At 67.9% G+C, this 56478-nt stretch carries 54 protein-coding genes and 2 tRNA genes (2 of these 56 running past the window's edge); 26 read left to right on the top strand and 30 right to left on the bottom strand.

What is annotated here, in order from left to right; translation table 11 throughout:
• Together FB562_RS00510 and FB562_RS00505 are read left to right on the top strand one after the other, a co-directional pair.
• Nucleotides 1-402, top strand: the end of a protein-coding gene (locus FB562_RS00510; protein ID WP_141879353.1) for a helicase-associated domain-containing protein. Its footprint begins 1503 nt before the window's first position; the window shows 402 of its 1905 coding nt (coding positions 1504-1905); its start codon lies beyond the left edge, outside the window; it ends in the stop codon at nt 400-402.
• A 150-nt stretch (nt 403-552) separates the two neighbouring features.
• Nucleotides 553-2193 carry a DNA repair helicase XPB gene (locus FB562_RS00505; protein WP_141879352.1) on the top strand — a complete coding sequence of 547 codons (1641 nt, stop codon included), beginning with the start codon at nt 553-555 and terminating at the stop codon, nt 2191-2193.
• A 157-nt stretch (nt 2194-2350) separates the two neighbouring features.
• On the opposite strand, the gene FB562_RS00500 is transcribed toward FB562_RS00505, so the two are convergent.
• The 3 genes from FB562_RS00500 to FB562_RS00490 form a co-directional block, all read right to left on the bottom strand.
• A complete protein-coding gene (locus FB562_RS00500; protein ID WP_141879351.1) occupies nt 2351-3097 on the bottom strand; it encodes a pyrimidine reductase family protein in 747 nt (248 codons plus the stop codon).
• Complete coding sequence (gene folP, locus FB562_RS00495) at nt 3090-3992, bottom strand: dihydropteroate synthase (RefSeq protein WP_141879350.1); 903 nt, start codon at nt 3990-3992, stop codon at nt 3090-3092. Before folP ends, FB562_RS00500 begins: the two co-directional genes overlap by 8 nt.
• 191 nt (nt 3993-4183) lie before the next feature.
• Nucleotides 4184-5422 (bottom strand): NAD(P)/FAD-dependent oxidoreductase, encoded by a 1239-nt coding sequence (locus FB562_RS00490; protein ID WP_141879349.1) that lies wholly within the window; start codon nt 5420-5422, stop codon nt 4184-4186.
• 167 nt (nt 5423-5589) lie between these two features.
• Between FB562_RS00490 and FB562_RS00485 the strand changes: the two genes are divergently transcribed.
• The 3 genes from FB562_RS00485 to FB562_RS00475 all read left to right on the top strand — a co-directional run bounded on the left by FB562_RS00485 (nt 5590) and on the right by FB562_RS00475 (nt 8413).
• On the top strand, nt 5590-6282 hold the full coding sequence (locus FB562_RS00485) for a response regulator transcription factor (RefSeq protein WP_141879348.1): 693 nt from the start codon (nt 5590-5592) through the stop codon (nt 6280-6282).
• A gap of 77 nt (nt 6283-6359) precedes the next feature.
• Nucleotides 6360-8039 (top strand): sensor histidine kinase, encoded by a 1680-nt coding sequence (locus FB562_RS00480; protein WP_141879347.1) that lies wholly within the window; start codon nt 6360-6362, stop codon nt 8037-8039.
• 83 nt (nt 8040-8122) lie between these two features.
• Nucleotides 8123-8413 (top strand): WXG100 family type VII secretion target, encoded by a 291-nt coding sequence (locus tag FB562_RS00475; RefSeq protein ID WP_141879346.1) that lies wholly within the window; start codon nt 8123-8125, stop codon nt 8411-8413.
• A 160-nt stretch (nt 8414-8573) separates the two neighbouring features.
• On the opposite strand, the gene groL is transcribed toward FB562_RS00475, so the two are convergent.
• From groL to FB562_RS00455, 4 genes are all read right to left on the bottom strand, one after another.
• Entirely contained in the window at nt 8574-10202 is a 1629-nt protein-coding gene (groL, locus tag FB562_RS00470; protein WP_141879345.1) for a chaperonin GroEL, read from the bottom strand.
• Nucleotides 10203-10331: 129 nt separating this feature from the next.
• Nucleotides 10332-11405, bottom strand: coding sequence for a DUF3048 domain-containing protein (locus FB562_RS00465; protein WP_185740409.1), 1074 nt, complete (start codon nt 11403-11405; stop codon nt 10332-10334).
• The gene (locus tag FB562_RS00460; RefSeq protein ID WP_185740408.1) at nt 11386-11964 is read right to left on the bottom strand and encodes a LytR C-terminal domain-containing protein; all 579 of its coding nucleotides are present in this window, start codon (nt 11962-11964) and stop codon (nt 11386-11388) included. Before FB562_RS00460 ends, FB562_RS00465 begins: the two co-directional genes overlap by 20 nt.
• Before the next feature lie 58 nt (nt 11965-12022).
• Nucleotides 12023-12328 (bottom strand): DUF3263 domain-containing protein, encoded by a 306-nt coding sequence (locus FB562_RS00455; protein ID WP_141879342.1) that lies wholly within the window; start codon nt 12326-12328, stop codon nt 12023-12025.
• 175 nt (nt 12329-12503) lie between these two features.
• On the opposite strand from FB562_RS00455, the gene FB562_RS00450 reads away from it, so the two are divergent.
• The gene (locus FB562_RS00450; RefSeq protein ID WP_246081283.1) at nt 12504-13625 is read left to right on the top strand and encodes a heme/hemin ABC transporter substrate-binding protein; all 1122 of its coding nucleotides are present in this window, start codon (nt 12504-12506) and stop codon (nt 13623-13625) included.
• A 124-nt stretch (nt 13626-13749) separates the two neighbouring features.
• Here the strand turns inward: FB562_RS00450 and FB562_RS00445 are convergent, their stop codons facing one another.
• The gene (locus FB562_RS00445; RefSeq protein ID WP_141879341.1) at nt 13750-14721 is read right to left on the bottom strand and encodes a DUF2332 domain-containing protein; all 972 of its coding nucleotides are present in this window, start codon (nt 14719-14721) and stop codon (nt 13750-13752) included.
• A 59-nt stretch (nt 14722-14780) separates the two neighbouring features.
• Nucleotides 14781-17822 carry an HtaA domain-containing protein gene (locus FB562_RS00440; protein WP_141879340.1) on the bottom strand — a complete coding sequence of 1014 codons (3042 nt, stop codon included), beginning with the start codon at nt 17820-17822 and terminating at the stop codon, nt 14781-14783.
• A gap of 210 nt (nt 17823-18032) precedes the next feature.
• On the opposite strand from FB562_RS00440, the gene msrB reads away from it, so the two are divergent.
• Together msrB and FB562_RS00430 are read left to right on the top strand one after the other, a co-directional pair.
• Nucleotides 18033-18449 (top strand): peptide-methionine (R)-S-oxide reductase MsrB, encoded by a 417-nt coding sequence (gene msrB, locus FB562_RS00435; protein ID WP_141879339.1) that lies wholly within the window; start codon nt 18033-18035, stop codon nt 18447-18449.
• Nucleotides 18450-18502: 53 nt separating this feature from the next.
• Nucleotides 18503-18579, top strand: a tRNA-Thr gene (locus FB562_RS00430).
• A 46-nt stretch (nt 18580-18625) separates the two neighbouring features.
• Here FB562_RS00430 and FB562_RS00425 read toward each other — a convergent pair.
• The gene (locus FB562_RS00425) at nt 18626-19567 is read right to left on the bottom strand and encodes a DsbA family protein (protein WP_141879338.1); all 942 of its coding nucleotides are present in this window, start codon (nt 19565-19567) and stop codon (nt 18626-18628) included.
• Nucleotides 19568-19941: 374 nt separating this feature from the next.
• On the opposite strand from FB562_RS00425, the gene FB562_RS00420 reads away from it, so the two are divergent.
• On the top strand, nt 19942-21036 hold the full coding sequence (locus FB562_RS00420) for an ABC transporter ATP-binding protein (protein ID WP_141879337.1): 1095 nt from the start codon (nt 19942-19944) through the stop codon (nt 21034-21036).
• A 90-nt stretch (nt 21037-21126) separates the two neighbouring features.
• On the top strand, nt 21127-22416 hold the full coding sequence (locus tag FB562_RS00415) for a DUF4032 domain-containing protein (protein ID WP_141879336.1): 1290 nt from the start codon (nt 21127-21129) through the stop codon (nt 22414-22416).
• 38 nt (nt 22417-22454) lie between these two features.
• Here the strand turns inward: FB562_RS00415 and rlmB are convergent, their stop codons facing one another.
• The 4 genes from rlmB to FB562_RS00395 form a co-directional block, all read right to left on the bottom strand.
• On the bottom strand, nt 22455-23477 hold the full coding sequence (gene rlmB, locus FB562_RS00410) for a 23S rRNA (guanosine(2251)-2'-O)-methyltransferase RlmB (protein WP_141879335.1): 1023 nt from the start codon (nt 23475-23477) through the stop codon (nt 22455-22457).
• A gap of 24 nt (nt 23478-23501) precedes the next feature.
• Entirely contained in the window at nt 23502-24920 is a 1419-nt protein-coding gene (cysS, locus tag FB562_RS00405; protein ID WP_141879334.1) for a cysteine--tRNA ligase, read from the bottom strand.
• 115 nt (nt 24921-25035) lie between these two features.
• The gene (gene ispD, locus FB562_RS00400; RefSeq protein ID WP_141879333.1) at nt 25036-26220 is read right to left on the bottom strand and encodes a 2-C-methyl-D-erythritol 4-phosphate cytidylyltransferase; all 1185 of its coding nucleotides are present in this window, start codon (nt 26218-26220) and stop codon (nt 25036-25038) included.
• A gap of 118 nt (nt 26221-26338) precedes the next feature.
• A complete protein-coding gene (locus FB562_RS00395; protein ID WP_141879332.1) occupies nt 26339-26821 on the bottom strand; it encodes a CarD family transcriptional regulator in 483 nt (160 codons plus the stop codon).
• 165 nt (nt 26822-26986) lie between these two features.
• Between FB562_RS00395 and FB562_RS00390 the strand changes: the two genes are divergently transcribed.
• Complete coding sequence (locus FB562_RS00390) at nt 26987-27448, top strand: LPS-assembly lipoprotein LptE (protein WP_141879331.1); 462 nt, start codon at nt 26987-26989, stop codon at nt 27446-27448.
• Between the two features lie 80 nt (nt 27449-27528).
• Here the strand turns inward: FB562_RS00390 and FB562_RS00385 are convergent, their stop codons facing one another.
• Together FB562_RS00385 and FB562_RS00380 are read right to left on the bottom strand one after the other, a co-directional pair.
• Nucleotides 27529-28212, bottom strand: coding sequence for a response regulator transcription factor (locus tag FB562_RS00385; RefSeq protein WP_141879330.1), 684 nt, complete (start codon nt 28210-28212; stop codon nt 27529-27531).
• Nucleotides 28209-29414: a sensor histidine kinase gene (locus FB562_RS00380; protein WP_141879329.1), complete on the bottom strand. Its 1206-nt coding sequence runs from the start codon at nt 29412-29414 to the stop codon at nt 28209-28211. The genes FB562_RS00385 and FB562_RS00380 overlap by 4 nt, the downstream gene beginning before the upstream one ends.
• 178 nt (nt 29415-29592) lie before the next feature.
• On the opposite strand from FB562_RS00380, the gene phoU reads away from it, so the two are divergent.
• Nucleotides 29593-30246 carry a phosphate signaling complex protein PhoU gene (gene phoU / locus FB562_RS00375; protein WP_141879328.1) on the top strand — a complete coding sequence of 218 codons (654 nt, stop codon included), beginning with the start codon at nt 29593-29595 and terminating at the stop codon, nt 30244-30246.
• A 176-nt stretch (nt 30247-30422) separates the two neighbouring features.
• Here the strand turns inward: phoU and FB562_RS00370 are convergent, their stop codons facing one another.
• From FB562_RS00370 to FB562_RS00355, 4 genes are all read right to left on the bottom strand, one after another.
• Nucleotides 30423-31166, bottom strand: coding sequence for a phosphoglyceromutase (locus tag FB562_RS00370; protein WP_141879327.1), 744 nt, complete (start codon nt 31164-31166; stop codon nt 30423-30425).
• A 44-nt stretch (nt 31167-31210) separates the two neighbouring features.
• Nucleotides 31211-32368 (bottom strand): CAF17-like 4Fe-4S cluster assembly/insertion protein YgfZ, encoded by a 1158-nt coding sequence (ygfZ, locus tag FB562_RS00365; RefSeq protein WP_246081282.1) that lies wholly within the window; start codon nt 32366-32368, stop codon nt 31211-31213.
• Entirely contained in the window at nt 32358-32972 is a 615-nt protein-coding gene (locus FB562_RS00360) for a heme-binding beta-barrel domain-containing protein (RefSeq protein ID WP_141879325.1), read from the bottom strand. Before FB562_RS00360 ends, ygfZ begins: the two co-directional genes overlap by 11 nt.
• A gap of 226 nt (nt 32973-33198) precedes the next feature.
• Nucleotides 33199-33516: a hypothetical protein gene (locus tag FB562_RS00355; protein ID WP_246081281.1), complete on the bottom strand. Its 318-nt coding sequence runs from the start codon at nt 33514-33516 to the stop codon at nt 33199-33201.
• 95 nt (nt 33517-33611) lie between these two features.
• Between FB562_RS00355 and FB562_RS00350 the strand changes: the two genes are divergently transcribed.
• The 5 genes from FB562_RS00350 to FB562_RS00330 all read left to right on the top strand — a co-directional run bounded on the left by FB562_RS00350 (nt 33612) and on the right by FB562_RS00330 (nt 39522).
• On the top strand, nt 33612-34283 hold the full coding sequence (locus FB562_RS00350; protein ID WP_185740407.1) for a winged helix-turn-helix transcriptional regulator: 672 nt from the start codon (nt 33612-33614) through the stop codon (nt 34281-34283).
• Complete coding sequence (gene mshD / locus FB562_RS00345) at nt 34273-35088, top strand: mycothiol synthase (protein ID WP_141879324.1); 816 nt, start codon at nt 34273-34275, stop codon at nt 35086-35088. Before FB562_RS00350 ends, mshD begins: the two co-directional genes overlap by 11 nt.
• A 160-nt stretch (nt 35089-35248) precedes the next feature.
• Entirely contained in the window at nt 35249-37429 is a 2181-nt protein-coding gene (locus FB562_RS00340) for an RNA degradosome polyphosphate kinase (protein ID WP_141879323.1), read from the top strand.
• On the top strand, nt 37426-38364 hold the full coding sequence (locus tag FB562_RS00335) for an NUDIX hydrolase (RefSeq protein ID WP_141879322.1): 939 nt from the start codon (nt 37426-37428) through the stop codon (nt 38362-38364). Before FB562_RS00340 ends, FB562_RS00335 begins: the two co-directional genes overlap by 4 nt.
• A 96-nt stretch (nt 38365-38460) precedes the next feature.
• The gene (locus FB562_RS00330) at nt 38461-39522 is read left to right on the top strand and encodes a phosphate ABC transporter substrate-binding protein PstS (protein WP_141879321.1); all 1062 of its coding nucleotides are present in this window, start codon (nt 38461-38463) and stop codon (nt 39520-39522) included.
• Nucleotides 39523-39603: 81 nt separating this feature from the next.
• Here the strand turns inward: FB562_RS00330 and FB562_RS13880 are convergent, their stop codons facing one another.
• Nucleotides 39604-39738 (bottom strand): hypothetical protein, encoded by a 135-nt coding sequence (locus FB562_RS13880; RefSeq protein ID WP_281284301.1) that lies wholly within the window; start codon nt 39736-39738, stop codon nt 39604-39606.
• 403 nt (nt 39739-40141) lie between these two features.
• On the opposite strand from FB562_RS13880, the gene FB562_RS00325 reads away from it, so the two are divergent.
• The 4 genes from FB562_RS00325 (at nt 40142) to pstB (ending at nt 44219) form a co-directional block, all read left to right on the top strand.
• The gene (locus FB562_RS00325) at nt 40142-41239 is read left to right on the top strand and encodes a phosphate ABC transporter substrate-binding protein PstS (protein ID WP_141879320.1); all 1098 of its coding nucleotides are present in this window, start codon (nt 40142-40144) and stop codon (nt 41237-41239) included.
• A 131-nt stretch (nt 41240-41370) separates the two neighbouring features.
• Nucleotides 41371-42327 carry a phosphate ABC transporter permease subunit PstC gene (gene pstC / locus FB562_RS00320; RefSeq protein ID WP_141879319.1) on the top strand — a complete coding sequence of 319 codons (957 nt, stop codon included), beginning with the start codon at nt 41371-41373 and terminating at the stop codon, nt 42325-42327.
• On the top strand, nt 42327-43424 hold the full coding sequence (gene pstA / locus FB562_RS00315) for a phosphate ABC transporter permease PstA (RefSeq protein WP_141879318.1): 1098 nt from the start codon (nt 42327-42329) through the stop codon (nt 43422-43424). The genes pstC and pstA overlap by 1 nt, the downstream gene beginning before the upstream one ends.
• Nucleotides 43425-43439: 15 nt before the next feature.
• Nucleotides 43440-44219 carry a phosphate ABC transporter ATP-binding protein PstB gene (pstB, locus tag FB562_RS00310; protein WP_141879317.1) on the top strand — a complete coding sequence of 260 codons (780 nt, stop codon included), beginning with the start codon at nt 43440-43442 and terminating at the stop codon, nt 44217-44219.
• Nucleotides 44220-44904: 685 nt separating this feature from the next.
• Here the strand turns inward: pstB and FB562_RS00305 are convergent.
• Nucleotides 44905-45534 carry a DNA-directed RNA polymerase subunit beta gene (locus tag FB562_RS00305; protein ID WP_141879316.1) on the bottom strand — a complete coding sequence of 210 codons (630 nt, stop codon included), beginning with the start codon at nt 45532-45534 and terminating at the stop codon, nt 44905-44907.
• A gap of 32 nt (nt 45535-45566) precedes the next feature.
• On the bottom strand, nt 45567-46274 hold the full coding sequence (locus FB562_RS00300) for an MBL fold metallo-hydrolase (protein WP_141879315.1): 708 nt from the start codon (nt 46272-46274) through the stop codon (nt 45567-45569).
• Nucleotides 46275-46375: 101 nt separating this feature from the next.
• Between FB562_RS00300 and FB562_RS00295 the strand changes: the two genes are divergently transcribed.
• Together FB562_RS00295 and FB562_RS00290 are read left to right on the top strand one after the other, a co-directional pair.
• Entirely contained in the window at nt 46376-46939 is a 564-nt protein-coding gene (locus FB562_RS00295; protein WP_141879314.1) for a TetR/AcrR family transcriptional regulator, read from the top strand.
• Between the two features lie 77 nt (nt 46940-47016).
• Nucleotides 47017-47089: transfer RNA gene (locus tag FB562_RS00290), tRNA-Lys, on the top strand.
• Nucleotides 47090-47114: 25 nt separating this feature from the next.
• Here FB562_RS00290 and FB562_RS00285 read toward each other — a convergent pair.
• From FB562_RS00285 to FB562_RS00265, 5 genes are all read right to left on the bottom strand, one after another.
• Complete coding sequence (locus FB562_RS00285) at nt 47115-47558, bottom strand: roadblock/LC7 domain-containing protein (protein ID WP_141879313.1); 444 nt, start codon at nt 47556-47558, stop codon at nt 47115-47117.
• Nucleotides 47555-48112 carry a GTP-binding protein gene (locus FB562_RS00280; RefSeq protein WP_141879312.1) on the bottom strand — a complete coding sequence of 186 codons (558 nt, stop codon included), beginning with the start codon at nt 48110-48112 and terminating at the stop codon, nt 47555-47557. Before FB562_RS00280 ends, FB562_RS00285 begins: the two co-directional genes overlap by 4 nt.
• Before the next feature lies 1 nt (nt 48113).
• Nucleotides 48114-48848: a hypothetical protein gene (locus FB562_RS00275; protein ID WP_141879311.1), complete on the bottom strand. Its 735-nt coding sequence runs from the start codon at nt 48846-48848 to the stop codon at nt 48114-48116.
• Between the two features lie 390 nt (nt 48849-49238).
• Nucleotides 49239-50318: a VIT1/CCC1 transporter family protein gene (locus tag FB562_RS00270; RefSeq protein ID WP_141879310.1), complete on the bottom strand. Its 1080-nt coding sequence runs from the start codon at nt 50316-50318 to the stop codon at nt 49239-49241.
• Complete coding sequence (locus tag FB562_RS00265; protein ID WP_141879309.1) at nt 50318-51253, bottom strand: aldose 1-epimerase family protein; 936 nt, start codon at nt 51251-51253, stop codon at nt 50318-50320. The genes FB562_RS00270 and FB562_RS00265 overlap by 1 nt, the downstream gene beginning before the upstream one ends.
• 36 nt (nt 51254-51289) lie before the next feature.
• Between FB562_RS00265 and galT the strand changes: the two genes are divergently transcribed.
• The 3 genes from galT to FB562_RS00250 all read left to right on the top strand — a co-directional run bounded on the left by galT (nt 51290) and on the right by FB562_RS00250 (nt 54322).
• On the top strand, nt 51290-52384 hold the full coding sequence (galT, locus tag FB562_RS00260; protein WP_141879308.1) for a galactose-1-phosphate uridylyltransferase: 1095 nt from the start codon (nt 51290-51292) through the stop codon (nt 52382-52384).
• Complete coding sequence (galK, locus tag FB562_RS00255) at nt 52381-53541, top strand: galactokinase (protein ID WP_141879307.1); 1161 nt, start codon at nt 52381-52383, stop codon at nt 53539-53541. Before galT ends, galK begins: the two co-directional genes overlap by 4 nt.
• A gap of 187 nt (nt 53542-53728) precedes the next feature.
• Nucleotides 53729-54322: a phosphoribosylanthranilate isomerase gene (locus tag FB562_RS00250; RefSeq protein ID WP_141879306.1), complete on the top strand. Its 594-nt coding sequence runs from the start codon at nt 53729-53731 to the stop codon at nt 54320-54322.
• A gap of 51 nt (nt 54323-54373) precedes the next feature.
• Here FB562_RS00250 and FB562_RS00245 read toward each other — a convergent pair whose 3' ends face one another.
• Nucleotides 54374-55255 (bottom strand): bifunctional methylenetetrahydrofolate dehydrogenase/methenyltetrahydrofolate cyclohydrolase, encoded by an 882-nt coding sequence (locus FB562_RS00245; RefSeq protein ID WP_141879305.1) that lies wholly within the window; start codon nt 55253-55255, stop codon nt 54374-54376.
• Nucleotides 55256-55474: 219 nt separating this feature from the next.
• On the bottom strand, nt 55475-56478 hold the 3' portion of the coding sequence (glyA, locus tag FB562_RS00240) for a serine hydroxymethyltransferase (RefSeq protein ID WP_141879304.1). 295 nt of this gene lie beyond the right edge of the window; only the last 1004 of its 1299 coding nucleotides appear in the window; the start codon falls outside the window, past its right edge — the gene reads right to left on this strand; its stop codon occupies nt 55475-55477.

The raw sequence follows: 56478 nt of genomic DNA, 5'->3' as shown, positions 1-56478 counted from the left end.
ATCGTGTTCTGGTCGCTGAGCGACGCCCGCTACCCGGTCGCGGCGGAGGACGCCCAGGGTGAGATCGTTGCCCTGCGCAGGCACCGTCTCGCGCGGCCGCCCCGCCCCGATGCCCCGGATGCGCTGCACGAGCTGATCGCGCGGCTGCGGGCGGATGCGCAGCAGTCCGACTCCGCGGGCGAGCCGAGCGGCCAGGCGTGGCTGGTGAAGCAGTTGGAGGCGGCCGTGCGGTCGCGTTCGGTGCTGACGGTGAGCATCCGGATGCCCGGGGGCGCGATCGTCGACTACCGTCTGGAGCCGACCGGCATCGCGGGGGGCCGCCTACGCGCCCGCGACACGGCCGGCGACGTGGAGCGCACCCTCCCGGTGTCGAGCATCGCGTCGATCTCCCCCGCCGACTGACGCGCGCAGGGAGGAGCTGCCTGCCTTCACCCGACACTTCGCGACATGACTGCACCTGTGCGAGTGGCGGGCCTGTCGCAAAGTGTCGGGTGAACAACGGATGTCCGCGGTGATGCACCGCGCAACGGCGGCCACGTAGACTGGAACGTTATGACTGACGGCCCCCTCATCGTGCAGAGCGACCGGACCGTGCTGCTGGAGGTCGCGCATCCGGATGCCGCCGACGCGCGCCACGATCTGGCCATCTTCGCCGAACTCGAACGTGCCCCCGAGCACATCCACACCTACCGCATCACCCGTCTGGGCCTGTGGAATGCGCGCGCCGCCGGCCACACGGCCGACGACATGCTGGCGACCCTGGAGCGGTACAGCAAGTTCCCCATCCCGCAGTCGGTGTCGATCGATATCGCCGAGACGGTGGGCCGTTACGGCCGCCTGGTGATCGACCGTGACGAGGATGGCACGCTCACCCTGACGGCGTCGGATGCTGCGGTGCTGGCCGAGATCGGCCGCGCCAAGAAGGTGGCCGGGCTGCTGTTCGAGAAGCGCGAACCCAACACCTATGTGGTGCAGCAGTGGGCGCGCGGCGAGCTGAAGCAGCAGCTGCTGAAGCTGGGCTGGCCTGCCGAGGATCTCGCCGGCTACACCCCGGGCACCCCGCATGACATCGAGCTCGACACGGCCGACTGGCATCTGCGCCCGTACCAGGAGCAGGCGGTGGATAACTTCTTCGAGCACGGCTCGGGCGTTGTGGTGCTGCCGTGTGGTGCGGGCAAGACGCTTGTCGGCGCGGGTGCGATGGCCGCGGTGAAGGCGAACACGCTCATCCTGGTCACGAACACGGTTTCGGCGAGGCAGTGGCGCAGCGAGCTGCTACGGCGCACGAATCTCACGGAGGATGAGATCGGCGAGTATTCGGGGCAGGTGAAGGAGGTCAAGCCGGTCACGATCGCGACCTACCAGATCCTCACCGCCAAGCGGAAGGGCCAGTACGCGCACCTCGCCCTGCTCGATGCGCTCGACTGGGGCCTCGTCGTGTACGACGAGGTGCATCTGCTGCCGGCGCCCGTGTTCAAGTTGACGGCGGAGCTGCAGGCGCGCCGCCGGCTGGGCCTCACCGCCACCCTGGTGCGGGAGGACGGCCGCGAGGGCGACGTGTTCAGCCTCATCGGGCCGAAGCGTTTCGATGCTCCCTGGAAGGAGATCGAGGCGCAGGGTTTCATCTCCCCCGCTTCCTGCTACGAGGTGCGCATCGATCTGCCGCAGGAGCAGCGCCTGCAGTATGCGGCGTCCGCCGATGACGAGCGCTACCGTCTGGCGGCGACGGCCCCCGCGAAGCTTGAGGTCGTGCGCGAACTCGTCAAACGGCATGTGGGTGAGCGCATCCTCGTGATCGGCCAGTACCTCGACCAGATCGACGAGCTGGCGGATGCTCTGGGTGCGCCTTCACTGACCGGCAGCACGCCTGTCGCCGAACGCGAGCGGCTCTACCAGGAGTTCCGCGACGGGCGGCTGACCGTTCTGGTCGTCTCCAAGGTGGCGAATTTCTCGGTGGATCTGCCGGAGGCGACTGTCGCCATCCAGGTTTCCGGTTCGTTCGGGTCACGCCAGGAGGAGGCGCAGCGCCTCGGCCGGCTGCTGCGTCCGAAGGAGTCCGGTCTGCCCGCGAACTTCTATACGCTCGTCGCCCGCGACACGGTCGACCAGGACTTCGCGCAGAACCGGCAGCGCTTCCTGGCGGAGCAGGGCTACTCGTACGAGATCCTCGACGCGCACAGCCTCGCCGCCTGAGGCCCCTCCGCCGCGTGTCCAGGTGTCGGCCTGTCCCCCTCCGCGGGTCGAGGTGTCGCGCTCTGGCGCGACAGTCTCGAGACCCCAACGCGTGCCGCACACGACCGGTCTCGAGACTGTCGCCGTGGACGGCGACACCTCGACCAGCAGTGTGACGTCAGGCGCGCACGTACCGCAGCAGCAGTGTTCCGTCGTCGGCGGCGAGCGCGTGCGCGAGTCGCAGTTCGCGTGACGTCGCGAGGTGCCCGTCGGTGATGCGCCGGGCGGTGCCGCCTTCGAGCCGCGGGCTGACTGTCAGGCACAGCTCGTCGATGGAGCCCTCCTCGATCATCGCCCCGAACAGGTGCGGGCCGCCTTCGCTGTGCTGCTGCGGCAGGCCGCGTTCGGCGAGCCGCTCTTTCAGTTGGAGGGTATCGACGGATGTCTGCCCGCAGTCGATCACGTCGGCCACCTTCGACAGTGCGGCACGCTGCGCATCTGGGGCTGCCTCGCAGCTGAGTACGATCGGCCGGCGTGCCGCCTTGGTGAACACGTCGCTGTCGGGGTCGAGGTCGAGCCGCCGGCTGACGATGGCGAACACGGGCTGCTCGGGCAGGCCGCGGGCGGTGCGCCAGGCGACGGCGTCGTCGTCGAGGCGCACCCCGCCGTAGCCTTCGGCGCGCACCGTTCCGGCGCCGACGACGATGACGTCGGCGAGTCGGCGCAGCACGTCGAACACGCGCCGGTCGGCGGGTGTGCCGAGCCCACCGGAGAGCCCGTCGTGGGTTGCGGCACCGTCGACGCTCGAAATGAAGTTCGCACGCAGCCACGGCTTCGTGCGGTCGCGCACCTCGTAGAGCGCGGTGAGTTCGTCGTCGCTGATGCCGCGTTCGTCGGCCGCGCCGAGCATCCGGATGTCACTCATTTGCTTCTCCCATGTTGTGCCGCAGGTAGGCGGGCTCGCGCAGCCCCAGCACCGCTTCGGCCATGCGCACGGCGGTGACGGTGGGCGCGACCTCGTGCACGCGCACGATGCGGGCCCCCTGCAGCACCGCGGTGACGACCGTCGCGAGGGATCCTTCGAGTCGCTGCTCCTTGGGCAGGTCGAGGGTCTCACCGATGAAGTCCTTGTTTGACAGCGCCGCCAGCAGCGGCAGCCCGATGGCCGCGATCTCGTCGAGCCTGCGCAGCAGCTCCAGGGTGTGAAGCGTGTTCTTGTTGAGGTCGGGCCCGGGGTCGATGATGATGCGTCGCGCGGGCAGCCCGGCCTGCACCGCCCCGTCGGCCTTGCGGCGCAGGAAGCCGGCCACCTCGCCGGCCACGTCCATGTAGCGGGGGCGCGGGTACTGGGTGCGCGGCTTGGCGAGGCTGTGCGTTATGACGAGCGAGGCATCCGAGGCGGCGACGATCCCCACGAGGTCCGGGTCGCTGAGCCCTGTCGTGTCGTTGATCACGTCGGCGCCGGCGGCGATGCTGCGGCGCGCCACCTCCGCATGGAACGTGTCAACCGAGATGACGACATCGGATGCTGCGCGCACAGCCTCGATGACCGGCACGACCCGCTCGGCCTCCTCCTCGACGGGGAGAGGCTCGCCCGGGGCGAACGGCACCCCGCCGATGTCGACCCAGTCGGCACCGTCCTCGACGGCCTGCAGTGCGGCGGCCACGGCGGCGTCGAGCGCGAAGTTCCTACCGCCGTCGTAGAAGGAGTCGGGGGTTCGGTTGATGATCGCCATGACGGCGACCCGTTTCGAGAAGTCGAACTCGTGCGCGCCGATGCGGCGAAGCGGCGACGTCAGCGGCGGCAGCGTGAAGCTCATTGCCCTATCGTCTCACCACCTACCGGTCTCGAGACTGTCGCGCTGGGGCGCGACACCTCGACCAGCGAAGAACCCCGCGGGTTGAGGAGCAATGGCGCGAAGCGGCATTGCATGAGTCAGATCGCGCAGCGATACGACCAGTACGGCGAGCGTCTCGAAACCTCACCAACGAGCAACCCGGTCTCGATACGCTATTCGCCCGCCGCGGAGGCCAGCGGCGCATCCGGGTCGGCGAGCTTCGCCGCGTCGACTGCTCTGCCGCCGGAGATGAGCGCCTTGATGTCGTCGTTCACGTCCCACACGTTCACGTTCATCCCGGCGACGAGTCTGTCGCCGCGCAACCAGAACGCCACGAATTCCCGCTTCTCGCGGTCGCCGCGGTACACGACCCGGGCGTCCTGCAGCAGCGGGCTGTAGCCGGCGAACTCCATGCCCAGGTCGTACTGGTCGGTGTAGAAGTAGGGCACGACGTCGAGCGCGGCAGGCTGGCCCAGGATGCTGCGAGCCGCCACCTTTCCGCTGTCGATGGCGTTCGCCCAGTGTTCGCTCCTGAGCCGCTCGCCCAGGTAGGCGTTGAAGGGGTTGGCGACGTCGCCTGCCGCGAACACGTCCGGGTCGCTGCTGCGCAGTGATTCGTCGACGAGAACACCGTTGTCGACCTCGAGACCGGCCGCCTCGGCGAGCACCGTGTCGGGGGTGGCTCCGGCTCCGACGATGACGAGATCGGCGGGCAGTTCGCCCGCATCCGTCATCACGCCCACGACCGCCCCGTCTCGCACGGTGAAGGAGTTGGCCGCTGCGGGCATCCGGAATTCGACGCCGTTCTGTTCGTGCAGTTGCTTGAACATGGTGCCCAGTTCGGTGCCGAGTGCGGCGGCGAGGGGCGTGTCGCCGTGCCCGACGACGGTGACCTCGTTGTTGTAGCCGCGGGCGGCTGCGGCCAGTTCGAGGCCGATCCAGCCGGCACCGATGACGACGACGCGACGGCCGCCATCCGACAGCGCCTTCTTCAGTTCGAGGCTGTTCTCGAGGGTGCGCAGATAGTGGATGCCACGGGCATCGGCCCCGGGAACGTCGAGCCGTCGCGGCTGCGCCCCCGTCGCGAGCAGCAGCCTGTCGTACGGCAGCGTGCGGTCGTCGGTGAGCGTGACGTGGTGCCCGGCGAGGTCGACGGATGCGACGCGGCTGCCTTCGGCGACATCCACCTCGACATCGTTCTCGGCGTACCACTCCGCCGGTTTCACGAACACGCTGTCGCGGTCTTCCTTACCGAGCAGGTACCCCTTCGAGAGCGGCGGGCGCAGATAGGGGAGGTGGCGTTCCGCGCCGAGCATCTGGATGGTTCCGTCGAATCCGGCGGTGCGGAGCTCTTCTGCGGCGGTGGCGCCTGCAAGCCCTGCTCCGATGATCAGGATGGTGTCCGTGCTCATGCCCACTCCTCGGTTGCTCAGAGATGATTCACTGAGATGATTCACTGCGATGTTTCATTGCGGTGTCTCACACTGGCGGCGCGATCGTGCCGCCCTCTCTCCTGACTCTACGCCCGCGAATCCGAAGCTTTCAGGCTACATTCAGCAAACGCGCAGATACTGGGCGCATGAGCGATGGACCCAAGATTCTGATCGTCGATGACGAGCCGAACATCCGCGACCTTCTCACCACCAGCCTCCGCTTCGCCGGTTTCGCCGTGCGCGCGGTCGGCAACGGAGCCCAGGCCATCTCGGCCGTGCTCGAGGAGGAACCCGACCTCATCATCCTCGACGTCATGCTCCCCGACATGAACGGTTTCGGCGTGACCAAGCGGCTGCGCTCCTCCGGCTACACCTCCCCCATCCTGTTCCTCACCGCGAAGGACGACACCGAGGACAAGATCACCGGCCTCACCGTCGGCGGCGACGACTACGTCACCAAGCCGTTCAGCCTCGACGAGATCGTCGCCCGCATCAAGGCCATCCTGCGGCGCACGATGCAGGACGAAGAGGATGCCATCATCCGCACCGGCGAACTCACCATGGACCAGGACACGCACGAGGTCACCGTCGGCAACGAGCAGGTCGAGCTGAGCCCGACCGAGTTCAAGCTGCTGCGCTACCTCATGCTCAACCCCAACCGGGTGCTCAGCAAGGCGCAGATCCTCGACCACGTCTGGGAGTACGACTTCAACGGCGACGCCGGCATCGTCGAGTCGTACGTCTCCTACCTGCGCCGCAAGCTCGACCAATACTCCGAGGAGCCCATCATCCAGACCAAGCGCGGCTTCGGCTACATGCTCAAGGTCGACAAGGCATAGTGCGCTCCGCACACACCGAGCACCGGATGCTGCGGGCACGAAGCGCGCACCCAGCCGCCACCGCGTAGCCTGACACTGTGAAGCACGAGCAGCCCCTCGACTGGTGGAGTTCCGTCTCGCTGCGCACCAAGATCACCGGGGTCACCGTCTTCATCGTGACGACCGGCCTCTTGGTGGCGGGCGTGGGAACGATGACGGTCCTGCGCACCTACCTGCTCGACATGGCGGATGCGCGCATCCGCGCCGCGGCATCCGAATTCACGACGCTCGAGATCGACGTCGACGACCCCAACGTCTGGGTGGGGCAGTCGATGTCGACCTACCTGGCCCTCGTGGACTCATCCGGTCGCCTCATCGACGACAACCTCGACCCCGCCGAGGAGCACCTGCAGCCGGATGTGAGTGAACTCACGCTGCCGTTCGTGATCAAGCAGGAGGGGCCTGTGACCCTCCAGAATCAGGCCCACACCAGCCAGACGCGCGTCATCGCCGTGCCCGTCGTGAACAAGCAGACGGGCGACGTTGCGAGCTTCATCGTCGGCGAGAGGCTCGACGGCGTCAACAACACGATCGGCCGCTACACGGCCATCTTCCTGGGGTTCTCCCTCGCGGTCGTCGTGCTCAGCGCCATCCTCACCAGACTGCTCGTGACCTCCACCTTCCGACCGCTGCGCGAGGTGGAGGCGACAGCCGCAGCCATCGCGGGCGGCGACTTCAGCCAGCGCCTCCCCGGCGCGACGCCCAACACCGAGGTCGGTCGCCTCAACCGGTCACTCAACGTCATGCTCGGGCGCATCGACCGCGCCTTCGCGGATCGCGCCAGAACCATCGAACAGATGCGCCGCTTCGTCGGCGACGCCAGCCACGAACTGCGCACCCCCCTCGTGTCGGTGCGCGGCTACGCCGAGTTGTACCGCATGGGCGCGCTGCCGACCTCCAACGAGGTGGCGCAGGCGATGGAGCGCATCGAGAAGGAGGCGATCCGGATGGGCGAGCTCGTCGAGGACCTCCTCGAGCTGGCCCGCGCCGACGAGAAGAAGCCCCTGCGTCTCGCCCCCGTCGACCTTCTGCCGCTCGCCTACGACGCATCGCTCGACGCCATGGCGCAGGCCCCCGACCGCACCGTGTCGGTGCGCGTGAGCGAGCCCGAGCTGCCCGCGGCCGACAACATCGAGGCGACCCCCGAGCCGACCGGGCGGCCGCTCACGACCGCGACAGGGCCGATCGCCTTCGCCGGTGCCCAGCTCGCCCGCCTGCGTTCGCTGCGCCAGCGCAACCAGCGCGCGACCGCCGGCGACGGGTCGACACCGCAGCCACCGCGGCCGCTCGCCCAGCTGGAGGCGTCCTCGCTCGTCGTGCCCGCCGTCATCCTCGGCGAGGAGAACAAGCTGCGCCAGGTCATCACCAATCTGCTCGGCAACGCGCTGCGTTTCACCCCCGCCGGCAGCCCCATCGAGCTTGCGGTGCGCGTCGACACGAAGACCAGCACCGCCCAGCTCGACGTCATCGACCACGGAGACGGCATTGCGGCGCCGATCCGCGAGAAGATCTTCCAGCGCTTCTGGCGGGCTGACACCTCCCGAGCGCGCGAGACCGGAGGCAGCGGGCTCGGCCTGTCGATCGTCGCCGCGATCGTGGATGCGCACAAGGGCAGCATCGACGTGCTCGACACGGAGGGCGGCGGCGCCACCTTCCGCCTCACCTTTCCCCTCCTCCCCGAAGACTTCGTAGCACCCTCCTCCACAGTCCAGCGCTGATCCGGGAACGAGCCGCGGATGCCCGCATACTCTTGCGAGCATCCGGCGGCCACCCGAGGCCCCGCGACACGACAGGAGAGACCATGACCCAGTACCGCGTCGACAGCGAAGCCGTCATCGCCGCAGAGGGCGCCGTGCGCGCCTCAGCCGGCCGCATCCAGGCGGAGGTGAACGGGATGCTCGGCCAGCTGCTCAACCTGCAGGGGTCGTGGTCGGGGCCCGCCGCCGCGGCCTTCCAGTCGGTCGTGAACGACTGGCGCGCAACCCAGCAGCGCGTCGACGAGAGCATCACCGGCATCGGGCAGGCCCTCGGCCGCGCCGGCCAGCAGTACGCCGAAGCCGAGCAGGCCAACGCGAGCCTCTTCGCGCGCTGACCTGCCCCGCAGGCCGCGCCTGAGGTCCCGCTCGCGGAAACGCAGAAGGGCGGCTCCCGAAGGAGCCGCCCTGTGCGGTGAACCAGGTTTCGAGACGATCGGCCGGAAGGGCCGATCACTCAACCCTGATCCGGTCAGACGCTGGCGCGTCTGCCGCGGATCAGAAGTCCATGCCACCCGAGGGGTCGCCGGCCGGAGCCGGGTTCTTCTCGGGCTTGTCGGCGACGACGACCTCGGTGGTGAGGAACAGGCCGGCGATCGACGCAGCGTTGAGCAGCGCCGAACGGGTGACCTTCACCGGGTCGTTGATGCCAGCGGCGAGCATGTCGACGTACTCACCCGTCGCCGCGTTCAGGCCGTGGCCGGTGGGCAGGTTGCGCACCTTCTCGGCAACAACACCGGGCTCGAGGCCCGCGTTGGTGGCGATCTGCTTGAGCGGCGCGTCGATCGCGACGCGAACGATGTTCGCACCGGTCGCCTCGTCGCCGAGCAGGTCGGTCATCGATCCGCCCGCGAAGGCGACCTCGCCGGCCTGGATGAGCGCGACGCCACCACCGGCGACGATGCCCTCTTCGACGGCAGCCTTCGCGTTGCGGACGGCGTCCTCGATGCGGTGCTTGCGCTCCTTCAGCTCGACCTCGGTCGCGGCACCCGCCTTGATGACGGCGACGCCACCGGCCAGCTTGGCCAGGCGCTCCTGCAGCTTCTCACGGTCGTAGTCGCTGTCGGTGTTGGTGATCTCCGAACGGATCTGCGCAACGCGACCGGCGATGGCCTCGGCGTCGCCGGCACCCTCGACGATCGTGGTCTCGTCCTTCGTGATGACGACCTTGCGGGCACGGCCGAGCAGGTCGAGGGTCGCGTTCTCGAGCTTGAGACCGACCTCCTCGCTGATGACCTGACCACCGGTGAGGATGGCGATGTCCTGCAACTGCGCCTTGCGGCGGTCACCGAAGCCGGGAGCCTTGACGGCGACCGACTTGAAGATGCCGCGGATCTTGTTGACGACCAGCGTGGCCAGAGCCTCGCCGTCGACATCCTCGGCGATGATCAGCAGCTGCTTGCCGGCCTGGATGACCTTGTCGACGATCGGCAGCAGATCCTTGATGTTCGAGATCTTGCCGTTGACGATGAGCACGTAGGGGTCTTCGAAGACCGTCTCCTGGCGCTCCGGGTCGGTGACGAAGTACGCCGACAGGTAACCCTTGTCGAAGCGCATGCCCTCGGTCAGCTCGAGCTCGGTGCCGAACGTGTTCGACTCCTCGACCGTGACGACACCCTCGTTGCCGACCTTGTCGATCGCCTCGGCGATCAGCGCGCCGATCTCGGGGTCACCGGCAGAGATGGACGCCGTGGCGGCGATCTCTTCCTTGGTCTCGATGGGCTTCGCCTGCGCGATGAGCGCCTCGGTGACGGCCGCGACGGCCTTCTCGATGCCACGCTTCAGACTGATGGGGTCGGCGCCGGCCGCGACGTTGCGCAGGCCTTCGCGAACGAGCGCCTGGGCGAGGACGGTGGCGGTGGTCGTTCCGTCGCCGGCGACGTCATCCGTCTTCTTGGCGACCTCCTTGACGAGCTCGGCACCGATCTTCTCGTACGGGTCGTCGAGCTCGATCTCCTTGGCGATGGAGACACCGTCGTTCGTGATGGTGGGGGCGCCCCACTTCTTCTCGAGGACGACGTTGCGACCGCGCGGGCCAAGCGTCACCTTGACGGCGTCGGCGAGCGTGTTGAGGCCACGCTCGAGGCCGCGACGGGCCTCCTCGTTGAAAGCAATGATCTTTGCCATGTGTTCCTCTCGTCCTTTCGGGACGTTACGAATTTGCAACAGCTTTGGCACTCCCGATGGGAGAGTGCCAGACAAGTCTGGCACTCGGACCCTGTGAGTGCAAGCTCACCGGGTGGGGCATCCGGAAGGCTACGCCGCAGGCGGAATGATCTCGACCGAGCCCTCGAGCGGCACGAGCTCCACCCAGGTGTTTCCGGCGCCCAGGCGCAGGACGATACCGTCGTCGCCCAGCAGCGTTATGGCATCCGTCGCTGCCGCCTTGTGCCAGCTGCCGTGCACTGTTCCGCCGCCCGTCGTCACCCACGCCTCGCCGCTTCCGAGCAACTCGGTCTTCGGAACACCGGTGCCATGCGTGATCGGAACCCGAACGGTCACCACATTCGTCGCCGAGAGCTGCGCACCCGAGGAGTCGAGATCGGGGGCGCCATCCTGAAAGCGCAGATAGCGACCGGATGCCGCGTCATAGCCCCACGCGGGGCGGAACCCGTTCGAGAAGGCCAACTGCAGCGTGCCCGTCGGGGAACCCTCCTTCGCGGCCGTCGACGAGGCCGCATCCAGCGAATAGGCGAACTGCTGCTTCGGCGCCGCGATGTCAGGCTGGGTGGCCAAGAATTCGCGCGCCTTCACGATCACATTGTGCGGGGCGCTGCGGTCGCCCGCCCGATACATGTAGGCGGCCGTGTCACCCTGGCCGTGGATGGCGTTGTACACGGGTGTGCTGCGCATCATGCTGACGAACTGCGGCTGCCCGCCCGCATAGAAGATGATGCCGCCGAAGGGCGACGCGATGTCCGGATCCATGGGCCGGATGGAGCGGATCGGGCCCAACTCCTCCGGGATATCGCTGTGCCAGACCGCCACATAACGGGTGATGCCACCCTCGACGAGCTCCTCGAAGACGATGTCGGTGCGCTCCAGGCCCAACTGCGGGCGCGCATCCCAGTGATTGTCGATCTTGGCGGCGACGGATGCGTGCGCCAGCGACCCGGCCTCGACCGTCGTGCCCCGCAGCGGTGCCAACTCGGTGGGTGCGGGCGGCTCGTAGGTGGAGGTGTAGTCGGGTGAGGCGGACGGCGTCGGCGACGGTGTCGGCAGCGCCTCGCATCCGCTGATCGCCAGCGCTGCGGCTGCCGCGACACCCCAGACCGCGAGGCTGCGGCGCACGCGGGCGCGCCGCCACGTGTCAGCCGGCTGGGGGCACATAGTCCGCACCGAGCAGCACCGTGATGGGCGACGCCGGGTAGTCATTGGAGAGCACGGCCTCGCCGATGCCCAGATTCTGGATGATCATGCGCACCGCCCCCTCATGGGCCGCATCGCTGTAGAACACCTGGGTGGTCGCGACGTCATCGGCGGCGGCGTTCGCCCGGCTGCCGGCGCCGAGAGCGGCACCCTCCCAGCCCTGGCTCACGAGCAGGTCACCCACCTCGGTGGCGAGGCCGCTCGTCGGCGTGCCGTTCAGGACGGAGATCGCGACGGTCGGGTCGAGCACCGGGTCGGCCTCCACCGCCGGAGCGGAGTCGCCGCCATCCGCGGTGCCCGGGTCGTTCACCGCAGTGTCGATGCCCGGGATCTTGATCTCCAGATCGGGCACGAGCAGCGACAGCCCGAACACGCCGCCCACGACGAGCACGACGGTGGCGAGCGCCGCCCAGCCGAAGCCGATCCACCCGCGCCACCGTTGCGCCGGGGCGCGGTGAGCGCCGACGCGCAGCAACTCGGCAGGGATGTCGTCGTAGCGGTCCTTGATCGGGGTTGCCATAGTTTCTTCCAAATGGTCGGGGCCTCGACGCCGGGCGGGTGGCGGGCGCCGTTCGGGCTCAGCCGCGAGCGGTAATGGGCGACGCCCCCGCCGGGTCTCCCCCGGACACGCCGCGCCGACGGCCGTCACGCAGCCGCCGAAGCCGCCTGATGAGCATCGGATCGTACTTGAGCGCGGCAGGCGAGTCGATTGCCGCATTCAGCACCTGATAGTAGCGGGCCGTGCTGAGGCCAAGCTCCACACGGATGGCCTCCTCCTTGGCACCCGGATGCCGCCACGGGCGACGCTCGAAGGCCAGCACCATGAGCTCCCGCTCGGGGAGCTCCTGGCCCTCGCCCTGATCGGCTCGCTCGGTCTCGTACATCGCCGCAATCCTAGGCGGGCACGCCCCGAAGCCGGGCAGGTCGCGCGGCAGTTCGCGAACAGGGAGACGTCCATGGTGATTTCAGGCTTCTTTGGTTAGGATTACCTAAGAGGTGCTGCCTCTCGCGCTGCAGCATCCGCGCCCCCTCCCAGCCCACAGCCCAAGGACTCTCCGCTTGTTCGCCCGCCCCAGCATCCGACCGCTCGTCGCCGCCATCGCCTCGATCGCCGCCATCGCGATGCTCGCGGGCTGCGCAGGCGGCACGGCCGGCGCCCAGGAGCCCGAGGCGAGCACGCCCGGCGCACAGTCGGTGCCGCTCGCGGAGCTCGACCTGCTCGACGACCCGCTCTCCTGGCACGGCGAATCGACCGCGATGCTCGCATCCGCATCCATCACCGCCGTCGAGGAGTCGCCCTCGCAGACGCTGCCTGCGACCGTCACCTCGCATGACCTCGACGGCGACACCGAGGTGACCGTCGACGAGACCTCCCGCGTTCTCGGCCTCGACATGTCCGGTTCGGTCGCCGCGACGATCGTCGGGCTCGGCTTCGCCGACAGCCTCGTCGGGCGCGACGTGTCGTCGACGTTCGCCGAGGTCGCGGACCTTCCCGTGGTCACCTCCGGCGGGCACTCCATCAACAACGAGTCAGTGCTCGCGCTGCGGCCGACACTCGTCATCACCGACGGCACCATCGGCCCCATCGACGTCATCCTGCAGCTGCGCGACGCCGGCATCCCCGTCGTGTTCGTCGACGCCGAACCCGGCTTCGACGGCGTCGGGCAGCTCGCCCGACAGGTTGCGGCGGCATTCGGCGCCCCCGACGCCGGCGAACTGCTCGCGACGGCGCTGCAACAGCAGATCGACGCAAAGGTCGCCGAGATCGCCGGCATCGCCCCGAAGGCGGAGGGCGAGAAGCTGCGGATGCTGTTCCTGTACCTGCGCGGCGGCAGCGGCATCTACTACCTGTTCGGCAGCGAATCGGGTGTCGACGACATCATCACGGGCCTCGGCGGCATCGATGTCGCCGCCGAGATCGGCTGGACGGGCATGAAACCGATGACCGATGAGGCCGTCATCTCGGCCCGGCCCGACCTCATCCTGGTGATGACCTCCGGGCTGGAGAGCGCCGGCGGCGTCGACCAACTACTGGACACGAAACTCGCGCTCGCGCAGACCCCGGCCGGCATGAACCGCCGCTTCGTCGACATGGCCGACGGGCAGGTGCTCAGCTTCGGGCCGCGCACCGCCGACGTGCTCGACGCGCTCGCCCGCGCCGTCTACGCGCCCGCGGCGTAGCCCCTCAACCCGCGAGACCACCCGCTGGTCGAGGTGCAATGGCGCGCAGCGGCATTGCATGAGGAAGCTCGCGGAGCGAGTCGATCAGTGGTCTACCGCTCCAGTCTCGAGACCGGCCGCCGAGCTACCCCGCGAGCGGCTCGAGTGTCTCGCCGTGCGGCCCCGCGTAGGCGAGCGGATGCCCGTCGAGCGCGAGCACGAATCGCCCTGCACCACTTCCGGCCGGCAGTCTCTCCGCCACGTCGGGCAGCACGGCTGAGCCTTCAAGCGACACCCAGGAGGCGTCGAGCCTGCGGATCTTCTCGACCAGTCGCATCCGCTGCGCGTAGGGAATGTAGACGAGTACACCCGCTGTGACGATGACGAGTGTTGACCCGTCGGGGGCGAGGCCGGCCACCTCGTCTAGTTTGTCTGCGGCGTCCCCGCGCACGAGCATCCGTTCGTCCGCCTGCGCGATCGTCATGGCGCTGCGCAGCCGGGCGAGGCGTTTGTGCTGCCCGGGCCAGATGAGTGCTTCGAGCCAGTCACGGTCGCGCGGTTCTGCCGGGTCGAGCGGTTCGAGGTCGATCCCTGCCCTCCACACGATTTCGGGCATCCGGAGCGGTTGGGGCGGGTTTCCGTCGCAGTGGAGGAGCAACTCGGATGGCCCCGCGGCGGGGTCGAGGCGTGTGGCGTTGTAGTCGTAGCTGTAGCGGTCGGGGTGCAGGCAGAGCCCGGCTGACGCCCCAAGTTCGAGCAGTGCGATCGGCCCGGGGATTTGTGCGAGCGCCGGCAGCAGTGCGGCGCAGCGGGCGGGCTCGTTGGTCTGCATGGGGCGCACCGCAGCTTCGGTCGCCACCTGCTGCCAGTTCTCGCGCAGGAACTGGGCGAGACCGTCGTAGTCGCCTTCTGCCGCGCCGATGAGGCGTGCTGTGGCGAGCACGAGGGGTGGTTGTCTTTTCTGTTCGGGAAGCGTGTCGATGAGGGCCCGGATGCTCACGTCGCCGGCGATTCCGTCGGCCCAGGCCTCGTAGACAGGCGAGACGCCGGCCACCTGTCGCGCGAAGTCCCGGTACCACTGCGCGGTGTCGCGTTCGGCGGTCGGGCGGGGGCTCATCTGTCGATCATGCCCCACCGGGTGCGCCCGGTGGGGCATGTCGTTGGGCTGGCGGCGGGTCAGCCCTGGGTGGCGCGGCGACGGACGATGATCACGACGGCTGCGGCGATCAGCAGCACCAGCAGCGCGAGTCCGGCCCAGAGCAGCCAGCCGAGGTCGGGGCCGGCGGAGATGGGCGTGACGGTCGCCTGCGGCTTTTCGTCGCTCACGCTGGTCGTGGCCGCGACCGCACACTCGGGGTCGAGGGTGGCCGTGAATGTGACCGGGTCAAATTCGGTTCCGACCTCGTAGGTGCCGAACGCGGCTGAGCCCAGCTCGGTGAGCGTGGCCGGGGCATCCTGAATGCTCAGCAGCGCGTCAGTGCTGTTGTCGGTTGCGGCGCTGAGGTCAAGCTCGACGAAACGCACCCCCGTCTGCTTGATCTCTTCGCCCTCCTGCGTGGTGCCGGTCACATCGAGCAGCACGTAGGCGGTGTCTGCGTCGATGATCTCGAGCCGCGGGTTGGCGACAGTGGTGTCGAGGATGCCGCCGTGGCCGGTGAATCGGATGGCTCCGGCGAATGCGATGTCGCCTTCTCCGGTAGCGCTGTCGTAGCCGCCGACGCCATCACTCCAGCTGAAGTCGGGCGTCTCGTAGGCTGCACCATCGCTGACGATCCATTCGCCGTTGGCAATGGTTCCGCTGATGTACGAGCGGAAGGCCTCCTTGAAACCCCAAACGAGCTTCGCATCCGTCACCGCACAGCTCGCGAGAGAGGTGAGCTTCGTGGATGCGGGGATGTCGATGACGACGCCGCGGTCGACGGAACCCTGCAGGGTGAGCGTGTGCTGGCCGGTGAGTCCGGCGGGCAGGGTGCCCGTCCAGCTCACACGCCCCGTGCTGTCTGCTGTGGCGTTGCGGTCAAGCACTGTGGGCTCGGAGTAGATGACGACAAGGATGCCCGTCTCGCCCGGCTGGAAGCCGTCGGCGGTGATGGTGATCTTGCCACCCTCCTTGACCTTGTCGGTGCCGCCGTCGACGATAACGCCTGTTGTTGCGGGCGGTGTCGCGGCCGGCTGTGCAGTCGCGGACTGTGTCACCGCCTGCTGCACGTAGGAGGCGATCACGGCGGTACCACCGCCGGTGTTGCCGGGCGCTCCGATGGTGAAGCTGAGCGGGTCGAGTGCTGTGCCTGCGGCATAGAAGGGGCTGCCGTTGAGGGCGAACGCCTGAGTGCCCTGCGCGGTCAGTGTCGCCGGAACGCCTGAGTAGGTCACTGCGGCGCCGCTCTCGCTGCGGCTCCCTGCCGCAAGGTTGAGGCTGGCGATTGCGATGCGGCTCCCGTTGCTGCTGACGTAGAGGGTGCCACTGGTGGCGGAGTCGACCTGCACGACGGGGTTAGCGAATGTCAGGTCGAGCACCCCGGCGTGACCGGTAAAGCGCACCGAGCCGGAGTAGTTCGCGGTGCCGACCCCGGCATCCTTGGTGAAGCTACCCCCTGCGGCCTGGCCGAAGACGAAAGCGCCTCCGGATGCTCGTGCGCCGGTCGTGCTGATGCTGCCGTGGGCGACGGAGCCGGTCACGTAGCTGCGGAACGAGTCCTTGACACCCCAGGTGAGCGAACCGGCCGTCGTCGGAACGACAACCTCAGGCGTCGTCGGCGGAGTCACAGGCGGTGTGACCGGTGGCGTCACGGGCGGGGTGACGGGCGGGGCTGCCGTCGCGAACGCGATCGGCACGGCGAGCTCGTTCGCCGCCTGCACGACACCTCCCGCACCGGAGGTGAACACGGCGAGCGTCGCACCTGCGCGGGCGACGGCGTCAAGCTTCGCCTTCGTCACCTCGACCGTCCAGCTGAAGTCGGCCGTGCCGTCGCCGTTGTCGCTCCACACCGTGTAGCTGGGCGCCGCGCCCTCCTCCTTCACCCACGTCGAGTAGGCATTCGAACGGGATGCGGATGCCGCGTCCTCACTCGGCTGCCAGTTCGCGTCGAGGTAGCCGATCTGTGCGTAGATGCCGGCCTCGTTGACCACACCCGGGCGCACATGCGTGTTCACGAACCCGGTCACGATGTTGGTGCCGGTGACGGTGATCGTCTCACCGGCCGGATTCAGACCGGTGACCTTCGAGACCGTCAGGCTCGGGGCATCCGTCGCCGTCGCGAACGACAGCGGGGTGTAGGTCTCGAATGCCGCGACCTTGGCGCCGCTACCGGCATAGCTGTAGATGCCGTAGTTGCCGGCAAGCGCCTCATTCGCCTCCGTAGCGGAGACGGTCAGCTCGATCGAGAAGGAACCATCGGGGTTCAGTGCGACAGCACCGGCACCCGTGCCGCCGATCGTTGCGACATCCTCCGGCATGACAACCCACTTCTGCTGGCCATCGAGCACCTTGCGCGCCGAGGACGCGGCACCCTCACTCGGCTTCCAGGCATCGGCGAACTTGCCGAACACCACATAGGCGCCCGCGAATTTGTCGGCCAGCGGCGGGCGGGCACCGTTCGTCGCCGTGCCATCCGCAACGAAACCGGTACCGGTCACCGTGATCGTCTCACCCGCAGCATCCAGACCGGCCGCCTTCGACACCGTCACCGTCGGGGCTGCCGGCGCCTCCGGCTCAGGCTCAGGCTCCGGCTCGGGCTCGGGAGCCGCGGCGAACATGATCGCCGTGGTGGAATTCTGCGACGGGTCAGACACCCCCAGACCATGTGCCTTTGACGTGTAGACGGCGTACGCCGGCGCGGCCTCAGTGGGCGCAGGCACGGTGAACGTCACGGAGAAGGAGCCATCCGCCTGAAGCGGCGCAGTACGCCCCATCCCAGATGAGCCCTCCGCGTTGTCGGCGGCCACCCAGACGGTCTCGAGCATCGAGCCCGTGTAGAAACCGGTCTGCCCGGCCGAGCCGAGCCCGACATACACTCCGACCCCGGCAGGATCGAACCCTGTTCCGACAACCGTCACCGCACCACCATCGCTGGGAGCAGTTGAGGCAGTCAGCACCGGACTTTCCACCGCACTCGCCGGGGCGGCTGCAACGAGTGTGCCGCCGAGGGCGACGAGCAGAGCAATGAGCAGGGCGAGTGCGGCGCGCAGGGGCTGCGGGCGCGCGAACGAGATATTCACGACGGATGTGCTCCAGTGGGTGCTGTGGGGTGCGGTGCCGACGATCGGCGAACTTAGGCATGCCTAAGCTAAATCGACTCTAGTGGGCTGCGGCATCCGGAGTCAAAAAATTCCTTAGGGTGCCCTAAGTTTCCCGGCGTAATGCGGAACAAACCGGGCCCGCGCACGCTTAAGCTAAATGAACCCCCCACTCCTCCGGAAGGTAGCGCCATGAGCAAGCCCACCAGCGACAACTACAAGGTCACCAAGACCGAGGACGAGTGGCGCGCCGAACTCGGCGAGGAGCGCTACCAGGTGCTGCGCCAGGCCGGCACCGAACGGGCCTGGTCGGGCGAGCTTCTCGACGAGAGCCGCGCCGGCGTCTACACCTGTGCCGCGTGCAACGCCGAACTGTTCAAGAGCGGAACGAAGTTCGAATCCGGATGCGGATGGCCCAGCTTCTACGAGTCGGTCGACCCGGATGCCGTCAAGCTGATCGAAGACATAAGCCTCGGCATGGTCCGCACGGAGGTGCGCTGCGCCACCTGCGGCTCGCACCTCGGCCACGTCTTCCCTGACGGCTTCGGCACCCCCACGGGTGACCGCTACTGCATGAACTCGCTCTCCCTCAACTTCGAAGAGAAGTAGGAAGCGCCCGGGCCACCTCCGCTACTATTGCGGAGGTGCGCTCGCGCACGCCCGCCTCCTTAGCTCAGTTGGCCAGAGCATCGCTCTTGTAAAGCGAGGGTCATCGGTTCGAATCCGATAGGAGGCTCCACCAGCCGCCCTACGGCACGCCCCGTGGTGTGCGCGTCGGCAGCGGGCTACTCCGCGGGTGCTTCCGCCGACGGACTCGGGCTCGTGCTCGGCTCCATGGTGGCCTTCAGCTCGTCGCTGAATGCATTGCCGCTGGCGGTGCTCACGAACTTGGCGAACACCGTCGCATCCGTGATGTCACCGGTGAACTGCACGCCGTTGACGAACACGGTAGGGGTGCGCTCGATCTTCTCCACGTCGACGCCGGGAAGCGGCCCCTCGAAGGCGCGCGCCGTGGCCGCATTCACCCACTTCTTGAAGCGGTTGTCCTTGATGCACGACTCGATGGCTGATGAGCTCTTCACTCCGGCGTCGCCGACGATGCCGATCAGCTGCTCATCGTTCAGCCCCTCGGTTCCCTCCGCGGGCTGCTCGGCGAAGAGCAGCGAGCTGAAGTCGAAGTACTGGTCGGGTGCGTAGTTGGCGACGCAGGCGGCCGCATTGGCGGCACGGCTGGAGTACTTGGTACCCAGCGAGGAGCGGTCGAGGAACGACACCGGGTGGATCTCGACCGTCGCGGCACCGCTCTGCACCCAGGTGGCGATCTGCTCGTTGTTGGCCTTCTCGAACGCTCCGCAGGCGGGGCAGAAGTAATCGAGGTAGATGCGGATGTCGACGACCTCCGGGTCATCGCTCGGCACCGACGGCACCGGCTCCTGTTCGGGCTGCAGCGCGGCCGTGCGATCCGCCGTGAAGTCGGCGCCGATCCGGATGCCATCGCTCAGCATGTTCAGCGGGCCCGGGTTCGGCTTGGGGATATTCGAGACGATGACGAGCACGACGACGACGATGACCGCCAGCACGCCGACGATGACGCCACCCTGGATCAGCGCACGATTGCGCTTCTCCTTCTTCTTCTGCTCGAGCCGACGAAGCTTCGCCTTGTCACGCGCGGCGACACGTTTCTCGTTCTTGCTCGGCTGGGCCCCACCCGAAACGCCGTACGTCATCAAACCTCACTAAGACCTTCTTGGAAATGCACGTCACGGGCCGAGGGCTCGCAGCAGGACGGCTGTCGTCGTGCAGTCCCCATCCCCCGCAGGAAGCGGGAGTCAGCGGGAGCGGTAAGCGGCCGCGCGGGACTCTACGATGCTAAACAGCCAGTCTGGGAGTTGGCCAGACGGATGCTGCACAATCCTAGCCAGCCGCTCACCGCATCCTGACCCCCAGGACGGGGGCATACAGCCCACTCCTCCCCCGCGGGGTGCGCTTCGCCCCCACCATGGCATAATGAGGCGCAGTGTCTGCCGCCCCGGCGGCGGGCCATCATCCATTCACTACGGATCGTCCGGCACGTACCTGCCGGTGAAGGAGAAATACAGTCATGGCATCTGTCACCTTTGACAAGGCAACCCGCCTCTACCCGGGTTCCACCCGCCCCGCGGTCGACCAGATCGACCTTGAGGTCGCCGACGGCGAGTTCCTCGTACTCGTCGGCCCCTCCGGTTGTGGAAAGTCCACGACCCTGCGCATGCTCGCCGGCCTCGAAGAGGTCAACGATGGCCGCATCATGATCGGCGACCGCGACGTCACCGACGTGCCGCCGAAGGACCGCGACATCGCGATGGTGTTCCAGAACTACGCGCTCTACCCGCACATGACGGTCGCCGAGAACATGGGCTTCGCGCTCAAGATCGCCGGCGTCAACAAGGACGAGCGTGCCGCCCGCGTGCTCGAGGCCGCCAAGCTGCTCGACCTGGAGCCGTACCTGGGCCGCAAGCCGAAGGCCCTCTCGGGTGGTCAGCGTCAGCGCGTCGCCATGGGCCGTGCGATCGTGCGCAGCCCCCAGGTGTTCCTCATGGACGAGCCGCTGTCGAACCTCGACGCGAAGCTGCGCGTTCAGACCCGCACGCAGATCGCGTCGCTCACGCGTCGTCTCGGCGTCACCACCGTCTACGTCACGCACGACCAGACCGAAGCGCTCACCATGGGTGACCGCATCGCCGTGCTGAAGGATGGCGTGCTGCAGCAGGTCGGCACCCCGCGCGAGCTGTACGCAGAGCCGAAGAACGTGTTCGTCGCCGGCTTCATCGGCTCGCCCGCCATGAACCTGTTCCCCGCCGACCTGATCGAGGGTGGCCTCAAGTTCGGCACCAGCAGTGTCGCGCTCGACCGCGATGTTCTCTCCAGCGCCAGCGGCTCAAGCGTCACCATCGGTGTGCGCCCCGAAGACGTCGTCGTCTCGAACACCGGCGAGGGCCTCCCCGTCGAGGTCGACATCGTCGAGGAGCTCGGCGCCGACGGCTACCTGTACGGCCACACCGAGGTGAACGGCGACCGCGTGGACATCGTCGCTCGCGTCGACGGCCGCAGCCACCCGAGCACGGGCGACAAGGTGTTCATCCTGCCGACGCCGCAGCACGTTCACGTGTTCGACACGGCCAGCGGCGAGCGCCTCAGCAAGCCCATCGAGGACTGAGCAGAAAAACCATCGGGTGAGCCTGCCGGAATCCGCCCAGCGCGGCATTCCGGCAGGCTCATTCCTTTCACCGCACCGTTAGGACCTCAGATGGCAGGCTCACTCAGCATCACCTCCGCCACCGTCGACTCGGCGCTGCTCGACCTCCCCTGGGATCTGCCGCTCGACCTGTGGCCCGACGATGTGATCGCGGCCCTCCCGAAGGGCATCTCCCGCCACCTGGTGCGCTTCGCCCACCTGAGCGGCTACGTGATCGCCATCAAGGAGACATCCGAGGAGTTCGCCAAGGGCGAGTACGACATGCTGCGCACGCTGCAGCGCCTCGACATCCCCTGCGTGGAGCCGGTCGCCGTCATCACCAACCGCACGGATGCTGAGGGCGAACCACTCGATGCGGCGCTCGTCACGCGTCACCTCAAATTCTCGCTCCCGTACCGCGCCCTCTACTCGCAGACGCTGCGGCCCGAGACGGCGACGAGGCTCGTCGACGCGCTCGCCGTGCTGCTGGTGCGCCTGCACATCATCGGCTTCTTCTGGGGTGACGTCTCGCTCTCGAACACGCTGTTCCGCCGGGATGCCGGCTCCTTCGCGGCCTATCTGGTCGACGCCGAGACCGGCAAACTGTACGGCAGCCTCTCCAACGGGCAGCGCGAGCACGACCTCGAGATCGCGCGGGTCAACATCGCGGGCGAGCTCCTCGACCTCGCCGCCGGCAACCGCCTCGACGAGAACCTCGACCCGGTCGAGGTGAGCAACGGCATCGTCGCCGCCTACCGCAGCCTGTGGACCGAGCTGACGGGCGCAGAGTCATTCGAGGCATCCGAACGCTGGCGCATCACCGAGCGGGTCGACAGGCTCAACGAGCTCGGCTTCGACATAGAAGAGCTCGCCATCAAGACGGATGAGTCGGGCACGAAGGTGCGCATCCAGCCGAAGGTCGTGGATGCGGGCCACCACCAGCGCAGGCTGCTGCGGCTCACAGGGCTCGACGCCGGCGAGAATCAGGCGCGACGCCTGCTCAACGACCTCGACTCGTACACCGCCACCTACAACAAGCAGGATCTCGACGAGGAGATGGTCGCGCACGAGTGGCTCGCGCAGGTGTTCGAGCCGATCGTGCGTGCGATCCCGCGCGACCTGAAGGGCAAGCTGGAGCCGGCCGAGGTGTTCCACCAGCTGCTCGACCACCGCTGGTTCATGTCACAGCAGGAGGCGCGAGACGTTCCGCTCGCGGAGGCCGTCACCTCCTACGTGGACACGATCCTGCGGCACCGGCGCGACGAGGCCACCGTCATCGACCCCGTCACCGGCACCATCACAGTGCCCATCGCCGTCATCCGCGATGATGACGACGAGGTCGACTGGCGCACGCTCGTCTGACGCGTGAACATCCGAACGATCCGGTCAGCCCTGACGGGTTACCTCTTCTTCTTGGCCTCAGCACGGAGCTTCGAGATCTCGTAGAGCGTGACACTGGCCGCGATTCCGGCGTTCAGCGACTCCGTCGACGCGCTGATCGGAATCGACACGACAGCGTCACAGGTCTCCGTCACGAGACGCGACAGCCCCTTGCCCTCGCTGCCGACCACGATCACGATCGGCTCGCCAGCCCAGCTGAGCCCGGGCAGCTCCACATCGCCGCCGCCGTCGAGCCCCAGCACGAACACACCGCGCTCCTTCAGCGCCTTGAGCGTCTGCGTCAGGTTCGCCGCCATCGCGACGGGCGTGCGCGCGGCCGCTCCGGCCGAGGTCTTCCAGGCAGAAGCCGTCATGCCCACCGAACGACGCTGCGGCACGATGACGCCCTGGCCACCGAACGCGGCAACAGAACGGATGATCGCACCCAGATTGCGCGGGTCGGTGATGCCATCGAGCGCCACGAAGAGAGGCTTCTGGCCGCGCGCGACAACCTTCTCGAACAGCTCCAGCGGGTGCTCGTACTCGTACGGCGGAACCTTCAGTGCCACCCCCTGATGCACGGCGTCGAAGCCGGCGAGACGGTCGAGCTCCGGGCGCATGACCTCGAGCACGGGCAGGCCACGCTTCGTGGCGAGACCCATGATCTCCTTCACGCGGTCGTCGTACTCGATGCGGGTGGCAACGTAGAGCGTCGTGGCGGGGATCTTCGCCCGCAGCGCCTCAACCACAGAATTGCGGCCCGTCACGACCTCCACCTGGGCGGAGCCGTCATTCGTCTTGGCCCGCGGCGCGCGCTGCTGACGCGGCGCAGCATCCGGAGTCGGGCGACCGCCGCGCTTCTCATTCAGGCGATCCTGCGCGATCTTGCGCTTGCCGGCGGGGTGGTACGGCCGATCCTCAGCCTTCGGCGTCGGCTTGCGCCCCTCGAGCGCCTGGCGGCCCTGCCCGCCAGAGCCCACCTGGGGTCCCTTGCGGCCTTTGCGCACAGCGCCTGCGCGAGGCTTGTTTCCGCTGCTCTTCATGGGTTCCTCAGATCGGTCGTGGGGTTATTCGTTCGCCAGGCTCCAATGCGGGCCCGACGGGGTGTCTTCTATCTGGATGCCTGCGGCGGCCAGTTCGTCACGGATGCGATCGGCCTCGGCGAAATCGCGGCGCTCGCGAGCGGCACGCCTGCCATCGAGCAGATTCCCGACCAGCGCGCCCAGCGCCGCAGTGGCCGGCTCGTTCGCCGCAGTCTGCCACTCTACGGCCAGAGGGTTGATTCCGAGAACTTCTGCCATCGCCAGCACCTGACCGTTCGCCCGCGCGGCCGACGCCAGATCCTCGCCGTCGAGGGCCGCATTGCCGGCCCGCACAGTGTCGTGCAGCACGCCGAGCGCCTGCGGTACCGACAGGTCGTCGTCCATCGCCGCGGCGAAGGCATCCGGAATGTCGATGACGATGTCGGATGTGAAACGGGTGCCGGAGAGACGACGCTCGACCCTGCGCAGGAACACCTCGATGCGCTCGAGGGCCGCCTCCGCCTCCACAAGCGCACCGTCGTGGTAGTCGATCGTGGAGCGGTAGTGGGCCGAGCCGAGGTAGTAGCGCACGACGAGCGGGCGGGCCATCTCCAGGAAGTCGCTTGCGTAGATCGAGTTGCCGAGCGACTTCGACATCTTCTGCCCGTTGACGTTCACGAGGCCGTTGTGCACCCAGTAGCTTGCGAAGCCGTCGCCGGCGGCCGACGACTGCGCCAACTCGTTCTCGTGATGCGGGAAGCGCAGATCGAGCCCGCCGCCGTGGATGTCGAAGGCCGGGCCCAGATAGCGCGACGACATCGCCGAGCACTCGATGTGCCAGCCGGGTCGGCCCTCACCCCACGGGGACGGCCACGAGGCCGACGCGGGCTCCTCGGGCTTGTGCCCCTTCCAGAGTGCGAAGTCTCGCGGGTCGCGCTTGCCTCGCGGGTCGGCATCCGTCGCATCCGCCATGTCCGACAGCTTCTGGCGGGTGAGCGCCCCATAGTCGGCCCAGGATGCGGTGTCGAAGTACACATCGCCCGAACCATCCGGCGCGGCATAGGCGTGACCGCGGTCGATGAGCCGCTGGATGATCTGCTGCATCTGCCCCACACTCGCCGTCGCGCGCGGCTCATAGGTGGGCGGCAGGATGCCGAGGGCGTTATAGCCCGCCGTGAACTCGAGCTCGAAACGGTAGGCCAGAGCCCACCACTCCTCCTCGGCTGAGGCGTTCGCCAGGATCTTGTCGTCGATGTCGGTGACATTGCGCACGAGCGTCACATCGAATCCGCGCCAGCCCAGCCAGCGGCGCCACTGGTCGTAGACGAGCGCCGAACGCAGGTGGCCGATGTGCGGCGACGACTGCACGGTCGGCCCGCACACATAGATGCCGACCCTGCCTGGCTCGAGGGGCTCGAAGTCGAGCAACTCCTGCTTGCGGGAGTCGTAGAGGCGCACGGTCATTGCACCAGCTTATTCGAGTGCCCGCTCTGCGCCCTGTCCTTCGCCGAGAGGTCATTCCTGGCCCCACCACCACGTCAGGAAGGGCCGAGAATGACCTCTCGCGGAAGGGGATGGCTCAGGATGCCTGGAGCAGCGCCGTCGCGATGGCCGTGATGCCTTCGCCCCGCCCCGTGAAACCGAGCCCGTCCGCCGTCGTCGCCGAGACGCTCACCGGCGCCCCGAGGAGCGCGCCCAACCGCTGCTCGATCTCGACACGGCGAGCCGCGAGCTTCGGATGGTTCGCGACAAGTTGCACCGCAACGTTGACCACGGTGAAACCGGCCCCCGCGACAAGCCGCGCCGTCTCCGACAGGAAGACGTCGCCGTGCGCGCCGGCGAAGCGATCATCCGATGTTCCGAAGCGCCCGCCGATGTCGCCGAGGCCCGCCGCCGACAGCAGCGCATCGCAGACCGCATGGCTGAGCACATCGCCGTCGCTGTGCCCGCTCAGGCCCGGCTCGTCAGGCCAGTAGAGGCCACCCAGCCACAGCGGGCTGGCGTCGTCGAAGGCGTGCACGTCGACACCGATGCCCGTACGCAGTGTGGGCTGTGCGCTGCCGCCGAGCAGCTGCTCGGCCCTGCGCAGATCCCAGCTGGTGGTCACCTTGAATGCGAGCGCATCACCCTCGACCGTTGACACCGGATGCCCCGCAGCGGCAAACAGGGCGGCGTCGTCAGTGAACTCCTCCGTCGCGGCCTCGTAGGCGGCGAGCAGCTCGGGCAGCGGGAAGCCCTGCGGCGTCTGCACCGCTGCCAGCTCGGAACGGTCCACCGTCTGCAGCACGGCACCCGAGGCATCCACCCGCTTGATCGTGTCGGCGACCGGAAGCCCGGGAATCACGCCCCCCGCGGTCGACTCGACCGCAGCAACGACCGCGTCGAACAGGGCTGACGGGGTGAGCGCACGCGCAGCGTCATGGATGAGCACCGTGCCGGTTCCGGGTGCGACGGCGGCGAGGCCCGCCGCGACGGAGAGCTGCCGGGTCGCGCCGCCCACGACGACACTCACACGATCGGATGCCACGCCCGCCGCATCCTCGACGATCGCGCGCGCCTCATCCAGCCTCGACGCGGGTGCGACCACCACGAGCTGCACAGAACGGCCCCCGTCGAGCCCCTCGCCCATACCGAAGACGGAATCGAGGGCGTGCGCAAGGAGGGGGCGACCCGCGAGCGGCACGAAGGCCTTCGGCTCGGCACGGCCCAGACGGGCACCGCTGCCCGCGGCGACCACAACGACGGCGACAGAAGGCGACTGCATGCCTACGAGCGTAACGCCAGCCCGCGGCGGGAACTGCCGGGGCGGCGCCGCGGTGCGCACGAAAAAGCCCCGCCCCACGAGGTGTGGGACGGGGCCGAGTCGTTTCGTTCGAGCGTGACTACGAGGCAAGCACCTCGTCGAGCATGCCCGAGGCCTTCTCCTCGTCAGTCTTCTCTGCGAGCGCGAGCTCGGAGATCAGAATCTGGCGGGCCTTGGCGAGCATGCGCTTCTCGCCAGCCGAGAGGCCACGATCCTGATCGCGGCGCCACAGGTCGCGGACGACCTCGGAAACCTTGATGACGTCGCCGGAGGCGAGCTTCTCAAGGTTCGCCTTGTAGCGACGGCTCCAGTTGGTGGGCTCCTCAGTGAACGGCGCGCGCAGGACCTCGAACACCTTGTCGAGGCCCTCCTGCCCGATGACATCGCGGACGCCGACCAGATCGACGTTCTCTGCGGGGACCTCGATGACAAGGTCACCCTGGGTGACATTAAGCTTGAGGTAGAGTTTCTCCTCGCCCTTGATGGTTCGTTTCTTGACCTCGGTGATTGTTGCTGCACCGTGGTGGGGGTATACGACGGTTTCGCCGACCTCGAAAAGCATGCGTAAAGCTCCATTCCGTGGCCACCAGTTTACCACAGCAGAGCTCATGTTAGGCTGCCCTAACTCCCCGACCGCCCAGCGCTCTCGCTAGACTAAACTCTCAGTGTCTTCCTGCGGGTTTCGCCGCGGGCGCATACGCACAAATCTCGTGTTCTGGAGGGTCCCGTGAGAGCTCGTATCGTCGCATCCACAAGTCTGGCAGCGGTCGTGATGCTCACCGCAGCCGGCTGTGGCTTCATCGCCCCGCAGGCGACCACCGAGCACTATGACCCCAGCGACGGCACCAGCGCCACCATCGCCAGCGTGAAGGTGCTCAACGCGATCGTGCTGAGCAACGACGGCGAGACCGGCAACCTCATCGCGAGCGTCGCCAACATCGGCAACGACCGGGTCACCGTCACCCTGCAGTACGAGGGCGATGGACAGAAGATCGACAAGAAGGTCAGCGTCGCCGGCAACACCGTCAAATCGATCGGCACCGACGAGCAGTTCCTGCTCGATGGCATCGACGCCAAGCCCGGCAGCCTGATGCCCGTGTTCGTTCAGTACGACGACGAGACCGGCAAGCAGATGCTCGTACCGGTGCTCGACGGCACACTGCCCGAGTACACCCAGTACCTGCCGTAACCGCAGACGAGGTTTCGATACGCTCGCCAGCGCTCGCCACTCAACCCGCCGAGCCACCCGCGGGCTGAGCAACCCGCCGCCTACTCCTCGAAGCGGTAGCCGAGGCCGCGCACCGTCACCAGCATGACCGGCTCCGACGGGTTCGTCTCGATCTTCGAGCGGATGCGCTTGATGTGCACGTCGAGGGTCTTCGTGTCGCCGAAGTAGTCGCTCCCCCACACCCGGTCGATCAGCTGGCCGCGGGTCAGCACCCGGCCCGCGTTGCGCAGCAGCACCTCGAGCAGCTCGAACTCCTTCAGGGGCATGGCGACCTCGACGCCGCCGACCTCGACCGTGTGCCGGTCGACATCCATCCGCACGGAGCCGGCCTCGACGATGGCGAAGTCCTGCTCGTCCTCCACTTCGCTGCGGCGACGCATCACGGCACGGATGCGCGCCAGCAGTTCACGCGACGAGTACGGCTTCGTCACATAGTCGTCGGCGCCGAGCTCCAGCCCCACGACGATGTCGATCTCGCTGTCCTTCGCCGTGAGCATGATGATGGGCACCTGCGAGCGCGTGCGGATCTCGCGGCACACCTCCGTGCCGGGGATGCCCGGAATCATGAGGTCGAGCAGGATGAGGTCGACGTTGCCAGCCGCGAACGCCTCGAGCGCCGCCGGCCCGTCGTCGGCGATCACCGTCTCGTAGCCTTCGCGCTCCAGGAGGAACGCGAGCGGCTCACTCAGCGCGTGCTCGTCTTCGACAATGAGGATGCGGGTCACTTGGTCTCCTTGACGTGGTCGTTGCCGCGACGCGGCTTGGTCGTCGGTGCAGGGTCATGGTCGGCGAGCCGGGCGTCGGCATCCGTGAGTTCGGGGATTCGGATCGTGAACGTCGAGCCCTTGCCGGGCTGCGACCACACACGCACATCGCCCCCATGGTTCTGGGCGACATGCTTCACGATGCTCAGCCCCAGGCCTGTGCCGCCCGTGTTGCGCGCCCTCGCCGGGTCGATGCGGTAGAAGCGTTCGAACACCCGGTCGAGGTCCTGCTCTTCGATACCGATGCCCTGGTCGGTGACGGAGATCTCGAGCACCCCGTCACCCGAGACGACACCCACACCGATGCGCGAATTATCGGGCGAGTACTGGATGGCATTCGACACGAGGTTCTGCACCGCGGCGATCAGCAGGTCCTCGTCCCCGTAGGCCCGCGTGCCCGCGTCACCGCCGCTGGCGAGACGGATGCCGTGCTTGTCGGCGATCACGCGGTTCTGGTCGATCGCGGAGGCGACCACATGGTCGACGTCGACGATCTCGGGCCTGGCCAGAGCATCCGCCGCCTGCAGCCTCGACAGTTCGATGATCTCGCGCGTGATGCGGGCGAGTCGCTCCGACTCCTTGCTGAGGCGCTTCGCGAAACGCTTCACCTGCTCCGGCTCGTCCGAGGCCGCCGCGAGGGCCTCCGCCAGCAGGCTGACGGCGCCGATGGGCGTCTTCAGCTCGTGACTGATGTTCGCCACGAAGTCGCGGCGCACCGCGTCGAGCCGATACGACTCGGTGCGATCCTCGGCGACCAGGAGCACGAAGCGCGTGCCCAGCCGCGCCACCCGAACGAAGAGGTGCACGGATGCATCGCTGTAGGGGCCGCGCGTGAGCACGACCTCCTCGGCGAGCGGCTCACCGCTGCGCCGCACCCGGTTCACCAGCTCGACCATCTCGGGGTGCACGAGCACCTGATTGCCGACGAGGCCGAATGCGAGCGCACCCGGCGACACCTTGAGCACGTTGTTCGAAGGGTCCACCACGACCGCGGCTGACTCGAGCGCGTCGAGCACCTGGGAGACGCCGTCGGGGATTCCGCCGTTGACGACCATCGCAGCCCGCTCGCCGCGCCGGGCGGCGTGATGCACGAGGCTGACCAGAGCTGCACCCACGGCTACACCGAAGACCAGCGACAGGGCAACCAGCAGGCTGGGTTCCATAGAGACTAGATTAGTTACATCTACGACCGGCCGATTCTGGCAGGGGCGGATGGCAGTGCCGAGCACGTCGTTGTTCAGGCAAAGATCACCGGTCGTTAACTTTCCCGCGAAAGAATCAGCGGGCCGGACGGTCGCAGACGAACCACGACCGGACACAAGACGAGAAGAGGATCTGTCGATGCGCGAAGTATTCCAGCAGGAGCTGCAAGAGGTTCAGGAGCGTCTGGTCGAGATCGCGAGCCTCGTGGCCGTGTCGATCGAGAACGCCACAAGAGCCTTCAACGAGTCGAACGTGTCGCTCGCCGAGCAGGTCATCGCCGACGACGACAAGATCGACGAACTCGCGATCAACCTCGACGAGCTCGCCATCAACATCCTGGCCCGGCAGCAGCCGGTCGCCCGCGACCTGCGCATCGTCGTCAGCGCACTGCGCATCTCCTCATCGCTTGAGCGGATGGGCGACATGGCCGACCACATCGCGCAGCTGGCCCGCTACCGCTTCCCCGACAAGGTCGTGCCCAAGAGCCTGCGCAAGACCTTCGTCGAGATGGGACAGCTCGACGTCGAGATGGCGCGCAAACTCGCCGAGCTGCTGCGCACAGAAGACGTGCAGCTGGCGGAGGAGATCCGCAACGACGACGACCGGATCGACGCGCTGCACCTGAGCGTGTTCGAGAAGGTTCTCGGCGAGACCTGGAAGGGCGGCGCCGAAGACACCGTCGACGCGACCCTCGCGTCGCGCTACCACGAGCGCTTCGCCGACCACGCCGTCTCCATCGCCAAGAAGGTGCACTACCTGGCGACCGGCGACTGGGTCGCCCCCGAAGACTGAGCCTCAGGCTGTGAACGACCCCGCCGGTTTCGAGACTGTCGCGCCAGAGCGCGACACCTCAACCAGCGGGGTCGTTCGCACACGCCAGAGCGCGACACCTCAACCAGCGGGTCACCTGCTGGTCGAGGTGTCGCGAAGCGACAGTCTCGAGACCAACCGCGAAGTGACTCGGCGGGCTACTTCTTGCCTTGGGCTGCAACCGCGGCCGCGCCGGCAGCAGCAGCAGCCGGGTCGAGGTACTCGGACGGCTTCGTCGGCATGAAGTCGTCGCCGAGCTCGTAGACGAGCGGGATGCCGGTGGGGATGTTCAGCTCGGCGATGTCAGCATCCGAGATACCGTCGAGGTGCTTCACGAGCGCCCGCAGCGAGTTGCCGTGCGCGGTGACCAGCACCGTCTTGCCTGCTGCGAGGTCGACCTTGATGTCGGACTCCCAGTAGGGAAGCATCCGCTCGATGACGTCCTTCAGGCATTCGGTGCGCGGCAGGTCGGCGCCGAGCTCGGCGTAGCGCGGGTCGTGTGCCTGCGAGAACTCGCTGTCGTCGTCGAGGGGCGGCGGCGGGGTGTCGAAGCTGCGGCGCCACGTCATGAACTGCTCCTCGCCGTACTTCTCGAGGGTCTCCGCCTTGTCGAGCCCCTGCAGGGCACCGTAGTGGCGCTCGTTGAGGCGCCAGCTGCGCTTGACGTCGATCCAGTCGCGGTCGGCGGTCTCGAGGGCCAGGTTGGCCGTGTGGATGGCACGCTTCAGCAGCGAGGTGTACTGCACGTCGGGCAGCAGGCCGGATGCGGCGAGCAGCTCACCGGCGCGGCGCCCCTCGGCGCGACCGTCGTCTGTCAGGTCGACATCCACCCAACCGGTGAACAGGTTCTTCTCGTTCCAGTCGCTGCGGCCATGGCGCAGCAGAATCAGCGTGTACGTCATGCGAACAGCCTAGCGAGCGGAGAAGAGCGGCGGATGCGCGCGGCTCAGCGCGGTCGCGTGACCGCACCCAGGCGCGGCAGGCGCGGCACATTCGCCTCGGCCCCTGCGCCGGGCGGCACGATGAGCTCCTGCGCTGCGGCGACACGCGCCCCGTCGGCGACGACGACGAGCTCGGCGACCGGGTCGGTCATCCGCTTCACGACGGCCAACGCGATCGAACCCAGCTCGTGGTGGCGGGCTGCGGATGTCACCGAGCCGACAACCTTGTCGACCCCATCGGCGACGAGAACGACCTCGTCGCCGGCCGCGGGGAGCACGGCGTCCGATCCGTCGAGGTGCAGCATGACGAGCCGACGCGGCGGGTGGCCCAGGTTATGCACCTTCGCGACCGTCTCCTGGCCCCGGTAGCAGCCCTTGCTGAGGTGCACGGCGGAGCGCAGCCAGTCGAGCTCGTGCGGGATGGACCTCTCGTCGACCTCGGAGGCGAAGCGCGGGCGCCAGGCGGCAATGCGCAGCGCCTCCAGCGCGAGCACCCCGGCGGCAGGCACATCGAGCGCGTCGAACTCGGCCCACGGCACGAGCGCCTCGGAGTAGTCGAACTCTGCGCCTGCGTGCTCGCCCTGGGAGTACTGCCAGCCGCCCTCGGCGACGTGCGACCACGAGTCGCGCCAGAGCAGCGGGACACCGTTCGGGGCGGCCGTGGGCAGGTCGAGATCGCCGAACGCACCCACCGTTGCAAGCTCCGCGCTGCGGTCGGCGAGCTCCACGCGCAGCATGAACCGCATGCGCTCCAGCCAGCCGAGCAGGGCCGCCGTCTCGGAACCCTCGACGAGCATCCAGAGTGTGACGCCGTCGTCGACAAGACGCACGGCGTGCTCGATGCGGCCCGTCTGGTCGAGCAGAAGCGTCTCGGAGGACTCGCCCGGCTGCATCCGTGCGACGGACTGGCTGGTGATCGAGTCGATCCAGGTGAGGCGGTCGGGGCCGGTCACCGAGATGACGCCGCGGTTCGACAGGTCGACGGCCGCCCTGCCCGCCACAAGCTCGCGCTGCTCCCTCACGGGGTCGCCGTAGTGGGCGGCGATGCCCGCGTCGATGCCCGTCGCCTCGACGGCGCCCGCGCGCGACAACCACGGCGAGCGGATGCCCGCAGCCGGCTGGTCACCAGGCACAGCCGCAGACACAGGAACGTCAGTCGACACGGGAGAGCCTCGCAGACGCGTGGGACGTGAGCGGCTGGCCCAACGCAGCCAGATCCCACGCCCACAGGAGGTGATTGTCGACAAGACCATAGAGGCGGGTGGACGCGGAATGCTCGTGCGCCGTCGCCGACCGCATCACAGCATCCGTCGCCAGATCGATACGGGCAGCCTTCACCTGGCCGAGATACAGCTCGCTGACCCCGCCCGGGTGCACGATCGTCGCCTCGACGTCAAAACCGGAGTCGGCATTGCGCAGCGTCTCGACCTGCTCCGCAGACGAGAATGGGGCCGGCCCGCCGCCGGGAAGCATGCCGGGGCCGGCATCCGCCGCCTGAACCGGCCGCGAGAGACGCCAGTAGCCGACCTCGGATGCGAGCGGCGCGCTGTCAAGAGAAGAAGCTTCGGCCTCATCGAGGACCCAGGCAGACGAGGTGTAGTTGAGGTAGGGCAGGCCGTCATGGCTGAAGCTCACACGCTGGCCGAACTCGAAATTGCGAACCTCATCGCCCACAGGGAAATTGACGACCCCCGAGCCCTCCCAGACGCCGATCAGCCACGACAGAGGCACCAGCTCAGGGGGCAGCGACGCATCCAGTTCGATCATGAGTACATCACCGCCAAGACAAGACGGAGCTGCGTGCGGGGGCGGATGCCTCCCTAGCGCTGGCCCCGGAAGAGGTTGTAGAGAACGACAGCGGAGATGCCCCCGATAGCCAGAACGGCGAGCACGAGGAGTCCGACGAAGAAGAGTTCGAGTGCGAGCAGCATGCTCCGATTCTAGCGGCACCGCGCCGCAGGCCGCGAAGATGCGCCCGGGGCGCCGGATGCTCTCAGCCGAGCAGCAGGACGCCGGTGGCCACCGCCAACACGACAACAGCGCCCACGATGCTCGCCATCAACCGATCGACGAGCCCCTCCTTGCTGTCGAGCGACAGCTGCAGGGAGAACGCCAGAAGCACAGTGACCGCCAGAACGATCGGGAACCACACCATGTGCTGCCCCGCCACCCCGAAGACCAGCACGAGCACGGCGCCGACGACAGCCGCCACCCACACGACGACGACACTCAGCCTCGCGCTCCAGCGTGGCGGGCCCACCCGCGGCTGCGCAGGATCTGCCGGCTGCGGCGCGGAATCGGCTGACATCATGACTCAATCCTGCCGCATCCGAGCACAAAGAACACTGCGCGCACGAGGGCCCACGTCACTGGATAGACTGGCGACCTGAAAATCTGGAGGCCCCGTTGGCGCAGCTGTTGATACTGACACCAGCGGTCGACAGCGAGGTCTTGCCGGTGCTGGGCCTGCTCAGCCACAGGGTGAGACAGCTGCCGGCCACCGCAAGCCAACTCGTCAACCCGCCAAGCTGCGACGTGATGATGATCGACGCCCGCCACGACCTGGCCGGGGCGAAGGCGCTGTGCAAGATCGCCGCCGGCACCGGCATGACCGCCCCCCTCGTCCTCATCGTCACAGAAGGCGCGCTCACCGCGGTCAACTCCGACTGGGGCATCGACGACGTGCTGCTGGTCACCGCAGGTCCGGCAGAAGTCGATGCCCGCATCCGCCTGGCCATGGGGCGCAGGGCCGGTGACCAGACAGACCAGAAGATCCGCGCATCCGGTGTCGTCATCGACGAGGCCAGCTACTCGGCGAAGGTCAACGGACGCACACTCGACCTCACCTACAAGGAATTCGAGCTGCTGCGCTTCCTCGCCAGCCACCCCTCCCGCGTGTTCACCCGCGAACAACTGCTCAGCGAAGTGTGGGGCTACGACTACTTCGGCGGCACCCGCACCGTCGACGTGCACGTGCGGCGGCTGCGCGCCAAACTCGGCGAATTCGACCTGCTCATCGGCACCGTGCGCAACGTCGGCTACCACTTCACCGGAAAGGACGACAACGATGGCGACTGACGCCCCCACCGCCGTGCCCGGATGGCTCGGCCCGCTCATCGAACGAGCCCGGCAGGCCGACGGCCAACCGCCCTTCTCCGACCAGGCCCTCGTCGAACTGAGAACCGGGCGACGCGAACTGCTCGCCGCAGACGAGGCCGGTGCCGCCGTGCTGCTGCGGGGCGACCCCGGCGAAGCAGAACTCGTCGTCGACCCGACGGAACGCCGGCACGGGATCGGAGGGCGGATGCTCGCGCAGCTGCTCGACGAGAACCCGCAACTCCTCCTGTGGGCACACGGCGACCACCCCGCCTCGCGCGCCCTCGCCGCCCGCCACAGGCTCACGGCCGTGCGCACGCTGCTGCAACTGCGCGCCGACGTGCCCACCGACGTGCCCGCAACGGAGGGCGTCAGAGCGTTCCGCCCCGGAACCGACGACGACGCCTGGCTGGCGCTCAACGCGCGCGCCTTCGCGTCGCATCCGGAACAGGGCTCCCTCACGCAGGGCGACCTCGACGAGCGGATGGCAGAAGACTGGTTCGACGCGGACGACTTTCTGCTGCTCTGGCACGGCGACGACCTGGCAGGCTTCAGCTGGCTGAAAATCGACGACGGCATCGGCGAGTTCTACGCCGTCGGCGTCGACCCCGAACGGCAGGGCGAAGGCCTCGGCCGGCGCCTCGTGACCGCCGGCCTTGCCCGACTGGCCGCCCGCGGCATCCGCACCTCGAACCTGTACGTCGAAGCCGATAACAAGCCGGCCGTGCGGCTGTACCGCTCCTTCGGATTCGGCGAGCACACGGTGGACGTGCAGTACAGCACGTAAGAACCGCTGCTCGAGGTGGTGCGCCCTCGTGGGCTGGTCTCGAGACTGCACAGACGCTTCGCGCCGGTGCACCTCGACCAGCAGGGTAGCGTCGCGGGGCGATTCGACCAGCGGGTGGGGCGTTAACCGCGGATTCACCTGCGGGTGCCAAGATTGTGCAATGGACGGCGACAGCATCATCGACGACACCGGGCTGGCCACGGACAGCCTCGACGACGACTACGACTCCGAGTCGGCCTGGGTCGACGACGGAACGCTGCCCGCGAACCGCTACTTCGACCGCGAGCTGAGCTGGCTCGCATTCAACACGCGCGTGCTCGAACTGGCAGAGGACGAGACGCTGCCCGTGCTGGAGCGCGCCAACTTCCTGGCCATCTTCGCGAGCAACCTGGACGAGTTCTTCATGGTGCGGGTCGCCGGCCTCAAGCGTCGCATCGCGACAGGCATCGCCGTTCCCACGAACATCGGCCGCGCGCCGCTCGACGTCCTCGACGACATCAGCCGCAAGGCGCACGAGCTGCAGGAGCGCCACGCCCGCGCGTTCCGCGAACAGGTCAAGCCCAGTCTCGATGCGTCCGGCATCCACATCGAATCGTGGAGCGACCTCGACCAGGAGGACCGCGAGCGCGTCGACGAGATCTTCTCCGCCCAGATCTATCCGGTTCTGATGCCGCTCGCCGTCGACCCTGCGCATCCGTTCCCCTACATCTCCGGGCTGTCGCTGAACCTCTCGGTGCGGGTGCGCAACCCCAAGACGGGCAAGGTCGAGTTCGCGCGCGTGAAGGTGCCGAGCATCCTGCCCCGTTTCGTGCAGTTGCCGGATGACGCGCGCGGCCTTCTGAGGTTCATCCCGTTGGAGGACCTCATCTCGAACCACCTCGTCGAGCTGTTCCCGGGGATGGAGATTCTGGAGCACCACGAGTTCCGGGTCACCCGCAACGAGGACGTCGAGGTCGACGAGGACGAGTCGGAGAACCTCATCCAGAGCCTCGAGCGGGAGCTGCTGCGCCGACGCTTCGGGCCGCCCATCCGGCTCGAGATCACCGACGACATGGACGACGTCACGCTCGGCCTGCTCGTGCGCGAACTGGGCATCACCGAGCAGGAGGTGTTCCGGCTGCCGGCGCCGCTCGACCTCGGCGGGCTGTTCGAGGTGTTCAAGATCGACCGGCCGTCGCTCAAATACTCCAAGCATGTGCCGACCACGAATGTGGCGCTGCTGCCGCCCGAGCCGGGCGCGAGCCCCGACGTGTTCGCCTCCATCGCGCGCCGCGACATCCTGCTGCACCACCCCTACGAGTCGTTCGGAACGAGCGTGCAGGCGTTCCTCGAGCAGGCCGCCGCCGACCCGAACGTGCTCGCCATCAAGCAGACCCTCTACCGCACGAGCGGCGACAGCCCCATCGTGGAGGCGCTCATCGACGCCGCCGAGGCGGGCAAGGCGGTTCTTGCGCTCGTCGAGATCAAGGCGCGCTTCGATGAGGCCGCCAACATCACCTGGGCGCGCAAACTCGAGAAGGCCGGCGTGCATGTCGTCTACGGGCTCGTCGGGCTCAAGACGCACTGCAAGCTCGCGCTCGTCGTGCGCCAGGAGAAGGGCGGGCTGCGCCACTACAGCCACATCGGAACAGGAAACTACAACCCGAAGACGAGCCGCGTCTACGAAGACCTCGGGCTGCTCACCGCCGACCCCATCGTCGGCCGCGACCTCAACCGTCTCTTCAACGAGCTCTCCGGTTACGCCATCGAGAAGAAGTTCAAGCGCCTGCTGGTGGCCCCGCTGCACCTGCGCAAGGGCCTCATCAAATGCATCACGACGGAGACGCGCAACGCCCTCGCAGGGAAGCCCAGTGGCATCCGCATCAAACTCAACTCCATCGTCGATGAGCAGATCATCGACGCTCTGTACCGCGCCAGCCAGGCCGGCGTGCCCATCGATCTGGTCGTGCGGGGCATCTGCGGCGTCAGGCCCGGCGTCGAAGGCCTCAGCGAGACCATTCAGGTGCGCTCGATCCTGGGTCGCTACCTGGAGCATTCGCGCATCTTCAGCTTCGTGAACAACGGCGACCCTGTGACGTACATCGGCAGCGCCGACATGATGCACCGCAACCTCGATCGCCGCGTCGAAGCACTCGTGCGTCTGACGGATGCCGCCCATCTGGCCGACATCGACGCCATCTTCGAGCTGTCCATGTCTGACAAGACCTCGTCGTGGCGCCTCGAATCGGACGGCGAATGGACCCGGCAGCACCTCGCCGAGGACGGCACACGCCTCGAGGACATGCAGAATGTCCTCATGAAGAACATCAGCTCACGGAAGAGGGCGGGGACCACCCGGTGAGCCCCGCGGCCACACCCGTGCTGGCAGCCGGGGCGCTCTGCTGGCGCGTCGTCGACGGCAGGATCGTCATCCTGTTGGTGCATCGCGAACGCCACGGCGACGTCTCGCTGCCCAAAGGCAAGGTCGACCCGGGCGAGAGCCTGCCGCAGACCGCCGCACGCGAGATCGAGGAGGAGACCGGCCTGCGGGTCGCCCTCGGAGCGCCCCTCGGCACGACCGAGTACACCCTTCCCAATGGGCGCGAGAAGATCGTGCACTACTGGACGGCGGAAGTCGACGACGATGCGCACACAGCCTCCTCATTCACCCCCAACGATGAGGTGCAGAAGCTCGAGTGGCTGAGCCTCAAGAAGGCCCGCGCCGCCCTCACCTACCCGCATGACCGCGAGGTTCTCGAACGCTTTCAGGCTCGGGTCGACAACGACACGCTGCGCAGCTATGCAATCATCGCGCTGCGGCACGGCAAGGCCATCTCGCCCGGCGAATTCGATGGGCAGGATGCCGAACGCACGCTCCTGAAGGAGGGGCGGCGACAGGCTGAGGCCGCGGCGGGCGGCATCGCCGCGTTCGGGCCCGAGAAGCTGTTCAGCAGCACGGCCGTGCGCTGCGTCGAGACCGTCAAGCCGCTCGCCAAGCGCACGGGCCTGCATGTGAAGCAGACGTACAAGATCAGTCAGGATGCCTACGAGAACGGTGCCGCACCGATCGACGCGGTCGTCGCCCGCAGGCTGGAGCAGCAGAAGACGGTCGTGCTGTGCAGCCACGGCCCTGTGCTGCCCGAGATCATCGCCGCGATCGCGCGCGACACGAACACCCCGCTCAATGCGAGCGTGCGGGCCGCCGGGCTGCTCCCGACGGGCGGCTACGCCGTCGTGCATCTGGCCCGGGACCGCAAGGATGCCGGCATCATCGCCATCGAGGTTCACGGCCAATAGCCTGTTCCCCGGATGCCGCATCCGGTCGGGGCCGGTAGCCTGTTCACTGTGATGTGGGCAGCGACGACAGACCGTGGATCTCGGCGCGGACGCGCCATGGCGGCCTCGGCCGCCGCAGCCGTGCTGGGCCTGACGCTCAGTTCGTGCGCGGTGAACGAACTCGGCCCGGGCAGCGGCGACTCCGTCGGCATCATCGTCGGCGGGGGTGCGAGCTCCCAGCAGGCCGCGCAGGAGGCGTGGGTCGTCGGCTTCCAGACCGCCCACACGGGCGCCACGGTCGAATATGACCCGGCAGGTTCGGGCGCGGGGCGCGACATGTTCGTCGCGGGCGGCAGTGCATTCGCCGGATCCGATCGTGCCTTCACCGTCGAAGAGCTCGCGGAGTCCGACTTCGTCGGCTGCGCCCCCGGCAGCAGCGTCATCGAGTTGCCGGCCTACATCTCTCCCATCGCGCTCGTCTTCAACCTTGACGGGATCGACGAACTCAGGCTCGACCCCAGCACGATCGCCGGCATCTTCTCCTCTGAGATCACCCGTTGGAACGACGACGCCATCGCCGAGCAGAATCCGGGCATCGACCTGCCAGACCAGGCGATCACCGCCATCCACCGCTCCGACGATTCCGGCATCACCGAGAACTTCACCGCATATCTGGCTGAGGCAGCACCGGATGCGTGGAAGCACACATCTTCAGGCATCTGGCCGCTTTCCGGTGGCGAGGCAGCCCAGGGCACCTCGGGTGTCGTCAACTCCGTCTCCCGCGGGCACGGCACGATCGGCTACATCGATGCCTCCCGGGCGGGAGAGCTGGGGGTCGTCTCGGTGAAGGCCGGCGACGACTACGTGCCGTATTCGGCCGAGGCCGCCGCCGCGATCGTCGACGCCTCGCCTGCCGCAGAGGGCCGCGCCGAAGGCGACCTCGCGATCGAACTCGACCGGAGCGGAACCGCGCCGGGCGCGTACCCGATCGTCCTGGTCAGCTATCTGATCGGATGTTCCAACTACAGCGATGAGAAGACGGCGGGCCTCGTCCGTGAGTACTTCGCCTACGTCGTCAGCCCCGAGGGCCAGCAGGAGGCGGCGACGCACGCCGGTTCCTCCCCCATCTCCGCCGAGCTCTCCGAGCGGGCAGCGGCCGCCGTCGCTCTCATCTCGTAGGTGAGTGAGCCCTACTGCAGTTGATCGCATCCGGGTGGCGTCCGGCTGAATGGTGGAACCTCTCGGTCGCGTGTGGACCAATCAACCAATTAAAAATAAGGGCTCTGCGTCCAGCGCTCGCTCGATGAAGTCCCGGCTCAGATCAAGCTCCGCAGCAATGTCGTCAACGGTGGCCCCTCGCTTCACTTCTTCGGCAATATAGTTCTTCAACTGCACGGAGTCCCGATGAAGTCGTTGTGCTCTCTGGACTAGCTGAGCGGCAGCGCGATGTACTTCCGCGCTATGCCCGGGCACTTCGCGCGCCTCTCGTGGACGAGAGAGATCCAGGAACCATGCTCGAGGATCGTTACTTGGATTTGTCATACGTTGCTCCCTCGCTTGATGTTACCGAGCAAAAGTGTGCCGAGCTGGGTGCAGCTCTCCGCGCGGGCCGCAGCCGCCGTTGCGCTGATCTCTTAGGGAATCGCGCCCGCTCGACGCTGCAGCCGCATCCGCTGTTCGCCACTCGTTAACCTGCCGTTCACCCGCAGGGCCGACGCTGGTTAACCCGCCTTCGTAGCGTCGTCCGAGGGGCCAGCACCGGCCTCTCAAGTCACATCACATTCCCGAAAGGAACACTGTGAAGATCTCGCGCATCGGCAGCATTGCTGCCATCGCCATCGCAGGAGCCGTCGTCCTCTCCTCCTGCGCCGCGAACGAAGGCGACACCGCTGGGGGCACCACCGACACGACCAGCTCGCTCTCCGGCACGCTGGTCGGCGGCGGCGCTTCGTCGCAGGGCACCGCTCAGGAGGCTTGGGTCGCCAAGTTCCAGACCGCCAACCCCGACGTGACCGTCGAGTACGACCCCACCGGCTCGGGCACGGGCCGCGACAACTTCATCGCCGGCGCCAACACCTTCACCGGTTCGGACCGCGCGTTCAAGGACGAGGAGCTCGCCGAGGACAACTTCGCCGGCTGCGTCCCGGGAAGCCCCATCGTGGAGATCCCCGCCTACATCTCGCCGATCGCGATCATCTTCAACCTTGAGGGCGTCGACAGCCTGCAGCTTGACGCTGCGACGATCGCCAAGATCTTCAAGGGTGAGATCACCACCTGGAACGACGCCGCGATCGCCGACCAGAACGCGTCCGCGACACTTCCGGACACCGCCATCACGGCCGTGCACCGTGCGGACGAGTCCGGCACCACCGAGAACTTCACCGACTACCTCAAGGCCGCAGCGCCCGAGGTCTGGGACGCTGAGGTCAGCGGAGACTGGGCTTACCCCGGTGGCGAAGCCGCGAACCAGACCTCCGGTGTCGTCGACGCCGTGACGGGTGGAACCGGAACCATCGGTTACGCCGACGCCTCGCGCGCCGGTGACCTCGGTGTTGTCGCCGTCAAGGTCGGCAGCGACTACGTCGAGTACTCGGCGGAGGCCGCAGCGGCCATCGTCGACGCCTCGCCGCTCGCCGAAGGTCGCGACTCCGTCGACCTGGCCATCGAGCTGGACCGCACGTCCGAAGCAGCGGGCGTCTACCCGATCGTGCTCGTCAGCTACCTGATCGCATGCTCCGAGTACGCCGACGCCGACAAGGCTGAGCTCACGAAGGCCTACCTCGACTACGTGATCAGCGACGAAGGCCAGCAGGCCGCAGCCGAGTCCGCGGGCATCGCGCCCATCTCGGCCACGCTGTACGAGAAGGCCAAGGCCGCGGTCGACACCATCAAGTAACGCCAGAACAATCTGCCCGGTGCCCCCTCGTGTTGTGCGAGAACACGGCACCGGGCAGACTGGCTCTGTGAGAGTTCTCGCAGGCCACAACCCAGCACAACCACCCACACAAGCCAGGGGAATTCGAGCAGATGACGACGCCTGAGACAACCGTCAGCCCTGTGCGGCGCAAGCCGAAGCAGCGGCGGGGCGACCGCATCTTCTCGGGCACTGCGCTCACTGCCGGCGGAATCATCCTGGCGATCCTCGCCGCAGTCGCCGCCTTCCTCCTCGTCGAGAGCGTGCCCGCCTTCACCACGGACCCTGCGGACATCAACATCCTCGCCGGAGAGCCATTCTGGTCGTACGTCGCCCCGTTCATCTTCGGAACACTCTGGTCCTCGTTCCTCGCCCTCCTCATGGCCGTTCCCGTCGCCATCGGCATCGCGCTCTTCATCTCGCACTACGCGCCGCGACGCCTCGCCGCGGGTCTCGGCTACGTCATCGACCTGCTCGCCGCCGTGCCCTCCGTCGTCTTCGGCCTCTGGGGTGCCAACGTCCTCGCCCCGGCCGTGCAGCCCCTCTACACCTGGCTGACCGAGAATCTCGGCTGGATCCCCTTCTTCGCGCCCCCCGCATCCGGAACCGGGCGCACCATCCTCACCGCCGCCGTCGTGCTCGCCGTCATGGTTCTGCCGATCATCACCGCGCTCACCCGCGAGGTCTTCCTCCAGACGCCCGTGCTGCACGAAGAAGCAGCCCTCGCGCTCGGCGCGACCCGCTGGGAGATGATCCGCACCGCGGTGCTCCCCTTCGGCCGCTCCGGAATCGTCTCCGCCTCCATGCTCGGCCTCGGCCGGGCGCTCGGCGAAACCATGGCCGTCGCCATGGTGCTCTCCTCCGGCGGCGGCATCACCTGGGCGCTCCTCACCTCGAGCAACCCCGGCACCATCGCAGGCAATATCGCCCTGCGCTTCCCCGAGGCATTCGGGACCAACACGAACCTGCTCATCGCGACAGGGCTCATCCTCTTCGCCATCACCCTCGTTGTGAACATGATCGCCCGCTGGATCATCGGCCGCCGCAAAGAATTCTCGGGAGCGAACTAATGACGCAGATCGCAACGAGCGCCACCACGGGCGCGAACCAGATGCCGAACCCCTACTCGGCGGACCTGCTCGGCAGGCGCACCCCGTGGCTCGTACTCGGCGGGGCGATCGTTGTCGGCTTCATCGCCGTGTGGCTCGTCAGCGCCGCAGACAGCGCCGCTGGCTTCAACATCGTGGGCGCCGTGCTCCTCAGCGCCGTGCTGTACACGGTGGCCATCTACATCACATCCTTTCTCGTCGAAGGCCGCCGCAAGGCCACCGACCGGTTGATCACCGCACTCGTCGGCGGCTCCTTCGTGCTCGCGCTCCTCCCCCTCATCTCGCTGCTGTTCACCGTCATCGTCAACGGCTCGGCACGCTTCGACCTCGAGTTCTTCACCTACTCGATGCGCAACATCGTCGGGGAGGGCGGCGGCATCGTGCACGCGCTCGTCGGCACGGTGCTGATGACCGTCGCGGCCACCGTCATCTCAGTGCCCATCGGCCTCATGACATCCATCTACCTGGTCGAGTACGGCCGCGGGCCGCTCGCACGCTCGATCACGTTCCTCGTCGACGTGATGACCGGCATCCCCTCCATCGTCGCCGGTCTCTTCGCCTACTCGGTCTTCGCGCTCATCTTCGGCCCCGGCATCAAGCTCGGAATCGCCGGCGCCATCGCACTCTCCGTCATCATGATCCCCATCGTCGTGCGCTCCAGCGAAGACATGCTCAAGCTCGTGCCCAACGAGCTGCGCGAAGCCGCCTACGCGCTCGGCGTGCCCAAATGGCTGACCATCATGAAGGTCGTGCTGCCGACATCCATCGCAGGAATCATGACCGGCGTCACCCTCGCCATCGCGCGCGTGCTCGGCGAGACGGCCCCGCTGCTCGTCGCCGCAGGTTTCACCAACAACCTCAACTACAGCCTCGTTGAAGGCCGGATGCAGAGCCTCCCCGTTCTCGTCTACAACCAGTACGTCAGCCAGGGGTCCATCCCGCAGGCGTACATCGACCGCGCCTGGGCGGGCGCGCTCACCCTCATCCTGATCGTCATGGCCCTCAACCTCATCGCCCGCCTCATCGCCAAGTACTTCGCGCCCAAAACGGGCCGGTAGGAGCTAAGGAACACCGTGTCAAAACGAATTGAAGTACGCGACCTCGACGTCTACTACAGCAAGTTCAAGGCCGTAGAAGGCATCAGCCTCGACATCGAACCGCGCAGCGTCACCGCATTCATCGGCCCGTCCGGCTGCGGCAAGTCGACGTTCCTGCGCACGCTCAACCGCATGCATGAGGTCATCCCCGGCGCCTACGTCGACGGGGAGGTGCTCATCGACGGCAGCAACCTGTACGGAGCGGATGTCGACCCCGTGCTCGTGCGGCGCCAGGTGGGCATGGTGTTCCAGCGCCCCAACCCGTTCCCCACGATGTCGATCCGCGACAACGTTCTCGCCGGCGTCAAACTCAACAACAACCGCATCAGCAAAAGCGACGCGGATGACCTGGTCGAGAAATCCCTGCGCGGCGCCAACCTCTGGAACGAGGTCAAGGACCGCCTCGACAAGCCCGGCAGCGGCATCTCGGGAGGCCAGCAGCAGCGCCTCTGCATCGCCCGCGCCATCGCCGTGCAGCCCGACGTGCTGCTCATGGACGAGCCCTGCTCGGCCCTCGACCCCATCTCGACGCTCGCCATCGAGGACCTCATCGAGGAACTCAAGGCCGAGTACACGATCGTCATCGTCACCCACAACATGCAGCAGGCCTCACGGGTCTCCGACCGCACCGCGTTCTTCAACATCGCGGGCACCGGCCAGCCGGGCAAGCTCATCGAATACGACGACACCAACACGATGTTCTCGAAGCCGTCGGTTCAGGCGACCGAGGACTACGTCTCTGGCAAGTTCGGATAAGCCGACGCATCCTTCGCTCGCATCTTTCGCCGCATCCGGCTCGCGAGTGGTCGACATCCGCCCCATAACAACGGTTGTGGGGCGGATTCTGGCCTCTCGCGGATGCTCAGGGCAGAGAGTCAGGGCATGAGAATGCCGGGCCACAGAAACGCCTCTCGGCGCGAGGCCGCTCGAAGCGGCTAAATTTGGAGCCCGGGGTTACTGTGGCCCGGCATGAGAAGTCTAACCGCACTCGCTGGATGGCTATTCCCCCCGCCGCACCGCGGGTGCGGGTGCGCGCAGCTCGCCTCGGTCGGGTGCGCCCAGCTCGCCTCGAGCGCGCGTCGCCCTCTTCGCCGAGACTGCACGAATCGCACGGTTCAGGCGCGAAAGCGTGCAATACGTGCAGTCTCGACGAAGAGGGGGCCAACCCCGCGGGAGGTGCGAGGTCGAAGGCTTCGGATGCTTCGGATGCTTCGGATGCTTCGCGAGAGTACGCAAATCGCACGGTTTTTCGCCCGAAGCGTGCGATATGCGTAGTCTCGCGTCACGGATGGGGTCGGTCGGGCATCGGCGAGGGTCGGTCGGGCATCGGCGAGGGTCGGTCGGGCATCGGCGAGGGTCGGTCGGGAACCAGCGACGGCCAGCCGGGCACCGGCGAGGGCCAGCCGGGGGTCGGTCGAGCCTCAGCGGGCCTCAGCGGGTCTCAGTCGAGCGAGCCCGCACGCCACAGCCGCGCGCAGGCGACCAGATCTGCTGACATGTGCGCCAGGCGCGAGGCCTTCACCGTGAGCTCACTCGCGCGCTCAGGCGTGATCAGCTCGACATCGTCGGCGACGCCCGTCGCCCCGTGCGCGGTCACCCGGCAGAACGCTGCAGCCCGCTCGAGTGCCACCGCGAAGTCGCCATCGAAGAGACCACGCAGGATGCGGTCGGCGAGCGCCATGATCTCCGTCGGGCCCGCCGGGTCGGGGGCCCCGGCGACGACCGGGTCGATCGTCGCCGCCGTCTCGGTGCCGCGCTGGAACAGGAAGCTGGACTGCTCGGCATCCTGCCGCGTGAGCGCCCGAAGCAGGTAGATGCTCCAGAGCGCTCCCGGCAGCGAGCGCGGGCTTGCGCGCGACCACAGCTCGGCGATCGCGTCGATGCCGTTCTCGTCGGTGTACGTGACCAGCCGGTCGATGAACTCGGGGCGGGGGTCGCTGCGCACGCGGCCGAGCAGGGCGGCTGCCGTCTCGTGGGCGACACGGCTCACATGCGCCGGATCTTCACCGCCCAGAAAATCTTCGAAGCGGGAGCCCGCGAACAGGGTGGGCTTGTGGAACTCATCGCTCATCACCCCACTGTACGACCTGCTGCTGGGTGGCGTCAGTGCCCTTGCACAGCATCCAGCGCCGCATCCACGCCCTGCGACCAGGGCGCCCCGTGACCGGGCAGCACCCACTTCGCCCGGGTGGAGCGCAGCCGTTCGAGCGATTCGAGTGCCTGCGCCGGATCATCCGTGAACGGTGCCGGCTGGGGGCCCTTCGCGCCTGTCAACACATGGCGGGTCGTGAGCGCATCGCCGACGAATACGGCGTCGAGCGCGGGAACATGGATGGCGACGCTACCCGGCGAATGCCCCGGAAGCGCGATGATGTGCGGGCTGCCGGGGGCGTCGAGCACCTGCCCGTCGTGCAGCTCGCTCACGGAGCTGAGGTGCTGCGTGCGCATGCCGCCCTTCGTGACCGCGTACGCCATGAAGCGCAGCAGCGGGCCGAGACGCATCGTGCCCCACTCGGGCTTGCTCGACTCCTCGCCGCGGGCCCGGGCGGCGTCGGCCGCGTGCACATACACGGGCACACCGTGGTCGCGGCGCAGTCGCTCGGCGAAACCGACGTGGTCGGTGTCGCCGTGGGTGAGAACGAGGGCCCGGATGTCGTCGACGCTTCGCCCGATCGTCTCCAGCTCGGCGAGAAGGTCCCGCCAGTGGCCGGCGAGCCCCGCGTCGATGACGGTGACGCCGCTGTCGTCGTGGATGAGGTAGGCGGCGACGATGTCGTTGCCGATCCTGTTCAGTCCGGGGGCCAGTTGCATGGCGGTTCCTTTCCTTGCGCTTGATAGCTACGATACATAGCTATCATGGCTATGCGCAATAGCTATGCTGGTCTGATCGTCACAAACAGCAGGGAGAACGGATGCCGACACCGGAGCGCACAAGCATCGCCGAGATCGTCGCCGCCGCACGGGAGATCCTCGAACTCGAAGGGCTCGCCGGGCTCACCATGGCGGCCGTCGCCGAACGGGTCGGCGTGCGCGCCCCCTCCCTCTACAAGCGGGTCGGAAGCCGCGACGAACTCATCGGACTCGCAGCGGATGCCACGGTGCGCGAACTCAGCAGCCGGCTGGGGGCGCTCGACCGGGGAGAACCGCGCACGGCGATCGCCGCCATGGCCCACGGTTTCCGTGCCTTCGCCCGCGAGAAGCCCGCCGGATACCACCTCGTTTTCGCGCTCGGCCCCGAGGCGACCCGCCCGCGCACGGAATCCCTCACCCAGGCCACCGAAGTGCTCACACGGACCATCGCGCGCCTCGTCGGGCCCGACGACGCCCTCGAGGCGGCGCGCCTGTTCACCGCCTGGGCGCACGGTTTCGTTGGCATGGAACTCAGCGGAGCATTCCGCATGGGCGGCGACGTCGACCGGGCCTTCGACTACGGCATCGACCACCTCGTGGCATCCCTCACGCCCATGGCCCCCTGAAAGCCACCGCGCACGCCGCCACAGAATGCGCGGCGCGGTTCTCGGAGGGTATTCTCACCCGCTAGGTTTAAGGGGTAGGGCCTGTAGCTCAGTTGGTAGAGCATCGGACTTTTAATCCGCGGGTCGCGGGTTCGAGCCCCGCCGGGCCCACAACAACACCGAAGCCGGCGGTCTCTCAGGCCGAATGCCGGGGCGCGCGCGACCGCGGAGCATCCGCCCCCGCTGTTGACCACTCGGCGGCGAGCCACTCGGCCGATGCGCGCGTCACCGACAGCGCCGACGCCACCGACTCGTCCGCGCCGAACTGCGCGGCGAGCACAACAGGCAGACCACGGATGCGACGCTGCACGAGCACGCCGCCCTCCCCCGCGATCACCACATAGTCGCCCTCGCCCATGTCAAGCTGCCGGGCGACCGCATCGCCGAGCGCCTGCACCGAGCTGGCCATGCTCGACAGCCGGCCATCCGGCTCCTCCTCCTGCGGCACCTGCGCGACCGTGAAACCGTCATCCGTGAGAAGCGTCGCCGACACGAGCGACGGGCACAGCTCGCTGATGCCGGCCAGAACCTCGGCACCGCGCGCCACCAGGCGTGGATCCTGGTGGACGGGCACCGTCACGACGCCACCGCCTGAAGCCGCTCCCGTGTCTCGACGTTCACAATGAGGGTCATGAGGGCCATACGCATGTGCGCCGGATCGCGCGGGTCAAGCGCCATCACGGGCACCGCAAGCGACGGGAACGCCTCCGCGAGCGCCTCACCGTAGCGCGCAACAGGCGGGCCGACGCCCAGATCCGTGCGCGTCACACCCACCAGCATGCCGCCCCGCTCGTACAGGTCACGGAACTCGTCCACGAACTCCAGCATCCCGCCGAGCGGATCCGGCGAATCACCGGCCACCAGAACGATCACGCCGCGCGCCCGCTCCTTCAGAATCGACCACATGAACGAGAAACGCCGCTGGCCGGGCACCCCATACAGGCGCACCTTCTCCGAATCGGTCAACCCGATCTCGCCATAGTCCAGCGCAACCGTCGTCGTCTCCTTGTCGACGACAGCCCTGTCACTGTTCGCCGCCTCCGTGCTCACAACCTCGACCTCGCTGAGCGCGCGGATCGCCGTCGTCTTGCCCGCCCCCATCGGCCCCGCAAAAATCACCACATGCTCGCCCACCTCAGATGCCGAACCTCTCACGCAACCGGCTCAACAGAGTCGGCTGCCGGGGAGAGGCGGGCGGCGCATCCGTGACTTCGGGTGAAACGGATGCACCGCCCTGGAAGGCCGCCTCAGCGGCAGAAGCAGGAATCGTGACGGGAGGCGCATCCGACTCGACATGCAGCACCCCCATCAGGCTGAGAGCGTTGACCAGCGACCTGGCCCGCTCGAAAGAGCATCCGGATGCCTCGGCAAGCTCCTTCACCGTGAACGTCGAATTCGCGAGCAGGGCGGCCATGCTCACATCCTCGAAGCTGTGCTGCATCGCCATCAGATTGGGCCAGCGCTGCAGGCGGACGCGCACGCCCGGCGTGAGCCAGCCGGCCACCCTGTCAGGGAACGCCAGCAGGCCGATACGCCACAGCAGCGCATCGAGATCGCGACCAGGCAAAGCGAACGCGGGCCCCGCATCCGGCCCCACAAGCTGCGTCTCCACAAGCACCGCAGGCGGCGACTCAGGGAACGCGGCATCATCGGGCCCGCCAGCGTAGGCGTTGTAGCGCGGATCAACGAGAATCGGCGGCTGCCCCCACGCGGTCACCCGCATGACAAGCGCCAACGGCATGCCCTGCATCGACTGGATCGCCGTCGCAGCTGCAGCCCAACCGGAGCCGCCCGGCTCGTATCCATCAGACCTCGGCGGCAGCACGCCACCACGCGGCAAGGGTCTACGGGTTCCTGATTCTGCGGTCACGGGTGACCACCCCCAGTACTCATGCACGGGGGTCGCCTACGGAAAAGCCGCGGACTCGGGATGTCCCCCGATATACGAGTTTGCTCAGCTTAAGTCCGCGTACCACAGGCCACCAGAGGACTGAATGTCCTACCGCCCGAACTGGGGGTACAGCGCGTGTCGGACATACCGGCGTGTACCCCATTTATGGACTCGGTGCAGTTGGGGTTGCTCGCGGGTTAGGTTTCGAGACGCTCCTTCGTCGCTCCTCAACCCACCGGGTTTCGAGACGCTCATGCCTCGCTCCTCAACCAGCAGGTTTTCTCAACCCACGGAGTTTGCTGGTTGAGGAGCGACGGCGCGCAGCGGCCTTGCATGAGGCTGATCGCGCAGCGATTCGGTGCAGGGGGGTCAGAGGCCGGATGCTCCGAAGGCGAGGCCGAGCGCGTAGGTGACCGCGGCCGCGCCGAAGCCGATGAGCAGCTGGCGCAGCGCCCTCTTCAGCGGCGGCCCGCCTGAGAGCAAACCGACCACGGCGCCCGTCGCCAGAAGCGCGAGCCCCACGATCACGGCCGAGGCGATGACCGCCGCCACACCCTGCAGCCCGAAGATGTAGGGCAGCACCGGCAGCAGCGCGCCCGAGGCGAAGAAGCAGAAACTCGACAGGGCGGCACCCCGCGCCGAGCCGATCTCCTCGTGCTCGTCGATGACGTCGACCTCACCCGTCGGCTCCGTGCGCAGCGTCTCCAGCACTCGACGCGACTTCGCCTCCGCATCCTTCGGCGTCATGCCGCGCGCCCGGTAGACGAGCGCCAACTCGTTCGCGTTGACATCCAGATGCGGCACCGCCGACTCGGTCTCCGGGTTCGGGTTGCTGGCCTCCAGCAGTTCGCGCTGCGAGCGCACCGACACGAACTCGCCCGCCGCCATCGACAGCGCGCCCGCCAGCAGGCCGGCAATGCCGGTGGCCAGGATGATCGGGGTCGACACCCCGGTCGCCCCGATCCCCATCACGAGCGCCAGGTTGCTGACCAGGCCGTCGTTCGCCCCGAACACGGCCGCGCGGAACGTGCCCGACAGGCGGTTGCGGCCGCGGGCGGCGAGACCCCGCACGACCTCCTCGTGGATGCGCTCGTCGGCGGCCATCCTGTCGGTGGCATCCGCATCCGCCTCATACGGTGAGCGCGCCTCGGCACGCTGCGCGAGCGCCAGGATGAAGACCGAGCCGAAGCGGCGGGCCAGCCAGCCGAGCGAGCGCGTGCGCAGGGCGCCCTTGCGCGGCGGGCCCACCTGATCGCCCAGCAGGTCGATCCAGTGCTGCTCGTGCCGTGCCTCCGCCTCGGAGAGCGCCAACAGGATGTCGCGCTCCTCACCGCTGCGGCGACCCGCGAGGTCGCGGTACACGGCGGCTTCTGCGCGCTCGTCAGCCAGGTAGCGGCGCCAGCGTCTGATCTGCGCCGGCGTGGGGGCATCCGAAGTGCTGGGCGCCATTACGCGGCACCGCCCGAAAGGGTGACCCCCCATGAGGTGGACCAGCTCTCGCCGGGCTGCAGCCAGCGCACGCCCAGGCCGCTGTTGAACGCGTTCGGTGGGGCCGTCATCGGCTCAATCGCAATCGCCGTCGCCGGCCCGCCATCCGTCGGGAACTCGCGCGTCGTGAATACCTGCACCCAGCGCCAGTCCGACTCCTGCCAGACGCGCAGGCTGCGACCGTCGGTCGCGGTGAGCGAGCAGGAGAAGGTGCCGTCAGCATCCGGAGTCAGGCCACCGAAGGCGTCATCGAGCTGCAGCTCGCGCACCGGCACGCCCTCCGACAGATCGAAGCGGGTGCCCGCCGTCGCGAGTTCGCCGACCGGGTTCAGCCTCGCATCCGTCTCGAAACGGCTCGACGCCGACAGGGTCAGCACCAGGTCATCCGTCGGCACCTCGCCAATGCGGAAGAACGGATGCACGCCCAGCGCGACAGGCGCCGCAGCATCCGAATGATTGGTCACCGTGTGGGTGACCCGCAGCCCGTCCGCGAGCAGCTCGTAGCGCACCGTCGTGTCGAGCAGGAACGGGTAACCGTGCTGCGGGAACACCGTCGCCGCCAGCGTGACCGCGTCGTCGGAGCGCTCCGCGACCGTGTACGGCGCGTTGCGCAGCAGGCCGTGGATGGCGCTGTTGCGGTCAGGCTCGGTCACGTCAAGCTGCTGCACCTCGCCGTCGAGCAGCCAGCGCCCATCCTCCACCCGGTTCGGCCAGGGGACGAGCACGATGCCGTCGCCGAACGGCGGCCGACTCGACTCCGGATACGGCTGCGTCACCGCCGTGCCATCAATCACGAGCTCCCGGAGCGACGCCGCCACCTCCGTTATGATTGCCCGTGTCTGGTGTGATCCAGACGCTCTCGACAGGACATGCTGTTCTCCGGTGGGTGCGCGCATGATGTCAGCCTAAAGCGAAAAAGGTGCCCTACCCGCATGCCCGAGAACCCGATCCGCAAGACTGTCACGACGCTCGCCGATGGTCGCGAACTGATCTACTTCGACGACGCCGACACCGCACTCGGCACAGAACGTGCAGCAGACGGGCGGATGCTCGACCCGCGACCCGAGACGGCCACCATGCGCCAGGACGTGCTCACCGGCGAATGGATCTCCATCGCGGCCGCCCGCCAGAACCGTGCCTTCCTGCCGCCCGCCGACCAGGACCCGCTCGCGCCCGCCACCCCGAGCAACCCCTCCGAGATCCCCGGCATGTACGACGTGGCCGTGTTCGAGAACCGCTCCCCCTCCTTCGGGCCCGAGACCGGCGCGGCAGACACCGCCGGCGTCGGCATCGGCCGCACCGCGCCCTCCTACGGCCGCTGCGAGGTCGTCTGCTTCAGCCCCGAGCATGAAGGCTCCTTCGGCACCCAGAGCCGCTCGCGCGCCCGCACCGTGATCGAGGCGTGGGCCGACCGCACGGAGGCACTCTCCGCGCTGCCCGGTGTGCGCCAGGTGTTCCCCTTCGAGAACCGTGGCGAAGAGATCGGGGTGACCCTGCGGCATCCGCACGGCCAGATCTACTCCTACCCGTACGTGACCCCGCGCACGCAGCGACTGCTCGCCTCCATCGACGAGGTCGGCCCCGACCTCTTCGACCGGGTGCTCGAAAGCGAGCAGGCGTCCGAGCGCGTGCTGCTGCAGGGTGAGCACTGGACGGCCTTCGTGCCGTTCGCCGCCCGCTGGCCCATCGAGGTGCACATGCTGCCGCACCGCCAGGTGCCCGACTTCGCCGCCACCAGCGACGCCGAACGCGACGAACTGTCGTCGCTGTACCTGAGCCTGCTGCGCGGCATCGACGCCATCTACGACACCCCCACCCCGTACATCGCCGCCTGGCATCAGGCGCCCGTCGACACCCACCGCGACAGTGTGCGGCTCAACCTGCAGCTCACCTCGCCGCGCCGCGCCGCCGACAGGCTCAAATATCTGGCAGGGTCCGAGGCCGCCATGGGCGCCTGGATCGGCGACGTTCCACCCGAGAAGAGCGCGGAACTCATCCGCGACGGCATTGCGAAGGCGACAGCATGAACGACATCCGCGACGACGTACGCGCCGCATTCCACGACGCCTACGGCCAGGAGGCATCCGGCGTCTGGTCGGCACCCGGCCGTGTGAACCTGATCGGCGAACACACCGACTACAACGAAGGCTTCGTGCTGCCCTTCGCCATCAACCGCCGCACCGTCGCCGCCGTCGGGCTGCGCGACGACAGCACGCTGCGCGTGGCCAGCTCCTTCGCCGATGAGATCGCCGAGATCTCGCTCGCCGAGCTGACACCGGATGCCCTGGCCGGCTGGTCGGCGTACCCGCTGGGCGTCGCATGGGCGCTCGGCGAGCACGGAGCCGACCTCGCCGCGGTACCCGGTGTGGACATCTTCATCGACTCCGACGTGCCCGTCGGAGCGGGCCTCTCCTCGTCGGCCGCCATCGAGAGCGCCGTCGCACTCGCGCTCAACGACGTGTGGCGGCTCGGGCTCGACCGCACCACCCTCGCCAAGGTCGGCCAGCTCGCCGAGAACAAAGCCGTCGGCGCACCCACCGGCATCATGGACCAGTCCGCGTCGCTGCTCGGCAAAGCCGACTCCGCCGTATTCCTCGACTGCCGCACGCTCGACGCCACCGTCGTGCCGCTCGGCTTCGACGAAGCCGGGCTCGCACTCGTCATCATCGACACAGGCGTCGCCCACTCCCACTCCACCGGCGGCTACGGTGAGCGCCGCGCCGCCTGCGAACGCGGCGCAACCGCCATGGGAGTCCCCTCGCTGCGCGACCTCAGCATCGACGACCTGCCGCGGGCGCAGCAACTGCTCGACGACGTGACCTTCCGCCGGGTGCGGCACGTGGTCACCGAGAACCAGCGCGTGCTCGACACCGTGCGCACACTGCGCGAGCAGGGGCCCACCGCCATCGGCGAACTGCTCGACGCCTCACACGCGTCCATGCGCGACGACTTCGAGATCTCCGTACCCGAACTCGACCTCGCCGTCGAGACCGCGCAGGCGAACGGCGCCATCGGCGCACGCATGACCGGCGGCGGATTCGGCGGCGCAGCCATCGCGCTGGTGCCCATCGAAGGCGTCTCCCGCATCCAGGTCGCCATCGACGGCGCCTTCGCCGAGCACAGCTTCGGGCAGCCCGAGATGTTCGTCGTCACCGCGTCATACGGGGCGACGCGCGAGCCCTGACCGTCGGCGCTGGTCGCGGTTTCGAGACGGTCGCGCCAGAGCGCGACCCCTCAACCGGCGGGGTTGGGTGCCCCTCTCACAACCGGGTGAAGTACGGCTATCGACTGCTCTGAGCGGCCCAGAGCATCCGTTTGGCGTACTCGAGGGCACCCACGCACGTCGGCGGGATGCGTGACAGAGTGGGAACATGTTCGCCAAGATCTGCGGCCTGCGCGAAGCCAGGCATGTGACGGCCGCCATCGACGCGGGCGCCGACGCGGTCGGCTTCGTGCTCACCGCAAGCCCGCGCTTCGTCACAGCATCCGAAGCGCGCGAACTCGTCGGCATTGCGGATGCGCGGGCACTGACCGTCGGAGTGTTCCGCCACGAGACGGTCGACGAGGTCGCGCGGCTGGCCGACGCATCCGGGGTCGCGGCCATCCAGGTACACGGCAAGCGCACGCGCGCTGAGATGTCGAAACTGGAACAGATCGGCCGCACGCTCATCCGCGCCGTGCCCTTCGACGACCCGTCGCTGGAAGAAGACTGGGGCGAGAACCTGCTGCTCGTCGACGCGCCGCGGCCCGGCTCCGGCGAAGCGTGGGACTACGCCGCCATGTCAGGGCTTTCGGAAGCGCGCGGCCGGTGGCTGCTCGCCGGCGGGCTCACCGCCGGCAATGTGGCTGCAGCGGTGACCGCCGCCAAGCCGTACGGCGTGGACGTGTCGAGCGGCGTCGAGACGGCGCCCGGCGTGAAGTCGACGGAGCTCATCCGGGCGTTCCTTGCGGCCGCGAAAGCCTGATCTCGTTGGTGAGGTTTCGAGACGCTCGTACCTCGCTCCTCAACCCACGGGTTACTCGGCGAGTTTCTCCGCGGCCTTGACCACGTTGGCGAGGAGCATCGCGCGCGTCATCGGGCCGACACCGCCGGGGTTCGGCGACAGGAAGCCCGCCACCTCAGCGACGGCCGGGTCCACGTCACCCGTCAGACGACCCTTGCCGGTCTCCTCGTCCTGCACGCGCGTGATTCCGACGTCGAGCACTGCGGCGCCCGGCTTCACCCAGTCGGGCTTGATCAGGTGTGCGACACCCACTGCGGCCACGACGATGTCGGCACGCCGCACCTCGGCAGCCAGATCGACCGTGCGCGAATGCGTCAACGTGACCGTCGCATCCAGCCCCTTGCGGGTGAACAGCAGCCCGAGCGGGCGGCCCACCGTGAGGCCACGCCCCACCACGGTGACATGCTTGCCGCTGATGGGCACGTCGTAGCGCTGCAGCATCTCCACGATGCCCGCGGGCGTGCACGGCAGCGGTGACGCCAGCTCGCCCTCGATGCCCAGCACGAGGCGGCCCAGGTTCGTCGGGTGCAGGCCGTCGGCATCCTTCGCCGGGTCGATGCGCTCCAACGCCGCATGCTCGTCGAGCCCCTTCGGCAGCGGAAGCTGCACGATGTAGCCCGTGACGGCAGGGTTCGTGTTCAGCTCGTCGATCGCGGCGGCGACATCAGCATCCGTCGCCGTCGCCGGCAGGTCGACGCGGATCGACTCGATGCCCACCTCCGCGCAGTCGCGGTGCTTGCCCGCCACATAGGAGCGCGAGCCGGGGTCATCGCCGACGAGCAGCGTGCCCAGCCCGGGCGTGATGCCGCGCGCCTTCAACGCCGCGATGCGGCTTGCCAGTTCAGCCTTGACAGCGGATGCCGTGGCGACGCCATCGAGAATCGTTGCGGTCATATGGTGCTTCCTCTCAGTCGCGAATGGCCATTCCTCACCCCAAGCACATTTTCTTAGGTCGAGGAATGACCTCTCGCGAAGTGCGGCGTGGGTCGGGATGGGTCGGGGTAGGTCTGGACGGGTCGGGGCTCGCGGACTAGCTGTCGCGAGTGGTCAATTTAGATCCCAACCACGAAATCTTGGGATCAAAATTGACCTCTCGCGGATGGTGGCGGGTGCCTACGCCCAGCTGCCCGGGCTCGTGAGGCCCGGGTAGAGCGGGAAGCCGTCGGCGAGCATCTCCACGCGGGCCCGCAGCGCCTCGATGTCGGGGTTCGGCATGAGCGCCTGCGCGATGACATCCGCCACCTGCGTGAACTCCTCGTCGCCGAAGCCGCGGGTCGCGAGCGCCGGCGTTCCGATGCGCACACCCGAGGGGGTGAGCGGCGGGCGCGGGTCGTTCGGCACCGAGTTGCGGTTCACGGTGATGCCGACGGAGTGCAGGATGTCTTCAGCATCCTTGCCGTGGATGGCCGAGTTGCGCAGGTCGACCAGCACGAGGTGCACATCGGTGCCGCCCGTGAGCAGGTCGATTCCGGCGGCCTTCGCGTCGGCCGCCATGAGGCGCTCGGCGAGGATCTTCGCGCCGCGCACGGTGCGCTCCTGGCGGTCCTTGAACTCGTCCTCCGCGGCGAGCTTGAACGCGGTCGCCTTCGCCGCGATCACGTGCATGAGCGGCCCGCCCTGCTGCCCGGGGAACACCGCCGAATTGATCTTCTTGGCGATCTCGAGGTCGTTGCTGAGGATGAAACCGGAGCGCGGCCCGGCGAGGGTCTTGTGGGCGGTGCTGCTCACGACATCCGCGAACGGAACCGGCGACGGATGCAGGCCCGTCGCGACGAGACCGGCGAAATGCGCCATGTCGACCCACAGCTTCGCGCCCACCTCGTCGGCGATCGCACGGAACGCGGCGAAGTCGAGCTGGCGCGGGTACGCCGACCAGCCGGCGATGATGACGGCCGGGCGCACGGCGAGCGCCTGCTCGCGCACGATGTCCATGTCGACGAGGTTCGTCTCCGGGTTCACACCGTACGAGTTCGCGTCGTACAGCTTGCCCGAGAAGTTCAGCTTCATGCCGTGGGTGAGGTGCCCGCCGTGGGCGAGTTCGAGGCCCAGGATGCGGTCGCCCGCGTTGGCGAGCGCCATCAGCACGGCCGCGTTCGCCTGTGCGCCCGAGTGCGGCT

The sequence above is a fragment of the Homoserinimonas aerilata genome (assembly GCF_006716125.1).
GTDB lineage: Bacteria > Actinomycetota > Actinomycetes > Actinomycetales > Microbacteriaceae > Homoserinimonas > Homoserinimonas aerilata.
Note: the sequence above shows the minus strand (reverse complement) of the source record. Positions and strands in the feature narration are given on the sequence as shown.

What these genes read in the sequence shown, in the direction of transcription:
- FB562_RS00505 (WP_141879352.1), top strand. Translation starts at nt 553, where the DNA reads ATGACTGACGGCCCCCTCATCGTGCAGAGCGACCGGACCGTGCTGCTG.
- FB562_RS00415 (WP_141879336.1), top strand. Translation starts at nt 21,127, where the DNA reads ATGGCAGGCTCACTCAGCATCACCTCCGCCACCGTCGACTCGGCGCTG.
- mshD (WP_141879324.1), top strand. Translation starts at nt 34,273, where the DNA reads ATGGCGACTGACGCCCCCACCGCCGTGCCCGGATGGCTCGGCCCGCTC.
- FB562_RS00500 (WP_141879351.1), bottom strand. Translation starts at nt 3,097, where the DNA reads ATGAGTGACATCCGGATGCTCGGCGCGGCCGACGAACGCGGCATCAGC.
- FB562_RS00485 (WP_141879348.1), top strand. Translation starts at nt 5,590, where the DNA reads ATGAGCGATGGACCCAAGATTCTGATCGTCGATGACGAGCCGAACATC.
- FB562_RS00455 (WP_141879342.1), bottom strand. Translation starts at nt 12,328, where the DNA reads ATGTACGAGACCGAGCGAGCCGATCAGGGCGAGGGCCAGGAGCTCCCC.
- msrB (WP_141879339.1), top strand. Translation starts at nt 18,033, where the DNA reads ATGAGCAAGCCCACCAGCGACAACTACAAGGTCACCAAGACCGAGGAC.
- FB562_RS00465 (WP_185740409.1), bottom strand. Translation starts at nt 11,405, where the DNA reads ATGTGCCCCCAGCCGGCTGACACGTGGCGGCGCGCCCGCGTGCGCCGC.
- FB562_RS00380 (WP_141879329.1), bottom strand. Translation starts at nt 29,414, where the DNA reads ATGGAACCCAGCCTGCTGGTTGCCCTGTCGCTGGTCTTCGGTGTAGCC.
- FB562_RS00425 (WP_141879338.1), bottom strand. Translation starts at nt 19,567, where the DNA reads ATGACGTACGGCGTTTCGGGTGGGGCCCAGCCGAGCAAGAACGAGAAA.
- FB562_RS00395 (WP_141879332.1), bottom strand. Translation starts at nt 26,821, where the DNA reads ATGCTTTTCGAGGTCGGCGAAACCGTCGTATACCCCCACCACGGTGCA.
- FB562_RS00300 (WP_141879315.1), bottom strand. Translation starts at nt 46,274, where the DNA reads ATGCAACTGGCCCCCGGACTGAACAGGATCGGCAACGACATCGTCGCC.
- rlmB (WP_141879335.1), bottom strand. Translation starts at nt 23,477, where the DNA reads ATGAAGAGCAGCGGAAACAAGCCTCGCGCAGGCGCTGTGCGCAAAGGC.
- FB562_RS00420 (WP_141879337.1), top strand. Translation starts at nt 19,942, where the DNA reads ATGGCATCTGTCACCTTTGACAAGGCAACCCGCCTCTACCCGGGTTCC.
- phoU (WP_141879328.1), top strand. Translation starts at nt 29,593, where the DNA reads ATGCGCGAAGTATTCCAGCAGGAGCTGCAAGAGGTTCAGGAGCGTCTG.
- pstA (WP_141879318.1), top strand. Translation starts at nt 42,327, where the DNA reads ATGACGCAGATCGCAACGAGCGCCACCACGGGCGCGAACCAGATGCCG.
- pstC (WP_141879319.1), top strand. Translation starts at nt 41,371, where the DNA reads ATGACGACGCCTGAGACAACCGTCAGCCCTGTGCGGCGCAAGCCGAAG.
- galK (WP_141879307.1), top strand. Translation starts at nt 52,381, where the DNA reads ATGAACGACATCCGCGACGACGTACGCGCCGCATTCCACGACGCCTAC.
- galT (WP_141879308.1), top strand. Translation starts at nt 51,290, where the DNA reads ATGCCCGAGAACCCGATCCGCAAGACTGTCACGACGCTCGCCGATGGT.
- FB562_RS00340 (WP_141879323.1), top strand. Translation starts at nt 35,249, where the DNA reads ATGGACGGCGACAGCATCATCGACGACACCGGGCTGGCCACGGACAGC.
- FB562_RS00265 (WP_141879309.1), bottom strand. Translation starts at nt 51,253, where the DNA reads ATGCGCGCACCCACCGGAGAACAGCATGTCCTGTCGAGAGCGTCTGGA.
- FB562_RS00490 (WP_141879349.1), bottom strand. Translation starts at nt 5,422, where the DNA reads ATGAGCACGGACACCATCCTGATCATCGGAGCAGGGCTTGCAGGCGCC.
- FB562_RS00475 (WP_141879346.1), top strand. Translation starts at nt 8,123, where the DNA reads ATGACCCAGTACCGCGTCGACAGCGAAGCCGTCATCGCCGCAGAGGGC.
- FB562_RS00245 (WP_141879305.1), bottom strand. Translation starts at nt 55,255, where the DNA reads ATGACCGCAACGATTCTCGATGGCGTCGCCACGGCATCCGCTGTCAAG.
- cysS (WP_141879334.1), bottom strand. Translation starts at nt 24,920, where the DNA reads ATGACCGTGCGCCTCTACGACTCCCGCAAGCAGGAGTTGCTCGACTTC.
- FB562_RS00445 (WP_141879341.1), bottom strand. Translation starts at nt 14,721, where the DNA reads ATGAGCCCCCGCCCGACCGCCGAACGCGACACCGCGCAGTGGTACCGG.
- FB562_RS00330 (WP_141879321.1), top strand. Translation starts at nt 38,461, where the DNA reads ATGGCGGCCTCGGCCGCCGCAGCCGTGCTGGGCCTGACGCTCAGTTCG.
- folP (WP_141879350.1), bottom strand. Translation starts at nt 3,992, where the DNA reads ATGAGCTTCACGCTGCCGCCGCTGACGTCGCCGCTTCGCCGCATCGGC.
- FB562_RS00305 (WP_141879316.1), bottom strand. Translation starts at nt 45,534, where the DNA reads ATGAGCGATGAGTTCCACAAGCCCACCCTGTTCGCGGGCTCCCGCTTC.
- FB562_RS00295 (WP_141879314.1), top strand. Translation starts at nt 46,376, where the DNA reads ATGCCGACACCGGAGCGCACAAGCATCGCCGAGATCGTCGCCGCCGCA.
- FB562_RS00460 (WP_185740408.1), bottom strand. Translation starts at nt 11,964, where the DNA reads ATGGCAACCCCGATCAAGGACCGCTACGACGACATCCCTGCCGAGTTG.
- FB562_RS00360 (WP_141879325.1), bottom strand. Translation starts at nt 32,972, where the DNA reads ATGATCGAACTGGATGCGTCGCTGCCCCCTGAGCTGGTGCCTCTGTCG.
- FB562_RS00270 (WP_141879310.1), bottom strand. Translation starts at nt 50,318, where the DNA reads ATGGCGCCCAGCACTTCGGATGCCCCCACGCCGGCGCAGATCAGACGC.
- groL (WP_141879345.1), bottom strand. Translation starts at nt 10,202, where the DNA reads ATGGCAAAGATCATTGCTTTCAACGAGGAGGCCCGTCGCGGCCTCGAG.
- FB562_RS00355 (WP_246081281.1), bottom strand. Translation starts at nt 33,516, where the DNA reads ATGATGTCAGCCGATTCCGCGCCGCAGCCGGCAGATCCTGCGCAGCCG.
- FB562_RS00370 (WP_141879327.1), bottom strand. Translation starts at nt 31,166, where the DNA reads ATGACGTACACGCTGATTCTGCTGCGCCATGGCCGCAGCGACTGGAAC.
- ispD (WP_141879333.1), bottom strand. Translation starts at nt 26,220, where the DNA reads ATGCAGTCGCCTTCTGTCGCCGTCGTTGTGGTCGCCGCGGGCAGCGGT.
- FB562_RS00250 (WP_141879306.1), top strand. Translation starts at nt 53,729, where the DNA reads ATGTTCGCCAAGATCTGCGGCCTGCGCGAAGCCAGGCATGTGACGGCC.